Genomic DNA, 56,051 nt, shown 5'->3' with positions numbered 1-56,051 from the left:
ATCTGGGCGATGCGCTCGAGGCCGTGCCCGGCACCGGTGTGGGCACGATCACCGCCCTTGGCGCCGGGGGCATGGGCGTCGGTGCCTTCGACCTGAACGAGATCTTCAACCTCGTCGACAAGTCGAACATGTCGGGGCTGGCCTTCCGCCTCGACGAAGGCCACCGCGTGCCCGACGACACCATCACCGGTCACGGCTGGCTCACCCACGACGGCGGCAAGCGCACGTCGTCCCAGGACTGGCTGTTCACCGTGCGCCGCGAGCCCCTGCGCCCGGTCCCCGAGCCGAGCACGCTCGTGCTCCTGGGCGGCGGGCTGATGATGCTGGCGACCAGCACGCGCCACTTCTCGCGCCGCTAGATCCGCTCGCGCGAAGTCGACGGTGAAGCCGTCGCCCGGCGTCCCTCAGCGGACGCCCAGGGCGTCGGCCTCGTCGCGCGTGCCGTTCTGGGGGGCGAGCGGGTCGAGCTCCGGGGCCCGTGCCGGCGCTTCCGCGCGGCGCTGCTGGCGGAAGAATTCCACGATCCGGCGGGTCGTACCGCCGGGCCAGACGTGGCGCCCGTAGGACGTCACGCAGAAGCGCGTCTGAACCTTGCAGCCCATCGCGTCGGCGCAGCCGCGCGGGAGTCCCTTCGGCGGCGACTCACAGGCGTTGTTGTGGGCCCAGTGGGCGAAGCTGGTGACGCCCACCTGAAAGGGGATCAGCTTGTCGCGCTCGTCGTGTTGAACGAGGGCCGGGAGCGGCTGCTGGCAGGTGGTGTCGAGCAGCGGTCCACTGCCGGCGACGGGGGCAATCGCCGCGAGCACGTCGCCACGCAGGCAGCCGAGCAGGTTGGTGAACGAGCCGCCGTTCGAGTAGCCCGTGCTCATCACCCGTCGAGGATCGATGCAATAGCGCTGGGAGACGTCGGCCAGCAGTGCATCGAAGAAGGCGAGGTCGCGGTTGTCGTACTCGCCCAGCGCCACCTGCCAGCCGCGCTCCCGTCGGGGCGAGTGCGGCAGGGTGCGCCGTAGGCCCTGAGCGGCCACCACCACGGCTTCGGGCCAATCGCGGGCGATATCGATGGTGCGCGCGAAGAGCTTCGGATTCTGGCCGAAGGCGTGCCAGGCGAACACGAGGGGAGCCGCTTCCAGGGAATCGGCCTTCGGCCCGACGACGACCTCGTAGTTGCGCTTGTAGCCGAGCACGACCTCGACCTCGTGACGCGAACGCCCGGCCTCGAGACTGCAGCTGCGCCCCGTCTCGGCGGTCGCGCCGAAGGCAAAGGTGGCGACCAGCACCGCTGCGATTGCGCTCCAACCCCGCATGGCGCGCAACGATGGTCCAAGCGCGGCCCGGGCGCCAACCGCGCGCGACCCTCTGCTCCGACGGTATGCTGCCACTCCGGAGGACCCTGTGATGAGCGGATCAGCCCCTACCCTCGACCCGGATCGCCTGAAGATCTTCTCGAAGCAGATCTTCGGTTCGCTCCAGGGCGCGATGACCTCGGCGATGATCTGCCTGGGCGATCGCCTGGGCCTGTATCGGGAGCTGGCGAACGAGGGCCCCGCGACCTCCGAGGAACTCGCGCGCCGCACCGGGCTGCACGAGCGCTGGGTGCGCGAGTGGTTGCACCAGCAGGGCGCTGCGGGCGTCCTCGAACACGAGGGCGAGGGTCGCTTCGCCCTCTCGGCGGAAGGCGCCGCGGTGCTCGCCGACGAGAACCACCCGGCGTTCGGCTGCGGGATGTTCTCGTCGCTGCCCGAGACCATCGCGGTGATCGACAAGCTCCCCGACGCGTTCCGCACGGGGCTCGGTCTCGACTACGATGCACTCGGTCCCGGGGGTGCCGCAGGCGTCGAGCGCGGCTTCGCCCCCTGGTTCCGCACGCTGCTGGTGCCGCTCGCCCTGCCCCGGATCGATGGGCTGGTCCCGGCCCTCGACAAGGGAGTCGCCGTGGCCGACGTCGGCTGCGGCGCCGGCGTGGCGTTGATCGAGATGGCGAAGGCCTACCCCGCGTCCGACTTCCACGGCTACGAGATCTCCCAGTATGCGTTGGAGCGCGCCGCCGAGAACCTGCGCATCGCAGGCGTCTCGAACGTGACCTTCCATGACGCGGCGAAGGACCCGCTGCCGCAAGACGCGCGCTTCGGCTTCGTCACCACCTTCGACTGCCTCCACGACATGACCGACCCCGGCGGCGTCATCGATCAGATCGCGGCGAGCCTGTCTCCCGACGGTGTCTGGCTGATCGCGGACATCAAGGCGAAGGACGGCTACGAGGCGAACGTCGAGCAGAACCCGATGGCCGCGCTCATGTACGGCACCTCGGTGCTCACCTGCTTGTCGTCCTCGCTGTCGGCGCCCGACGGCCTGGGCCTCGGCACGCTCGGTTTCCACGAGGAGCTGGCGCGGCAGATGACGGCGGAGGCCGGCTTCACCGCGTTCGAACCCCTCGACCTGGGCCACCCGGTCAACGCGTTCTACGTCGTGCGGCCCTGACGCGCGTGTCTCGGGTGAGGGTCCGCCGCCGCTAGCCGTCGGCGCCGAAGAGCAGCGGGGCGAGTGCGCGACCGGTGTGGCTCATGGGGTGCTGGGCGACGGTCTCGGGCGTGCCCTCCACCACGATCTCACCGCCCTTCTCCCCGCCTTCGGGGCCGAGATCGATGACATGGTCGGCGGTCTTCACGACGTCGGGGTGGTGCTCGATCACGAGCACCGTGTTGCCCTTGTCGACGAGGGAGGACAGCACGCGGAGCAGCTGCTCGACGTCGGCGGTGTGCAGGCCGGTCGTCGGCTCATCGAGCAGGTAGAGGGTGTTGCCCGTCGCCTTGCGCGAGAGTTCCCGCGCCAGCTTCACGCGCTGGGCCTCGCCCCCGGAGAGCGTCGTTGCCGACTGGCCGAGCGCCAGGTAGCCGAGCCCGACGTCGCGCAGCGCCTCGAGGGGACGTCGCACCGCCGGCACGTTCTCGAAGAGGACGAGCGCCTGTTCGACGCTCGACGCGAGCACGTCGGCGATGCTGTGGTCGTGGTAGCGGATCTCGAGGGTTTCCGGGTTGTAGCGACGGCCGCGACACACCTCGCAGGGCACGAAGTGGTCGGGCAGGAAGTGCATCTCGATGCGCAGGGTGCCGTCGCCCTGACACGCTTCGCAGCGACCGCCCTTCACGTTGAACGAGAAGCGCCCGGGGCCGTAGCCGCGCAGCCGCGCTTCCGGGATCTGATGGAAGACGCGACGGATCGCATCGAAGGCGCCGCTGTAGGTCGCGGGGTTGCTGCGCGGGGTGCGCCCGATCGGCGCCTGGTCGACGGCGATCACCTTGTCGAGCTCCTCGTGGCCCGACATCCGCGCGTGTCGCCCGGGCCGTTGGAGCGCGGCGTGGAGGTTCGCGGCGAGCGCCCGATGCAGCGTGTCGTTGATCAGGGTGGACTTCCCGGAGCCCGAGACACCGGTTACGACGCTGAAGCAGCCCAGAGGGACGCGCAGGGTGACGTCCTTCAGGTTGTTCTCGGCGCAGCCGGTGAGGACCAGCGCACGCTTGCCCGGCGGCCTTCGCCGCGACGGGACGGGCACGCTGCGTCGGCCCGAGAGATACGCGCCGGTCGGGGAATCGTCCGCGGCGGCGATCGCCTCCGGGGTCCCTTCGGCGACGACGTGACCGCCATGCACCCCCGCGCCGGGACCGAGGTCGACGACCCAGTCGGCGCGCCGGATCGTTTCGTCGTCGTGCTCCACGACGAGCACCGAGTTGCCCTGGTCGCGGAGTCGCTCGAGGCTGGCGAGCAGGCGCTGGTTGTCGCGCGGGTGGAGCCCGATCGAGGGTTCGTCGAGGATGTAGAGGACGCCCAGCAGATGAGCCCCGACCTGGGTGGCCAGCCGGATGCGTTGTCCCTCGCCCCCCGAGAGGGAGTTGCTCGGACGGTCGAGGGTCAGGTAGCCGAGCCCCACGTCTTCGAGGAAACCCAGGCGGTCACGGATCTCGCGCAGGACGCGATCGGCGATCGCGCTCTGGCGGGCTTCGAGCTCGAGACCACCGAGCCAGCGCGCGAGCTCGCCGATCGGCAACCCACACAGGGCGTCGATCGGGCGACCGCCGAGGAAAACGCTGCGGGCCTCGGGGCGCAGTCGGCTGCCCTCGCAGGTGGGGCAGGGAAGATCGCTGCGGAAACGTGCCAGGCCCTCGCGATGGCTCTCGTCGCCCTCGCGGAAACGGCGCTCGAGTTCGTCGAGGATGCCATGCCAGGGGAGCGCGACGCGTTGCACGCGACGCCGCCGCGGGACGTCGACGACGAGCTCGGGCGCACCCGTGCCCTCGAGGATGCCGCGCTGCACGCGCTTCGGGAGCGACCCCCAGGGCGTTTCGAGCGACACCTGGTAGTGTTCCGCGAGAGCCTCGAGCAGGGCGCGGTAGTAGCGCGGCGACGCCTTCCCCGACCAGGGTGCGATCGCGCCGGCGCCGAGCGGGAGCGACGGATCCGGTACCACGCGTTCCTGGACGAACTCGGCCCGCGTCCCCAGACCGTCACAGGCGGAGCAGGCGCCATGGGGGCTGTTGAACGAGAAGCTGCGCGGCGCGAGCTCGGGCATCGAGAAGCCGCAGCTCGGACAGGCGTTCTTCTCGGAGAGCAGCCACTCCTCGTCGGGGCCGACCACCAGGGCGAGTCCGTCGGCGAGCTTCAACGCCGTACCCAGCGACTCGTGGAGACGCCCGCGCACGGCTTCCTTCACCGTGATCCGGTCGACGACGATCTCGATGTCGTGGCGCGCCGAGCGCGAGAGCGAGAGGTCGTCTTCGAGGGAGTGGATCTCGCCGTCGATGCGCGCGCGCACGAAGCCCTTGCGGCGGAACTGGGCGAGCTCGCGCTTGTACTGGCCCTTGCGGTCGCGCACTACCGGCGCCATTACGTCGACCCGCACCCCTGTACCGAGGGTGAGAACGCGGTCGGTCATCTGGTCGACGGTCTGGCGGGCGATCGGCAGCGCGCAGTCGGGGCAGGTGGGCGTGCCCGCGCGGGCGTAGAGCAGGCGCAGGTGGTCGTAGATCTCGGTGGCGGTGCCGACGGTCGAGCGCGGATTGCGGCTGGTCGTGCGCTGCTCGATCGCGATCGCCGGCGAGAGGCCGTCGATCGCGTCGACGTCGGGCTTCTGCATCTGGTCGAGGAACTGTCGGGCGTAGGCCGACAGGCTCTCGACGTAGCGCCGCTGTCCTTCCGCGTAGATCGTGTCGAAGGCCAGGCTCGACTTTCCCGATCCCGAGAGACCGGTGATGACCACGAGCCGGTTGCGCGGGATCCGCAGGTCGAAGCCGGCGAGGTTGTGCTCGCGGGCGCCGCGAATCTCGATCGCGTCCGGGCCGCCCCGCTCGGGCGTCACCGGTCGTCGTCGTCTTCGTCGGGACCGATCGGGAAGGTGCGCTCTCCGAAGCGCGCCGCGTCGGCGAAGTACCCGCGCCGTTCGATGTAACTCAGCTCGCGCAGCTCCTCGAGCCAGCTCCGGTACTCGGTCTCGAGCTTCGATTCGTAGAGCTCTCGCGTGAGCGCGGGCTCGGCCTGGGCGAAGGTGACGGGTTCGAGCTCGCGCTGCTCGACGAGCTGCAGCACCGCGCACCCGAAGGGCAGCACGATCACGCCGCTGACTTCGCCGGTTTCGAGGGGTGCCAACGCTTCGCGCATCCAGCTCGCGACCGCGTCGAGGGGCAACCACCCGATGTCGCCTCCGTCGCGCGGCGCGACTTCCGAGACCTCGGCCGCCACCGTCTCGAAGGCTTCGCCTCCTTTGACGACGCGAGCGCGTGCATCGCGGGTTTCCTGACAGGCGACGGCTTCGGTGCGCTGGGTGGGGCCGCCGTAGGCGCGCAGGATCTGTCGGACCCGGACCGAGAGCCCGCCCTGGGGCTGGTCGGCGTAGCGCTGGCTGTAGAGCGCGCGCACTTCGCTCTCTTCCACGTTCACCCGCGGACCGAGCACCGCGTTCACCAGGTTGCGTCGCTCGAAGTCGTGCTTGATCTGGCGGCGGTACTCTTCGACCGACAGGCCGTGGAACACGACGCTCGCGTAGAGCTGTTCGAGGCTCAGACCGTTCTCGGCGGCGATGCCCTGGATGGTCTGGTCGATCTCCTCGTCGCTCGCGGACAGGTCGATGCGGGCGATACGGGCTTCGAGCAGCCGCGACTCGATCAGCCGCTCGAGGCCGTCGGCCCGGAGCTTCGCGATTGCGTCGGGCGGGGCGCCGGCCCGCCGCATCGCCTCTTCCTGGGGCGCCACGGCGCGCAGCACCTCGGAGACGAGCACGATGCGGTCGTCGACCTGGGCCGCGATGCCGTCGATCAGCTCCTCGGCGCCCTGGGCCGGGAGGGCGACCAGGCCGAGCCAGGCGCACAGCGCGGAGAGCGCGCCGAGGCGGAACCAGGGGGTGAGCGAGCGGGATCCGAGCACGGCCAGAGCATAACGGCACCGCCCCGCCCGGTCGTTCCGGCGGGTGTGCTCGCGCCGGGCCTGCCAGGGCCTACCCTCCTGGCGTGCCGGCCCCCGAGTACGTCGATCCCGCGATCCGCCACGAAACCGTTCGCGCGAACGAGCTCGATTTCCACGTCGCCAGCTGCGGCGAGGGCGACCGGCTGGCCCTGTGCCTCCACGGCTTTCCCGAGAGCTGGTACTCCTGGCGGCATCAGCTGCCCCTGCTGGCTGCCCAGGGGTTTCGCGCCTGGGCGCCGGACCTGCGCGGCTACGGCGATACCGAACGTCCGCCCCGCATGCAGGACTACGCCCTCGAGGCGCTGATGGAGGACGTCGCCGGGCTCATCGAAGCGTCCGGAGCGCGCGAGGTCACCCTGCTGGCCCACGATTGGGGGGCGATCATCGCCTGGGCCTTCGCCATGCACGGGCGCCTGCCCCTCGACCGCCTCGCGATCTTCAACGTGCCCCACCCGGCCGCCTTCCGGGAGCGCGTGTCGTTCGCCCAACTCCGGCGTTCCTGGTACATGCTCTTCTTCCAGCTACCGCGGATTCCCGAGTGGGTGCTCGGTCGCGACGACTGCGCGTTCGTCGCCGAGGCCTTCCGCCGCACCTGCGCCCACCCCGAACAGTTCCCGGATGCCGTCTGCGAGACCTACCGCGCGTCGGCCGCGCAGCCGGGCGCACGGACGGCGATGGTGAACTACTACCGGGCGCTGATTCGCGGTGGGGGCAGCCGCCGACTCGCGGCGCGTGGGATCCCGCGGATCGAGATCCCCACCCTCTTCGTCTGGGGGGTCCAGGACATCGCGCTCACCCTCGCCACCACCTTCGGCACCGAGCGTCACGTCCCCGATCTGACCCTTCGCTACCTGCCCGACGCCTCCCATTGGGTGCAGCAGGACGAGCCCGAACGGGTCAACGAGATGCTCGCAGCCTGGCTGGAAGGGAAACCGGTGCCTTTCGCCCCCGGTTGCGCGGCGCTCGACCTCCCGCCGGGGTCGCCGGGTCGGCCGTCGCTGGGCGCTGGCGCCTGAGCGCGGCCGGGCCAAAACCTCAACGCGCCCGTCCGCTTGGCCGATGTACATTCGGCAAGAGGAGGGGTTTCCGTGATCATCAGCAACACCGAACAGGTTCCCGGCCGCACGATCTCGAAGTTCTTCGGCGTGGTCTCCGGCAGCACCGTGCGCACCAAGCACATCGGCCGCGATCTGATGGCCAGCTTCAAGAACATCTTCGGCGGTGAGCTCAAGGGCTACACCGAACTGCTCAAGGAGAGTCGCGAGGACGCGCTCGAGCGGATGATGGAAGAGGCGCGCAGCCTTGGCGCGAACGCCGTGGTGAACGTGCGCTTCTCGACGTCGTCGGTGGCGCAAGGTGCAGCCGAGCTCTTCGCCTACGGCACCGCCGTTCAGGTGGACTAGAGATGATCGAGCTGATCATCCAGCTCGTCCTGCCGCTCGCTCTGCTGGCGGTGGCGTACATCTCGGGCCGACTCATCGAACGCAGCCACTACCGCAGCATTCGGTCGCGCGAAGCCGAGCTGCGCAACATGCCGGCGGTGACCTTCAAGCAGGTACCCAAGGGATGGGACGTCGAGCGTTCCGACCTGGTGACGGGCAGCGTCGTGGTCTCCGTCGACCATTTCAAGCGCTTCCTGGCGGGTTTGCGGATGGTCTTCGGCGGTCGCGTCAAGAGCTACGAGTCGCTGTTGGACCGCGCCCGCCGCGAAGCGCTCCTGCGTTGCAAGGAACACGCGCAGTCGCGGGGCTTCCAGGCGATCGTCAACGTGCGCCTCGAAACGACGCGCATGGCCAGTTCTCGCCGTCAGGGCAAGGCCACCGCGGGTGTGGAAGTGCTGGCCTTCGGGACGGGTCTGCGGCTGCGCCGCGAGCCCGCCTAGCGCGTGGAGTTCGAGGGGCGCCTTCCGGAAGAAGGCATCAACACCAGCAAGGAGCACCCGCTCCGCGAGTTCTTCGTGCTGGTGGGGGGCCTCGTCGGTGGCGCCGTGCTGTTCGTGACCGTGGTCGCGGTCTCGATCGATCTGTTGGTTCCGCTGCTTCCTCCGAGCTGGGAAGTCCGAATCTTCTCCGCGGACTGGCTCGCGCCCGACGCCGAGGGCGAAAGCGAGCCGCGTGACGTGGCGCTCCAGGAGCTCCTCGACCGGCTCCTCGCGCACGCGCCCGAGTCGCCGTACACGTTCCGCGTCGGGGTGCTCGAAGATCCCCAGCCGAACGCGATGGCGTTCCCGGGCGGCTCGATCCTGGTGACCAGCGGGTTGCTCGACGCCGTCGAGAGTGAAAACGAACTCGCGCTGGTGCTGGGTCACGAGCTCGGCCACTACGCCGGGCGCGATCACCTGCGCGGACTCGGGCGCAGCCTGGCCTGGGCCTTCGTCGCGGCGGCCCTCGGCTCGAGTGGCGCAGACGTGGCCACGGGCCTGGCCGACCTCGCCGCTCAGGTCACCCAGCGCGGCTTCGACCGCGACCAGGAGAGCGACGCCGATCGCTTCGGGCTCGCGCTCGTGCAGGCCGAGTACGGTCACGTGGCGGGCGCGTCGGATTTCTTCACGCGCGGCCCGGACGACCTCTTCACCGCCGGGTTCGGGGGCGAACTCGAGAGCTACCTCTCGACCCATCCGATGGACGACGACCGGATCGAGGCGCTCCACCGCGAAGCCCAGCGCCGCGGCTGGACCCTCGACGGCACGACCCGACCGCTGGCCGCCGTACTGCGCTCGCCCGCCGACGACGGGGACGACGCCGAGGTCCCGAGCGAGAGCGAGTCCCTCTTCGAGTAGGGCGCCTCAGCGTTCGTCGAGGACCGCCGTGCGCACCGCCGCCTGGACGTCCTCGCCTCCGCTGCGCTTCCAGCTCCCGTCGGGTCCGAGTTCCCAGACGTCTGCGTTCGGGTCGAGGTAGGTATCGATCAGGCGATCGATGCGCTGGGCGAGGTCGGGGGCTTCGACCGGTACCAGCGCTTCCACGCGCAGGTCGAGGTTGCGCTGCATCCAGTCGGCCGAGCCGATCCAGGTTTCGGCGTCGTCGTCGGGGGCCCCGAAGCGGTACAGGCGGGAGTGCTCGAGGTAGCGGCCGAGGACCGAACGCACCCGGATGTTCTCGGAGAGCCCGGGGACGCCCGGACGCAGGCAGCAGATGCCGCGCACGATCAGGTCGATCTCCGCGCCGCCCGCCGCGGCGCCGTAGAGCGCACCGATGAGGTCGGGATCCGAGAGACCGTTCATCTTCGCGAAGATACGCCCACCCGGTTTGCCCTGCGCCGCGATGCGTTCCACGAGACCCGGTCGCAGGTCTTCGGGGGCGACCAGCAGGCGCTCGTAGTGACGCGACCCGCTCCCGCTGGTGAGTCGCTGGAAGAGCTCGGCGACGTCGCGGGTGATGTCTTCACGGCTCGTGAAGAGTCCGAGATCTTCATAGACGCGCGCCGTGGCGGGGTTGTAGTTGCCCGTCCCGACGTGGCAGTAGCGCCGCAGGCGTCCGGCTTCCTCGCGCACCACGAAGGCGAGCTTCGCGTGCGTCTTCAACCCGAGCACGCCGTAGACCACGTGGGCGCCCGCGCGCTCGAGGGAGCGCGCCCGTTCCAGGTTCGCGGCCTCGTCGAAGCGCGCCTGCAGCTCGACCAACACGACGATCTGTTTGCCGCGCGAGGCCGCGCCCTGCAGGGCCTGGACGATCGAGCTCTCGGAGCCGCCGGTCCGATAGAGGGTCGACATGATCACCCGCACCGCCGGGTCGTTCGCCGCCGCCGACAGGAAGGCTTCGACCGAGCCTTCGAAGCTCTCGTAGGGGTGATGCACCAGGACGTCACGGGCGCGCAGCGCGCCGAACAGGGTGTCGGGGTCCGAGCGCCCGGGCTTCGACCGCAGCACTTCCTTCGGTGTCCAGGCCACGTCCTTGTGTTCGGCGGGGCCGCGCGCGAAGAGTTCCCAGAGTCCGCCGAGATCGAGCAGGCCCTCGGTGACGTAGACCTCGTCGGTGTCGAGCTTGAGCTCGTCGATCAGCAGGTCGCCGATGCGCTCGTCCAGATCGGCACTCACCTCGAGGCGCACGGCGTCACTCGCCCGGATGCGCCGGCGCAGCCCGGCCTCGACGGCCCGCACCAGATCGCCGGCGCCGCGATCGCCGCGGTCGCCGAGTTCGAGGTCGGCGTCGCGGGTCACACGGAAGAAGGCGGCGCTGTCGATCTCGTCTTCGGGAAACAGCCGCGGCAGGTGGGCGCGGATCACGTCTTCCACCGGCGCATAGCGCCCCTCGCCGATTTCCCACCAGCGCGGGAGGAAGGGCGGCACTTTCACGCGCGCGAGGCGGCGTCCGGAACCGTCGCCGGCGCGGACGAAGGCACCCACCGACAACGACAGGCCCGACACGAAGGGGAAGGGGTGGGCCAGGTCGACACCGAGTGGGATCAGCACCGGCTGGATCTGCTCTTCGAAGGGAGCGATCGAGCGGCTCTGCTCGTCCGCCGACAGCTCCTCCCAGCGCACGATCTCGAGGCCGATCTCGCGCAGCGCCGGGCGCAGCTCGTGATCGAAGCAGTCCTGGGCGAGGGCGGTCAGCTCGAGGACCACTTCTCGAATGCGTCGCAGCTGCTCGCCCGGGGTGAGCCCATCGGGGGAAGGCGACTCCGCAGCGCCTTCCGCCAGATCCTGGAGGTCCGAGACCCGGACCTGGAAGAACTCGTCCAGGTTCTGGGAAAAGATCGCGAGGAACTTCGCGCGCTCGAGGACCGGGCGATCCGGGTCCCGGGCGAGCTCGAGCACGCGGCGGTTGAAGTCGAGCCAGGAGAGCTCGCGGTTGATCAGCTGCTCGGCGCTCGGGCGCATGCTCCGAAGGTACTCCAGCCTCGCCAGGTCTTTCCCCGGGTTCGGGGGCTCCGTGATTTCCTGGATCGGCGCGCGGGGTCGCGGGCTGAACGCGCCGGCGTCAGCCCGCCGCCGAACCCAGCGAAGCGGCCGGGCCGCCGGATTCGAGGCGCAAGGCCTCGGCGTCCGGGTAGGCCGCACGGGCTTCGTCGAGCAGCCGGTCGGCTTCGGCGTGGCGTTCCGCCCCGCGCAGGGCGCGCACCATGCCGAGCGCCGAGCGCCAGGTGGCCACACCCGGCGAAGGCGCCTGTACCCGCGCCGGCCCTTCGACGCTGCGGCAGGCGGCGAACCAGCCCAGGGCGGCGTCCCAGGCGCATCGCTCGAGACACACGAGCCCCTGCACGAAGCCGAAGTTGGCGGTGGGCGCGTCGGTCGTGCCCTCCGCCAGGCGCCGCGCCGCGCGCTCGAGGTCACGGTCCTGCAGGTGCTCGTAGGCGCACAGGGCGAAGGCCTCGGTCATCCAGGCGAAGCGCGCGCGTTCCGCGGCGGGACGGGTGAGGAGCGTGTCGCACAGCGCGTCGAGTGCTGCGACGGCTCGCGTGCGGTCCTCCAGCCCGCGCAGGAAGTCGGCGTGCTTGTAGCGCGTGAAGAGATCGTCGGGGTCGTCGCGCAGGGCGAGTTCGTAGAGGCGCAGGGTGCGCTCGGTCTTGCGCTTGCGCGCCCAGGTATCCGGGGTGTAGCCCGTGTGTTCGATCACGAAGCCGTCGCAGAGCCGCAGCCGCTCGCCCATCTGCTCGGAGCGCGCGTCGAAGGCCGGCCCGAGCCGATTGTGGATGCGCCCGACGTAGCGGTGTTCGGGCGCGGCGCGGAAGAGGCGCAGCGCCCAGCTCTCGCCCCCCGCGCTCCCGACGTCCACGATGCGCGCCAACGCTCCGAGCGTCCGCGTGCCCGGCGTGTCGTGGGCGCCGGCGGCGATTTCGCGCAGCACCGCCGCCGAGCCGGGTGCCAGGGTCTCGTCGGCGTCGAGGATCAGGATCCAGCGCCCGCGCGCCAGCGCGAGGGAGTGGTTCCGAGCCTCGGCAAACGAATCGTTCCAAGGGTGTTCGGCGAGACGCGCGCCATGGGCGGCCGCGATCGCGACGGTGCGGTCGCGGGAGCCCGTGTCGACCACGCAGATCTCGTCGACGGCGTCCGCCGCCGACGCGAGGCAGCGTGCGAGCTGCGCCTCCTCGTCGCGCACGATCATGCAAAGTGAAAGGGTCGGCCGATCGGCCACGGCGCGCAGGACTCCTCGCGGCGGGAGGGGCCTGCGCTCTATCGACGCACCCGGGCGGCGAATGAAGGCTCGCTCGGGCGCCTTCGACGTGCGACGAATCAGCCCGCCAGGTTCGTCATGACCCGGCGCGCGGTGGCGAAGAGATCGGCAGGCGCGCGTCCCTTCGGCGCGGGCGCCAGGATCTTGTGGCCCGGCGTGACCCGGATCCCTCCGCCGGCCTGGGCCATCAGGCGCAACAGACGCTGGGGGTCGACGCGACTCTCGGGCGCCGCCGTGAGCACGATCTCGCCGTTCGCGAGATCGACGGTCGCCACGCCGAGCGCACGCGCCTGGATCTTCAGGCGGATCACTTCGACCAGGTGCATCGCGTCGTCGGGGAGAGTCCCGTAGCGGTCGAGAATCTCGTCGCGCAGGCGATCGAGCTCTTCGTCGCTCCGACAGCTCGCGAGCCGCTTGTAGAGCACGAGGCGTTCGTTGACCGTGGGGACGTAGGCTTCGGGCAGACGCGCCGGTACGGGCAAGCGGATCTCCGGGTCGACCTCGGTGTGGTGGGCCACCCCGCGCATCTCGTCGATGGTCTCCTCGAGCATCTCCATGAACGTGTCGTAGCCGACGCTGGCGAGGTTCCCCGATTGCTCGGCGCCGAGCAGATTGCCCGCGCCGCGGATCTCGAGGTCGAGGTTCGCCAGGCGGAAACCCCCGCCGAGCTCCGAGAGGTCCTGGATCGCTTCGAGCCGCTTGCGCGCATCGTTGGAGAGCGCGTCGGGCGCGTGCACCATCAGGTACGCGTAGGCCCGCTGGGTGCTGCGCCCGACCCGTCCTCGCAGCTGGTAGAGCTGGGCCAGGCCGAGGCGGTCGGCGCGGTTCACGATGATCGTGTTCGCCTGGGGGTTGTCGACGCCGCTCTCGATGATCGTCGTGCACAGGAGGACGTCGGCCTCGCCATGCATGAACGCGAGCGTGCGCTTCTCGAGCTCGCGTTCGGGCAGCTGGCCGTGGGCGACAATCACGCGCGCCTCGGGGACGATCTTCGCGAGGGTGTCCGCCATGGCGCCGATCGTCTGCACGCGGTTGTGCACCATGTAGACCTGCCCACCGCGTCGCATCTCGCGCAGGATGGCTTCGCGCATCAGCTCTTCCGAGTAGCGTCCTACCTGGGTGCGGATCGCCAGGCGATCGGCAGGCGGCGTGTCGATCACCGATAGATCGCGCAGGCCGGTGAACGCGAGCTGGAGCGTGCGCGGGATCGGCGTGGCGGTCAGCGTGAGCACGTCGACGGTCTTCTTGAGCTGCTTGATGCGCTCCTTGTGCGAGACACCGAAGCGGTGTTCCTCGTCGATCACGAGCAGTCCGAGATCGCGGAACTGGATGTTCTTCTGCAGCACCCGGTGGGTTCCCACGACGACGTCGATCGAGCCGTCCGCCAACCCCTCGCGCACCTGCTTGCTCTTCTGAGCGGTCTGGAATCGCGACAGGGCGGCAATCTTGATCGGATAGCCCTCGAAGCGCTGGCGGAAGGTCTCTTCGTGCTGTTGGCAGAGGATCGTGGTCGGGACGAGCACGGCCACCTGCTTGCCGTCGAGGGCAGCCCGGAAGGCGGCGCGCACCGCGACCTCGGTCTTGCCGTAGCCGACGTCGCCGCAGACGATCCGGTCCATCGGTTTGCCGCGCTGCATGTCCGAGAGCGTGTCTTCGATGGCGGCGAGCTGGTCCGGAGTCTCGTCGTAGGGGAAGGTCGCCTCGAACTCCTCCTGGAGTCGATCGCGCGGAGAGAAGCGAAAGCCCGGCGCCAACTCACGCGCGGCATGCACGCTGAGCAGCTCACGGGCCAGGTGGCGCAGCGACTTCTGCACCGACTTCTTCGCCTTGTTCCAGCTGGCACCGCCGAGCTTGTCGATGCGCGGCGCATGCCCGTCGGAGCCGGCGTAGCGCTGCACCTGGCTCATGCGGTGGACCGGCAGGAACAGCCGCGCGCCTTCCGCGTACTCGATCCGCAGGAACTCGCCCGCGATGCCGCGCATCTCGAGATCGACGAGGCCGCGGTAGATGCCGATGCCGTGCTCGGCGTGCACGAGATAATCGCCGGTGGCGAGCTGGCCGAGACTCTCGAGCGCCGCGCTACCGGGCCAGGCGGGGTTCGTGCGGCGCTTCTTCGCGCGCGGCCCGAACACCTCTTCTTCGGTGACGACCGCGAGTCGCTCGTTCGGAAGCGCGAAACCGCCCGTGAGCGCCACCGTTCGGATCTCGACGCGGCCGGGTCCCGACCAGCGCCAGACGGGGCGCGGCTCGGTCTCGACCCGCGCATCGACGCCATAGTCGGTCAACAGACCCCGCAGGCGCTCGGCGTGGGAGAGGGAGCCCACCGCGAGCACCACGCGGTAGCGCTCCCCGCGCCAGGCAACGATGCGTTCGGCGAGGGGTGCGAGGGCCTGTTCGCTGGTGCGCACGCGCGCCAGGGACTGACGCAGGGGGTCCTGACTCTTGGCGGCGATCTCGATGCGTTCCGAACCGCCGGGCGGATCGGCGAGATCGAGGTCGTCGAGCACGACGGGCTTGCGCGCAAACACCATCGCCTCGAGCTCTTCGGGGCCGAGCGCGAGTTCGCCGGGTTCGCAGACCAGGCGTCCGCTCTCGCGCGCGAGTGCGTGGTTCTCGAGGGACTCCTCCGCGTACCGCAGCAGCCGCTTGCGGCTGGCTTCGAGGTCGTCGACGACGATCTGGGTGTCCACGGGGAGGAAGTCGAAGACGGTCTCGGTGCCGGGCAAGAGCAGCGGGGTGAGCGCCTCGGCCCCCGGCGGGACGTGTCCTCGCAGCAGGCCGTCGATCAGCTCGTCGGCGGTGCGCGCGGGCACGCCCTGCTTCGCGGCGAGTTCGCGCAGGGCGTCTCCGTGCTCGATCACGAAGGAGCGGTCGGGGAGCAGGTCGCGGGGCGGGGGTGCCACCATTTGACCGAGGGGGGTCTGGCTGCGCTGGCTGGCGGCGTCGAACTCGCGGATCGATTCCACCTCGTCGCCGAAGAGCTCGATCCGCACCGGGGCGTTCCGGTGGGGCGGGAAGAGATCGAGGATCCCGCCGCGCACGGCGAGCTCGCCGCGCTCTTCGACGAGCGGCATGCGCGCATAGCCGGCGTGGAGCAGCGTTTCGACGAGGGCGTCCCGGTCGATCGTCTGGCCGAGCTCGAGGTGCACGGCGCGGCCCCGCACCAGCGAGCGCGTGGGAATTCGCGGGGCCAGCGCCGTCCAGGGTGCGACCACGATGGGGGCCGGGTCGCCGGTGGGCGTGTCGGGACCGGGCGGGGGGCTCGCCAGCCAGCGATAGAGGACGTCCATGCGCTGGGCGACCACGAAGGGCTGGGGCGAGAAACGCTCGTAGGGCTGGGTGTCGTAGCGTGGGAAGACGCGCAGCCGCTCGTCCTCGGGCGTCGCACCGAGCGCCGCACCGAGGTCCTGGAGGAAGGCGTCGCAGGCCTTGGCGGTCGGGACCAGCACGAGGGTCGGCCGGTCGCCGTGGCGCCGCGCGAGGTGCGCCGCGACGACGGCCCGGGACGCGCCGCGCAGCCCCACCAGGCGCGTGGTGCGCTCGCGCGTGAGCAGGCCCTCGGCGAACGCATCGAGGCGCTCGGGGGAGCCGTTTCCCTCCGAGTTCGCGTCACGCGCTGCTTCGGTCTTCTCGGCCTCATTCGTCGGAGGGACCACGGATTCTCCACGCAAGAGAGCCCCGTCACCCCCACCGCGGGGTGGGGGTGCGAGACGCGAGGGAGGGTAGGCCCCGCACCGCGCCCGGCCAATCGTCAGCGGCCGGAGGGTCCCGCGCCCGAATGGCTTCCCGCGCGGGTCGGGAACCCGGCTCGATGGACCCGAGAGGAGTTCGCGATGGACCCGAGCGGGGTTCGCGATTGACCCCAGATATGTTTGCCGTCATATTTCGTGTGGTCTACTCCGGTCGTCGAAACCGTGAACCCCAAGGCCTGAACCCCGCACGGGCCCAGGCCCCGAGGAGCCACCGATGACCGCCGAGAATCCCGTGACTGCCCAGAACCCCATGACCGCTCAGAAGATCGCCGACGCCTACTACGCCAACTTCACCGCGAAGTCCGATTTCCAGGACGTCCCGATGTCCGAGAAGCTGCACTTCCAGAGCCCGATGATGGCGCTCGATGGTCCCGAAGCGTTCCGCGGCGCCCTGACGGGTCTCCTCGCACGCTTCCAGGGCCTGGACATTCGGCATCAGCACGCGTCGTCGGACACGGTCGTCACCGTCTACGACTTCGACCTCGGCCTACCGGACGGTCCGGTGCCGATGGCGGAGGTCCTTACCGTGGAGCACGACGCCCTGTCGCGTGTCGAGTTGATCTTCGACGCCAAGCGGCTGGCGCCGCCCGCCTGATCCGCGCGCGTTTCGCAGACGCGCGCTCTCGATTGGAGATCCGTGCCGGATTCCCCCGAGCTTGCCGAACTGCTGACCCCGGGCCGCGTGGCGGTGCTCACGATGGAGCTGCAGCGCGGCGTCGCGGGCGACCTCTCGGTGATGGCGCCACTGGTCGCCGCCGTGGCCGAGGCGCGCGTGGTGGAACACACCGCCGCGTTGCTCGACGCCGCGCGCGCGCGGGACATCTCGGTCGTGCACTGTCGCGCTGCCTTCCGGCCGGACCGCTCGGGTTCCTACGCGAACGTTCCCATGGTGAATCGACTCCTCGAGAACCCGGATCACCTGACCGTCGACACGCCGCCCGCCGAGCTCATCCCCGCGCTGGGTCCCGCTCCCGGCGATCTCGACTCGCTGCGGCTGCACGGCATGTCGCCCTTTCACGGCACGTCGCTCGACCCGCTGCTCCGCAGCGCGGGCGTGGATACGGTGATCGCGACGGGCGTATCGCTGAATGTCGGGATTCCCGGTCTGGTGATCGAGGCGCTGAACCACGGCTATCACGTCGTGCTGCCCACCGATTGCGTGGTCGGCCACCCGGTGGACTACGGCGAAGCCGTACTGCAGAACACGCTCGCGCGGATCACGCACCAGACGCGGTCCGACGTGATCGTGGAGCACTGGAAGACCTGACGTGGGCTACAGCGCCGAACACGTCGAACGTACGCGCGAACGCATCCTCGCGTCGGCCGCGCGTCTGTTCCGTCGCAAGGGGTTCGATGCCGCTGGGATCGACGAGATCATGGCGGGCGCCGGGCTGACGCGCGGCGGGTTCTACGCCCACTTCCAATCGAAGGCGGATCTGTTCGCGGCAGTGCTCGGCGAAGAACTGGAGTTCGCCGCGCGCCTGCGTTCCGCACGCGAAGGGGTACCGGACGCCTCGGACGCCGCCGCCCTGCATGCGATCCGCCACTACCTCGCGCCGGACCAGCTGCCGCGCATCGCTGCGGGGTGCACGATGGTCGCGAGCGCCGCCGACATCGCCCGCGCTCCGAAGCGCGCGCGAAAGGCCTTCACCGACGGATTCGAGAGCCTCGTCGACGAGTTCGAACACCTGGCGGGCGGCCCGGAACGCCGCGCCCAGGCGCTCGCCGCCGTGGCGACTTGTGTCGGTGGGGTCGCGTTGGCGCGGACCTTCACCGACCCGTCCCTCGCCGAGGCCCTGCTGGCCGCCTGCCACGAAGTGATCGAGGCCCAGCTCGGAAGGTCCTGACAGTTCCGCGGGGCCCGCAGCCTCTCGGTCGGCGCGCGGGGGTGTGGCGGCATGACCCGACGGTCTACTCTGCCGACCCAGTTCGGTAACCCCCAAGTTCCCCAGTTGGAAGAGGAGCACCCCCCATGCCCAGCGTCGTCGCGACCATCAAGGTCCAGGAAGACAAGATCGAGGAAGCGAAGGCCTTCATGAAGCAGTTGGCGTCCGACACGCTCGCCAGCGAGTCCGGCACCCAGGTCTACACGCCGCACCAGCGCCAGGACGATCCCACGACCTTCGTGTTCTATGAGAAGTACGAGAACGCAGAGGCGTTCGCGATCCACGGCAAGAACCTGGCCGCGAAGGGCAAGGAGTTCGGCGCCCTGCTGGCCGGTCCTCCCGAGATCGTGATGCTGGAGGAGCTCTAACGAGCGCTCTTCGGCTACGGCACCAACACAGGCGCGCCCGGCGATCCGAGGTCGGGGCTGGGCGCGCCGGCCGGCTCCTCGGAGGCCGGGTCCGGTACTTCGACCCGGTCCTCCCCGTCGAAGGGCGGGACGTAGACCGCGTAGGCAATCGCCGGCAGCTGGGCCTGGTTCGAGAAGGCGTGCACCGTACCGCGCGGCACGTAGAGGATGCTGTTCTCGCCGACGGGTTGGGTCTCGTCGCCGACGCGCCAGGTTCCGTGGCCGCGCACCATCACGACGAACAGGTCGTGGCGGTCGTGACGGTGCGGGATCTCCTGGGTGCGGATCGCGACCAGGTGCTGGCTGGTTCCCGCATCCCGTCCGATCTCGACGACCTTGAAGTCCTCGGTGATCTTGAGCCCGACGCGTGCCGCGAGGGTGGCGACGGGTTGGCGCTGTCGTTCGCCGATCAGCACGTCGAGGGTGGGCGACGCGGCGAGGTCGGGCGCGCACAGGAGCGGGGCGATCAGCGTGAGAAGAGCGAGCCGGGAACGGCGCATGCGCAGGGTCTCCTTGGCGCGCGCAGTGTAGCTCGCTCCACACGCAGGCCCGGCTGCGGGCTCTCGAAGCGCAGCGCAGGCCGGCGCCGATGAGCGAGGTCCGCCCCGCCGCACCGACGGAGTTGCGGGCGCTCTCCCTCGTCTTGTCCCGCGCCTTCCGGGAAGACCCGGTGCACCGCTGGATCCTTCCCGAGGAGTTCGACTGGTCGCTGCTCAGCGCCGCGTTCTTCGCGAGCGTGACGCGAGACGCGTTGCGCAACGAATCGGTCTACACCACGGCAGGACAAGAAGCGGTCGCGCTCTGGATGCCCCCCTATCCAAAGCCCGTTTCACGCCGCGAACGCGTGACCACGGCGGCCGGTTGGTTCCTCGCGCTCGGCCGCCGCGGGCTCCCGCTGGGCGAACAGCTCGAGCGGCTGGAAGAGGCGCGTCCCCTCGAGCCCCACTGGTATCTCGCCGTCCTCGGCACCGACCCGCGTCACCAGGGACGCGGCCACGCCGCCGCGCTGCTCCGAGAGCGTCTGGCCCACTGCGACGAGGAGCGTCTGCCCGCGTACCTGGAGTCGTCGCGCGCGGAGAACCTGCCCTTCTACGAACGCTTCGGGTTTCGCGTCGAAGCGTCCCTGGATCTCGAGGGCGGTCCCACCGTCTGGCGGATGCTGCGCCGCCCGGCGCAGGCGGCGCAGCAAGCCAGCGGTGGCTAGCGGCGTCGTTCCGAGCGACGACTCAGTCCGAGCACCAGCAGGGCGCCCGCGCCAAGGGTCGCGGCCAGGCCCGGTTCGGGCAGCGCGAGGTAGACCTCGGGGTTGAACGTGACGCCTGCACCGGCGCCGCCCGTCACGCGCGTCAGCGTGCCGGCCGGGCTCGGCGCGACCCACAGGTCGAGGGCGTCTCCGGTGGTGTCGGTGCGCATGAGCGCGAAGGCGGCGTGGCTCGGATCCGCACAATCCCCTTCGATCTCGAGGGCCATGACGGGTCCGAGCACGGTGTGATCGTTGACCGAGTTGATGAAGCGCGCGGCGAGGGCCGCTTCGTCGTCGCACCCTGCCGTGGGGCAACCGATCGGGTTGCCCTGCACGACCACCGGCGTCGTCGACGTGATCAGGGTGGTTCCACCCGCGCCCGGTGTCCGAATGTCCCACGCCCAGTCCTCGTTGGGCGATCCATCGCCGTCACCGTTGACGCAATAGGTCTTGGTCGGGGCAAGGCCGGCTTGGGCTGCGGTGCCTAACAGGCAAAGCGCGACGGCCGTGGTGAGCACGAGAAGCGCGCGAGGTGCGATCGACATGGTCTCTCTCCCATTGGGTTGGATGCGTCGGCCCGAAGCCGACCTGGTGTTCGACCCGACTCGATCCCATGCGACGCAGCGAAGTGTCAAATGGGGGTTTCCTGGGGCCCGAGACGGCGCTGCGCGCAGTCCGACCGTGCGTGATGCGGGTCACCGGAAAACCCGCGCAACCGTCGCGCGCGCGGGGGGTTGAAGCCTCCACGTCTGGAATCCCCCGGACGCGGGCCCTCGGGCCCGAGGAGGAACCATGTCCGTCTCTCGCATCCGAACCCTTCTGTGTCTCGGGCTCTTCGCCATCGGGCTCGCCGCGAGCGCTGCCCACGCCGTCGTCCTGCAGGGGCGCGGCGAACTCCACGCCGGCGGCAACGGGATTGCTGCCTTCCAGATGGTCGGGATGCTCGCCGTCTCGGGCGGTGGTGCGCTGATCATCGACGACGACATCCGCGTCGAGACCCAGGGCGTCGGCCGCGTCACCGACCTCGGGGACGGCCGTCTGCTCTACGAGGGGTACGGGCGGGCGATCGCCCGGAGCACGGCGCCCTTCACGGCGAAGATCACGGGGGCGAAGATCCGCCTCCACGCGAAGGGGAAGGGCCGCGCCTTCCTCAAGGGCTGCGGCCGCCTGGAGGTCGGCGCTCCGGACGAAGGCGGCCTGGATGAAGAGTGGGGCCCGGATCTCGAGCTCGACTTCGACTCGGACGGATCCTAGGAAGACGCGCCCGGCGCCGCGTCCGGGGAACCGGCCCCGCCCACCCCTGGGCGGATCCGCGGCGCCGGGCCATGGGGCCCGCATCCGATCGGTGCCCGGTGCCTGCTTCGGGCGCCGCGTAGGCTGGTGAGGCGCCCCTGCAGCCGGCCTCGACCCCGCCGGGCCGCCCTCGGGGGCCCGGCATCGGGGCCGCCGGCCCTCTCTCCGCCCCGCCTCGAGGCGAGGCCCTGGGCGCTCGACAGCCCAGGGGGCGACTCCTATATTCCCGCCCCTTCTGGAATTCCGGGCCCCGACCCCTCCGGGCCCTAGCGGCCTCCTGGCCACCCGAGGCATCCCGTGTCGATCGAGTTCATGTGCCGCAAGATCGGCATGACCCAGTACTTCAACGAAGCCGGTGAGTGCATCCCGGTGACGGTCCTGGACGCGCAGCCCAACCGGGTCGTGCAGAAGAAGACCGAAGAGTCCGACGGCTACACCGCTGTCCAGCTGGGCTTCGGTGAGAAGCGCCTGGTGCGCACGCCGAAGGCCGAGCAGAAGCACTTCGAGAAGGCCGGTGTCGCGCCCCAGCGCGTGCTCAAGGAGAGCCGGATCAGCGCGGAAGAGCTCGAGGAGTACGAAGTCGGCCAGGAGATCGGCGTCGACATCTTCAGCGAGGGCCAGCGCGTCGACGTGATCGGCACTTCGAAGGGCCGCGGGACCACCGGCGTGGTGAAGCGCCACGGTTTCGCGGTGAAGCGCCGCACCCACGGTACCCATGAGTTCTTCCGACACGGCGGCGCGATCGGAGCCGGCGCCTACCCGGGCAAGGTCATCAAGGGCCTGAAGATGCCGGGTCGCCACGGCAACGCGCGCACCACCGCCACGAACCTCGAAGTGATCCGCGTCGACCCGGAGAAGAAGCTGCTCTTCGTGCGCGGCGGTGTGCCCGGCCACAACGACGGCGTGGTGCGCGTGCGACCTTCGGTGCGCGCGAAGGCCTAGCGCCGGTCCGGGTCGCGATGGCCCGCCGCTACGACCGCAAGGACGCCTTCCACCAGAAGGCGAAGCGCGAGGGCTACGCGTCGCGCGCGGCCTACAAGCTGCAGGAGATCCAGCGCCGGACCCAGGTGCTGCGTCGCGGCCAGACCGTGATCGACCTGGGCTGCTGGCCCGGGGGCTGGCTGCAGGTCGCCGCGGAGTGCGTTGGGCCGAAAGGGCGGGTCGTCGGCGTGGATCTGGCCGAGATCGACCCTCCCCTGGGTCTCGCGAACGTGTTCGCATTTACCGGGGACCTCTCGGAAACCTCGGTTCTCGAAGCGGTTCTGGAATCGGCGGGCGGCCCGGCGCAAGTGGTGCTGTCCGACGCGGCCCCGAAGCTCACCGGGGTCCGCGCCACCGACCGAGCGCGGGAAGAGGTGCTGCTCGCCGCGATCGAGGCGGTCCTGCCACGGCTCCTCCGGCCCGGCGGCAGTCTGGTGCTGAAGCTGATGGAGGGACCCGAAGCCCAGGAAGCCGAGCGCCGCCTACGCGGGGTGTTCGGGAAGTCGCGCTCGCTGCGGCCCGAGGCCAGCCGCAAGGGCACCACCGAGCGCTACTGGTTCGGGTCGACCTACCGGGGCGCCTGATCCCGCCGCGAAGCGGGAGCGCCTCGCGCGACTCAGCGCGTGAAGTCGAGGCGCAGGCGGGTCAGCCGGTTCAAGGAGATCCGCCAGGCCCCGTCCTCGAAGCGGTACTCCTCGTGGTAGTGGCCGTACCCGTGCATGGCCTGGGTCGGTCCCCCTTCCGGCCACCAGAGCATGTCCTCCATGGCCCACACGCCCCGCGCCTCGGTGGGCGAGAGGATCTCGATCTCGGCCATGTGTCCGTGGTGCACCGTGGTCACCTCCGCGACTGCCTTGCGGATCGAGTCGGCGATCTCCTGCCGGCCCGTCACGGTGTGGTTCATCTCGGCTTCGGTGTGATCGAGCACCGCATCGCTGGCGAAGACCTGGGCCAGGCCTTCCCAATCCTTCGTATCCATGCAGCGGAAGTAGCGGGCCTTGAGCTGGCGGATCGCCTCGATCGCCAGCAGCTCCTCGACGGGCTCCATGCCTTCTCCTCGGTGGGGCGCGCCGGGGAACGGCGCGGGCGGCGGCGGGTCCGCCGTCGGACGCTCGATTCTCGCGCGTTCGCGACGCGCGTCGGAGGCTTTTTTCGGGCCGTTCTGCCCAGGGGTGCGTGGCCGCCCGGACCGGATAACCTGATCCGCCCAGCAAGGAGCTCCCCATGTCCGAACGTCCCTTCCGTGTCCTGGGCCTGCAGCAGATCGCCGTCGGCGGTCTCGACAAGCACGCGCTGCGCCGCACCTGGATCGATCTCCTGGGCCTCACCCTCGAGGGCGACTTCCAGAGCGAGAAGGAGAACGTCGACGAGGACATCGCCGTGGCCGGCTCGGGCCCGCTGAGGGTGGAGGTCGACCTGATGCAGCCCCTCGATCCGGAGAAGAAGCCGAAGGTGCACGAGCCCGCCCTGAACCACGTCGGTCTCTGGGTCGACGACCTCGCGGCCGCGGTGAAGTGGCTCGAGGAGCAGGGCATGCGTTTCACGCCGGGCGGCATCCGCAAGGGCGCCGCTGGCCACGACGTCTGCTTCATCCATCCGAAGGGGAACGCGGACAGTCCGGCGAGCGGCGAAGGCGTGCTCATCGAGCTCGTGCAGGCGCCGCCGGACGTGATCGCGGCGTTCGGGCAGGCCGCTTCGCTGTGAGGCTCTGGATCGTCGCACCGGACGACGGGCGGGCGCAACGAGGCGCACGGCCATGGCCTACACCTTCGGCGACTCCGACCCGGCCGAGCGCCGGCTCGCCCTCGTAGCGCGCGTCTTCGCACCCGCGTCCGAACCCTTCCTCACCGAAGTCGGTCGTCGCGGCGGGCGCTGCGCGATCGACCTCGGCTGCGGCCCCGGCCACACCACGCCGCTGGTGCAGCGCACCCTCGGTTGCGCCGAGACGATCGGCCTCGACGCGTCGCCGCGCTATGTCGCGGCGGCCCGGGAGCGCGCACCCGAAGCACGCTTCGTGGCTCACCACGTACTGGAGACGCCGTACCCGGGCGCGCCCGCCGACACGATCTACGCGCGCTTCCTGGTGTCCCATCTCGAGGACGCCGAGCAGGCGATCGGTTGCTTTGCGTCCCAACTCGCACCCGGTGGTCGACTGCTCCTCGACGAGGTCGAGACGATCGAAACCGAGGAGCCGGCGTTTCGCGACTACCTCGGTCACGTGGCGGCGCTGCTCGACGCCGAGGGCCAGCAACTCTACGTGGGCCCGCGTCTCGCCGAACGGTTCGCCGACGAACCGCGCGCCTGTCACAACGCACTCCGCCGGCTCCCGGTCGATCCGGTCGACGCCGGCGGCATGTTCGCCCTGAACTGGGAGACGCTGCGTGCGAACCCGGTGATCGTGTCCCGCACGACCGCCCCCGAGCGCGAGGCACTGGCCCACGCTCTCAGCGCGCACAGCGAGGGACGCGGCGCGCCCGCCGAGATCACCTGGGGCCTGCGCCAGGTGGCTCTCGAGGCGCGCTGAGCCCCGCCGGCCGTGTCACTGAGCGGCGTCTGGCGCGTCGGTTAGTCTTTGGCCGCGCCCGATCCCCGAGGCTCCTCCGATGCAACGCGACATCACTCCGCCCTCCGCCACTGGCCTGCTGCGCGAAGCCGAAGCCGCCTTCGAGTTTCCGCGGCTGGCGTTCCGTCTGCCCGGCCTCTTGCAGGGTCCCCGCGGCGATGGCGGCACGGTGCTCGTGCTCCCCGGCTATGGCGCCGGCGACGCGTCCACCCTGACCCTGCGCGGCTACCTCCGCTGGCTCGGCCATCGCCCGGTGGGTTGGGAGCTCGGCACCAACCGCGGCGACGTGCCGGCCCTGCTCCCGGAGGTGGTCGAACGCCTGCGTGCCTGCCACCGCGACGCCGGTGAGCCGATCTCGCTGGTGGGTTGGAGCCTCGGTGGCTACCTCGCGCGGGAAGCCGCCCGCGACGAACCCGAGCTGGTGCGCCAGGTGATCACCCTCGGCAGCCCCGTCGTCGGGGGACCGAAGTACACGACGGTCGGCGCCCTCTACGCGCGACAGGGGGTAGACCTCGACGAGGTCGAGGCCGAGGTCGATGCGCGCTACGACACACCCCTGCAGCGACCGGTCACCGCGATCTACTCGAAACGCGACGGCGTCGTTGCGTGGCAGGCGTGCATCGATGAGCGCAGCCCTCGGGTCGAACACGTCGAGGTGAATGCGACCCACGTCGGCCTGGGGTTTTCTGCGGACGTCTTCTCCGTCGTGGCCGAGCGACTCGCGAGTCCGCCGACCGCCGACTGACGCCTTTCGCCGGGCCGTGACCGAAGCGGGCTTGGTACCATCCCAGTTCCCACACCCCCGGAGCTGCCCCCATGCCCACCCCCGAATCGCACGGGTGCGTCCATGCGTGATTGGCTCGCCGACGTCTTCGACGGGCGCCCCACCTGGATGAACGTGCTGATGGTCTTCTGCGCGTACATGACCTTCGTGTACGTGCCCTGGGACTTCTTCGTGAAGCCCGCAGCCGTCGACGAGGAAGTCTGGTTCGGCGTGATGTTCACCGGCTGGGCCGCCAAGCTCACGACGCTGGCGCACTGGGCCATCTACGCCGCCGGCTTCTACGGCTTCCTCCGCATGCGCGCGTGGATGTTCCCCTGGGCCGCGGTGTACGCGGGGAGCGTGGCGATCGGCATGCTCGTCTGGCCCTGGGCCTACCGCGGCAGTTTCCTGCTCGGGGCGGTTTCGTTCCTGCCCTTTGCCTGGCTCACGCGCGAGCTGTGGCGGGCCGAGCCCCTGTTCGGGGCGCAGCGCGACAGCCTGCGCGAGCGCTACGGCGAGTGGGCGTTGGTGACGGGCGCCTCCGCCGGGATCGGGGCCGCGTTCGCACGTGCGCTCGCACGCGAAGGCCTGTCGGTGGTGCTGACGGCGCGACGCAAGGATCGGCTCGAAGCGCTGGCGAGCGAACTCGAGAAGAGCTTCCAGGTGCAGACCCGCGTGGTCGAGGAGAACCTCGCCAACGCCGAAGGTGCCGAACGGCTCGCCCGCGCTGTGTCGGACCTGCCGATCGGGGTGCTCGTCAACAACGCCGGCTTCGGTGGGCGCGGCCGCTTCGATTCGCTGCAGGCCGAGCGCCTGCGCGACATGGTGATGGTGAACTGTCTGGCGCCGCTCCTGCTCACGCGGCGGATCCTGCCGCGCATGCAGCAGGAAGGGCGCGGCGCCGTGATCTTCACCGGCTCGGTGTCCGGGCGGCAGCCCCTGCCCCTGCACGCGGCCTACGCCGCCACGAAGGCTTTCGATCAGCTGCTCGGCGAGGCGCTCTACGTCGAGGGCCGCGCCCACGGCGTCGACGTGCTGGTGGTCGAGCCGGGTTCGACGGAGACCGAGTTCCAGGAGGTGGCGCGCGAGATCGCCCACGAGGGGGAGGCCCCCGAGACGGTCGTCGCGACGGCTCTCGATGCGCTGGGCCAGCAGCCTTCGGTGGTGTCGGGCTGGTACAACTGGCTGCGCGCCAACGCCGCCCAGCGCTTGGCGCCGCGGGGCTTGGCGGCGCACTGGGCCCACGCGATCATGCGGCGCGAAACCCAAGAGGAGCTCCGCTAGTGCCGCGCCGCGCCGCCCAACATTGGCTCGTGAAATCCGAGCCCTTCAAGTACAGCTGGGACGACTTCACGAAGGACGGGTCCACCTACTGGGACGGCGTCCGGAACGCCCAGGCCCGCAACAACCTGCGCGCGATGGCCGTCGGCGATCGCGTGCTCTACTACCACAGCAACGAGGGCAAGGAGGTGGTGGGCGTCGCGAAGGTGACGAAGACCGCCTACCAGGATCCCACCACCGATGACGATCGCTGGGTGGTCGTCGACCTCGTTCCCGTCGTCGCGCTGAAGGAGCCGGTCACCCTGGCCGACGTGAAGGCCGACGCGTCGCTGGCGAAGATCCCGCTCGTCACCCAGAGCCGGCTCTCTGTGATGCCGATCGAGAAGCCCGCCTTCGAGCGCATCCTGAAGCTCGGCAAGACCAAGCTGCCGCGTGGCTGAACGCGAGACCGGAGGCCTCGACATCGAGGCCATCGGTGAGGACGTGCCGCTCCTCGAGGGCATGCGCACCGCGCGCGCGATCAGACGCCTGGACACGAAGCCGGTCCCGCACGCGCTGATCCGCAAGGTCTGCGAGGCGGGCACCTTCGCGCCGAGCGGCGGCAATCGGCAGCCCTGGAACTTCATCGCCGTCACCGAGCCCGAGCGGCGCGCCTGGGTCGCCGAACGCTACCGCCCGGTCTTTCACGAGTACATCGGGCCGGCGCTGGAGCGCGCCAAGGATCCGGACTTCCCGGACGCGAAGCGACGCAACGCGAAGGCGGCCCTGCACCTCGCCGACCATCTTCACGAGTCGCCGGTGCTGCTCTTCGTCGCGGGCTGGAAGCGGAGGGGCGAACCTCAGCTCCAGGCGCTCTTCCCCTGCATCCAGAACGTGTTGCTCGCGTGCCGCGCGGTGGGTCTGGGCGCGTCACTCACGACGCTCCACCTGTCCTTCCGCGCCGAGCTCGACGCCTACCTCGGGCTGCCCGAAGACCGCCCGACCTGCGCAATGCTGCCGATCGGTTGGCCACTGGGGAAGTTCGGACGCCCGCCGCGCCGCTCGGTGGACGAGTGTCTCTCCTGGGAGCGCTTCGAGGCCTAGGACTTCGTGCGCGTCAGTCCTCGCCGCGCATATAGCCGTTTGCGAGGGCGTCGGCGTACTCGTTCCACTTCGATCCGTCGTGGGCGCGGATCCAGGTGAGCGTGACCCGCGGACGTGTCTTCGAAAGCGCGTAGAGGCGCTGCACCAGCTCGAGATTCGCGATCGGGCCGCTCTTGCGGCGCCAGCCCCGCTTCTCCCAGCCGGCGGCCCACTCGTTGACCGTCTTCACGCAGAGCTGGCTGTCCGAATAGATGGTCACCGCTTCGTCTTCCGGGACCATCTCGTAGGCCGCGATCAGGGCGGCGAGCTCCATGCGATTGTTGGTCGTGTCCACGTCGCGACCGCTGTGCTCCTCGCGCACCTCGTCGTTCTCGACCCACACCACGCCCCAGCCACCTGGGCCGGGGTTGCCTTCACAGGATCCGTCGGTGAACACACCGTCCTTGGGGCCGGCGCTGTAGCGACGGAGGACTTCTTGCGGCGTCAGGAGATCGTTGGGCACGGCGCCGCACTGTAGCCGTCCACGGGCCGCGCGGCCCGCGCGCACTAGAAGCGGAGGTCGAGCCCGACGAAGGGCGCGCCGATGCGCGCCTCGACTTCGGAGATCGCAGCGTCGAGCCGATCACCGCGGGCGAAGCCGGCGATGCGGTAGCCGGCGGTGATGCCGAGCCGCTCGCCGACCGGAACCGCCGCACCGCACTCGACGCCGTAGCCCGCCGAGCGACGTCCGACGGCGAAGCCGTTGCCAGCCGCCCAGAACCCGACGCCGCCGATGTTCTGGGAACGCGCCCGCGTCCCACTCACCGGTCGCGCATGGGCCGTCGGCACGAAGACGGGACCGGCCCTCTGGGTCCGGAAGACGAGGCCGCGAGGATCCTCGGCCCGACCGGCCTGCAGTTCCGCGCGCTGTCGCGCGAGGTCGGCCCGCTCCTGACCGTGGAACTTCTGGGAAAGGGTCACGGGCAGCTTCGCGATCGCCGCGAGGGGCGGCACGGTGAACCGCTCGGACGGGTCCGCATCCGAGGCGAGTGCCGCCGGCTCGGCCGAAGCGCCGAGCGCGAACACGAGGGCGCACAGGGCGCCTAGCAGGGAGGGGCGGGGGGAGGACATGGGAGGGGGGTACGTGGGGCCCCTCCACCAGAGATCCATCGACCCGCGCGACGCAGACCTTAGTGATGGAAGTCACAAACCGCGCCCGCGTCGTCAGCGCGCGGGTCTGCGGCGCTTCCCTGCCGCTGGCTTGCGCGCTTCCTGCGCATTCGCTGCCGCGTACTCCCCGAGAAAATCGGCGCGAAAATCGTCGTAGGCGCCCTCGAGGATGGCCCGCCGCGCGTCGCCGACCAGCCGCTGGTAGAAACGCACGTTGTGGACCGAGGCCAGCATCGCCGACAGGATCTCGTTCGCGGCGTAGAGGTGATGGAGATAGGCGCGCGTGAAGCCCCCCGCGCAAGTGGCGCAGTCGCAGGTGGGATCGATCGGGTAGGCGTCGTGGCGATAGCGCCGGTGGGTGAGGCGGATACGCCCGCGTCGCGTGAAGACCGTCGCACTGCGCGCGAAGCGGGTGGGGATCACGCAGTCGAACATGTCGATGCCCAAACCGATCGCGGCGAGCAGGTCTTCGGGCAGCCCGACCCCCATCAGGTAGCGCGGCTTGTCCTCGGGAAGGAAGGGCACCGTCCAGCGCGTGACCTCGACGAGCAGGTCGTGGCCTTCACCGACGGAGACGCCGCCGATCGCGACACCGGGCAGGTCCATCGCGACGACCGACTGGGCACAGCTCTCGCGCAGATGCTTGTAGGTGCTGCCCTGCACGATCGGGAAGAGCGCCTGATTGCGCGTGCCGGCGTGGGCCTTCGCGCAGCGTTCGAGCCAGGCCAGGGTGCGGCGCACGCCGGTGCGCGCGAGCTTCTCGTCGGCCGGGTACGGCGTGCACTCGTCGAAGGCCATCAGGATGTCGGCCCCCAGCGCATGCTGGATCTCGACGGCGCGCTCGGGAGTCAACTCGACGTGGGAGCCGTCGACCTCGTGGCGAAAACGCACGCCCCGGTCGCTGATCTCCGACTTCGGCAGGGAGAACACCTGGAAGCCCCCGCTGTCGGTGAGCATCGGCCCGTCCCAGCGCATGAACGCGTGGAGCCCGCCGAACTTCTCGACGAGCGCTTCGCCCGGGCGCAGCGACAGGTGATAGGTGTTGGCGAGGATGATCTCGGCGCCCGTTTCGGCCACCTGATCGGGCGCCATCGCCTTCACCGCTCCGTGGGTGCCGACGGGCATGAAGGCCGGTGTGCGGAAGGCACCGTGGGGCGTCGAGAACGCACCCGCACGGGCGTCGCCCGAGCGACCCTCGAGGGCGAAGGTGAAGGGCTGGGCAGGGGCCGGGGGCATGGCGCGGATGCTACGGCATCTGCGCGAAGCCAGCGCGCGGCCACGGCGCGGTCGGATCCGGTGATACGATGCGTGGCAGCCCTCGGAGGAAGCATGGACCGACACCGCAACATGCGTTCGCTCGTCGCAGCCGGGCTCGCGTTGTCCCTGGGCGTGGCGGCACCCGCCTGGTCCCAGGGCTACGACCTGTCGGCTGTCGTAATCACGGACCAGCCTGCTCCCGGGACGAGTGGCGATTCCCTGGAGGTCTTCCGCCTGCATCTCGGGGGACAGAGCATCAACGATGCAGGCGACGTGGTCTTCAAGGCGAGACTGAAGAGTACACAGGCCGAAGGCATCTACCTGAACCGCGATGGTGTGATCACCCAGGTGCTGGTCGAGGGGGATCCGGCGCCGGGGGGAGGCAGCTATGCGCTCGTCGATAGCGCGGCGATCGACGATGCGGGTGCCATCTACGTCCGGGCGACGCGCACCGTGGGGACGCCGGGCATCTTCAAGGTCGTGGATGGCGTCCACACCGTGGCGGTGGAGAGCGGAATCCCCGTCCCGGGAACCGGTGGCGGAACGCTGACCTTCACGGCTAGCGAGTTCACGGTCAGCGATTCGGGCGTCATCGCGACGTGTACGGGGATCTCCGGCGGAACCGTGACCCGCGGCATCGTTCGTGTGGCGGACAACGTCGCGAGCCCCGTGGCGCTCGTTGGGGACCCGGCGCCCGGGACCGGGGGCGCAACCTACACCCAGCTGTTTTGTCGCACGAGGATCGGATCCACCGGAGACGTCGTTTTCGAGGCGGACACGGACAGCAACGGGATCACCGACGGAATCTTCCTCGACGAGGACGGGGTCCAACGCGCGCTGGCGCTCGACGGAGATCCCGCCCCCGGTACGGGCGGTGGGATCTACCTGAGCCCGATCCCGGGCGGCATTCCCTTCAACATGATGTCCCCGGTCGTGAACGGCAGCGGTGTCGCGGCCTTCTACACCGGGGTCACCGTCGACCCGCCGCCGCCGGGGGTGCTGCTCGAGGGCATCTTCGTGGACGCGGGTGGCACCGACTCGCTCGTGGCGATCGTGGATCAGGTCGCTCCCGATACCGGGGGTGAGATGTACGGGCGCGTGCCGCCCCCCTCCGGGATCAACGATGCCGGCGAGGTCTTCTTCGCCGCGCGCTACTCGACGCCTCTCGACGATGGCATCTTCTTCGCGTCGGACGGGGTCGTGCGCCCCGTGGTCCTCGAGGATCGTCCGGTCCCGGTGCCCGGTGGCGGCACGTTCGGCGAGTTCTCCACGATCTCCGCGAACGACCGGGGAGACGTGGTGTTCTACGGGCTGACCTCGAGCTCCACGACGAACGGCGGCATCTTCAAAGCCACACGGCGTCTGCCCGCGGCCCCGGGACTCGGTCCCTGGGGTGCGGTCTTCGCCGCAGCGCTCTTGCTGGGCGCGGCGGGGCTCGGTGCCTGGCGACAGGGCGCAGCGGTGGCGCGCCCGGGGTCGCTCTACCGGTAGGTCTTGCGGCCGCCGGAGCTGCGGCGCAGGCGCACGCGCTTGTGCTTCGCCTTGAGCTTCGACCGGTGTCGCGCGCTCTTGTTGCGATTTCTGTGGGGAAGCGCCTTCGCCTTCTTCACGTGCCGTCTCCAGTGGGACGCGGGAGCGTAGGCGAGGCCGCCAGGCACCGCAAAACCCCCGGAAACGGCCGCTAGAGGCCGTCCCGGGCCCTTTACGTGAGGGCGCTATGCTGGACGGCCCCCCGGAGGAAACATGTCCAACCCCCAGGACCGCCTGGCCGATTTCGACCTCAACGACGAGCAGCGGCTGGTCCGGCAGACCGTCCGCGAGTTCGCGGAGAACGAGATCCTGCCCCACGTCGAGCGCTACGAGCGCGAGGAGAAGTACCCCCTCGAGCTGATCGAGAAGCTCCCCCCGCTCGGCCTGATGGGCCCGATGATCCCCGAGGAGTACGGCGGATCGTTCTCCGACGTCATGACCTACGGGATCATCTGCGAGGAGCTGGCGCGCGTCGACTGGGTGGTCGCCTCGGTGGTCTCGGTCAGCAACTCGCTGGTCGGCGGCACGATCCTGCGCTGGGGCAACGACGCCCTCAAGGAGAAGTGGCTGCCCCAGATCGCGTCGGGCGACTGCATCACCTCGGCCTGCCTGACCGAGCCGGGCGGCGGTACCGACCTCGGCAACCTGAAGTCGACCGCCAAGAAGGTCGACGGTGGCTACCTGTTGAACGGCACGAAGGTCTTCATCAGCCACGCCGCCCACGCGGGGCTCTTCTTCGTGGTCGCGTCCGTCGATCTCGACAAGAAGCACAAGGGCGTGACCGCCTTCCTGGTCGATCCGCGTGAGACGAAGGGGATCTCGATCGGCGAGTTCCCGATGCGCACGCTCAAGCGCGACAACCTCGCCGAGGTCCACTTCGAAGACGCCTTCGTGCCCGACGAGCACCTGATCGGTACGCCGGGCGGCGGCTTCCCGGTGCTCGGGTCGGCCCTCGACATGGGGCGCTACTCGGTGGCGGCGCGCTGTCTCGGCCAGTCCCAGCGCTGCATCGATCTCGCTGTGTCCTACGCCGACGAGCGCGAGGCCTTCGGCCAGAAGATCGGCGAGTTCCAGATGACCCAGAAGAAGATCGCCGACATGATCATCCGCACCGAGGGGGCGCGCGGCGTCGTCTACCGGCTCGGACGCATGAAGGACGCCGGCGTCGAGCGCGCCACGATGGAGTCGTCGCTCGCGAAGCTGATGGCCAGCGAGGCCGCGACGCACAATGCGCTCGACGCGATGGGCATCCACGGCGGCTACGGCGTTACGGCCGAGTACGAGATCGGGCGCCTGCTGCTCGAGGCCAAGGCCCTCGAGTTCGGCGAAGGCACCAGCGACCTGCACCGCAAGATGGTCGCCGAGTTCGCGCTGGGGATCCGCAAGCAATGAGCGACGCCCGCCAGCAGCTCCTCGATCTGATCCTCGAGGTCTCCTTCCGCCGGGAGAAGGTCGTACTCGCGAGCGGCAAGGAGAGCGACTTCTACCTCGACCTGCGTCAGACCCTGATGCGGCCGCGCGGCGTCCAGCTCGCCGGCGAGCTGGTGCTCGACACCCTGAGTCGCGGTCCCGCCGTCGACGCCGTGGGTGGGATGGCGGTCGGGGCGGTGCCCCTGGTGTCCGCGGTGCTCGCCGCGGCGGCGGCGCGCGACACCGAGACCCCCCTGCTCGGCTTTTTCGTGCGCAAGGAGAAGAAAGGCCACGGCCTGGGACGCCAGATCGAGGGCGGCTTCGAGCCCGGGCGCCCGGTGGCGCTCGTCGAGGATACGGTCACGACGGGCGGCTCCACGCTCCAGGCCCTCGATCTCGTCGAGGCGGCCGGCGGCAAGGTCGCCCGCGTGATCTGCCTGGTGGATCGGGGCGAAGGCGGCAGCGAGGCGTTCGCGTCTCGGGGTGTTTCGCTCGAAGCCCTCTTCACACGGGGCGACCTGCCCGTCTAAGCTGGTCGGGTCCCATGGATCCGAAGCTCGTGTATTGGACGGCCGCCCTGGTCAACCTGGCGGTGATCGTCTTCGTGGGCTGGCGGGCGATCGTGGCTGTGCGCGCGGGCGACATCGTCCGGCACCGCCGCGGTATGCGCATCGCCGGCGGCCTGGTCGTGTTGTTCCTGGCTTCCTACATCGGGAAGGTCGCGTTCCTCGGCAAGGAGGACCGCAGCGCCTGGACCGCACTCGACTACGCGATTCTCTATCTCCACGAGTGCTGCATTGCCGTGATGCTGGTGGCGAGCAGCGTGGCGCTCTACCGGGCCTGGCGCTTCCAAGGCGAGCTCGGCGAGCCTCCGAAGCTGCCCGGATCGCCGCTTCCCGGAGGTCTCCAGCACACGCGCGCCGGCAAGATCGCTGCCTGGGCGGGGCTCTTCGCCTTCGTGACCGCGATCGGTGTCTGGGGCGGCATGGGTTGGCGCGCACTCTGACGGCGCCGCTTCGGTCCGGCTGCTCGCGCTCCACAACGAGCGCGTCTAGCTTCCCGGGGTGACCCTGGCGAGCACCCTGCATGAGCTCGTGGTGCTGGTGGGTTCGTACCATCCGCTGATCGTGATCGAGACCTCCGAGGAGGATCGGGCGCGGCGGCTGGCGATGGCGGCGTCGCACCGGTTGGCGATCTCGCTCTTCGAGTGGTCGATCTCGCGTGGCCTTCACTTTGCGAGCGACCACACGCGGGGCGGCAACCCGATCGCGACGACACAGACACCCGAGGGTGTACTTCAACACCTCCTCGCGATGGACCGCGACGGGATGTTCTGGCTGAAGGACTTCTCGACCCATCTCGAGACGCCGCTGGTCGCGCGCCTCTTGCGCGAGGTGTGCCAGGCCTTCGAACAGCGCGGCTCGGCAGTGCTGCTCACCGGTACGAACGTCACGCTGACTCCCGAGCTCGAGCACCACGCGGTGCATCTACCCTTGGCCTTGCCCACCGAGCGTGAACTCGAAAGCGCGATCGACGGCGCGCTCGACTCGCTGGCCGAGCGCCCGAAGGTGGAAGTGGCGCTCGACCCGAAGGATCGGGCGGCGCTGCTGGAAGCGGTGCGCGGCTTGACCCTGAATCAAGCGCGGCAGGCCGTCACTTATGTGGCCCTGCAAGACAACAAGCTCGCGGCCGACGACGTCGCGACGGTCGTCGATCGCAAGGCGCGTTGGATCCAGGACGACGGCATCCTCGAGTACTACCCGGCTGGCGACAACGCATTCGAGATCGGCGGCTTCGAGCGGCTGAAGGAATGGCTCGAGCGGGCGCGCGAGGGCTACAGCGAACGCGCCCGCGCCCTGAATCTCGCTCCGCCGAAGGGCCTGCTGCTGGCCGGTGTCCAGGGTTGCGGGAAGTCGCTCGCCGCGAAGGCGATCGCGCGCGCCTGGCAACAGCCGCTCCTGAAGCTCGATGCGGGTCGGCTCTACGACAAGTACATCGGCGAGACCGAGAAGAATCTGCGGCGCGCGCTGCAGCTGGCCGAAGGGTTGGCGCCCGCTGTGCTCTGGATCGACGAGATCGAGAAGGCCTTCGGGTCGTCGTCCTCGGGAGACGACGCGAACGACGGGGGCCTCAGTCGGCGCGTGCAGGGGCATCTGCTGACCTGGCTCCAGGAGAAGAGCGCCCCGGTCTTCGTGGTGGCGACGGCGAACGACGTGTTCGCGTTGCCACCGGAGCTGATGCGCCGCGGGCGTTTCGACGAGGTGTTCTTCGTCGATCTGCCGAAATCCCCCGAGCGGAGGTCGATCTTCGAGATCCACCTGCGTCTGCGCGAACAGGATCCGCAGGGACACCAGCTGGACGACCTGGTGCTCGCGAGCGACGGCATGAGTGGGGCCGAGATCGAACAGGCTGTCATCGCAGCCCTGTATCGCAGTCTTCACGAGCGCCAGCCGCTCACGGACGCCCACCTGCTGCGGGAGCTCGATGGCACGGTCCCCCTCGCGGTGAGTCGCCGCGAAGACATCGACCGGCTGCGGTCGCTGGCGGCCGAACGCTTCGTCCCGGTCGGTCGCTAGGCGGCGCCGAGAGCGACCTCCGCTGAGCTAGAGTCGCGGGCCATGCTGACGGTGCGCAATCTGGTGAAGCGGTTCGAAGAGCGCACCGCCGTCGACGACCTGAGCTTCACCTTGCGCGCGGGCGAGATCCTCGGGCTGGTGGGCCCGAACGGTGCCGGCAAGACCACCACCCTGCGCTGCATCGCCGGGATCATCCGAAGTGAGTCGGGACAGATCGAGATCAGCGGTATCGACACCGCGGCCGATCCCGCTGAAGCGAAGCGCCGCATGGCCCTGGTCCCGGACGAGCCCAACCTCTTCGGTCGACTCAGCGTTTGGGAGCATCTCGAACTCTCGGCTCGGCTCTACCAGGTCGACGGCTGGGAGAAGCGGGCCGGCGAGTTGCTCGAGAACCTCGAGCTCGACGACCGGCGCGACACCCTGGCCGAGTCGCTGTCCCGTGGGATGCGCCAGAAAGTGGCGGTGGCGTCCGCGTTGCTCCACACGCCGCGCCTCTTGATCCTCGACGAGCCGCTCGTCGGGCTCGACCCGCGCGGGATTCGGACGCTCTTCGAGACGATTCGCTCCCATGCCCATGCCGGACATGCGGTGGTGATGAGCAGCCATTTGCTGGGCCAGATCGAACACCATTGCAGCCAGTTCCTGATTCTGCACCAGGGGAAGAAGCTGTTTCATGGGGCGAAGGCCGAGATCGCGGCCGAGCTCCCCACGCTGCAAGACGATGCATCGCTCGAAGAGATCTTCTTCGGTGCGACCGAAGCCGGCGTGCGCGTCTAGTGCATCCGCTCGTCTGGCTCGTCTGGCGCGACTCGCGCAGCGCGGCGCGGGGCTGGTGGCAGCGTTGGCGCACGCCGCGGGGGGTGCTGGCGACGATCGGCCTCTTCTTCTTCGCGGGGATGATCGTGCTGACCTCGCGAGGCGGCCCGGGGGTAGGCGGCAATCTCTACGTCTACGGTCCATCGGCACTCATGGTGCTCGTGGTGCTCGGCGCGTTCTCGCCGGTGGGTCTCTACTTCCGCCCGCCCGACGTCGACTGGCTCTTCACCGCGCCGCTCACCCGACGCGACCTCGTGCTCTACAACATCGCCGAGCGAGCGCGTGTCGCCGTGTTCTCGGGTTTGCTGCTCTCGCTCCTTCCCGCCTGGCGCGGCCCGAGCTGGGTCGCATCCTTTACGGGCTACACGCTCGTGTTTCTCTTGCTGCAGATCTCGGCCCAGTGGATCGCGGTCGGACGCTCATGGCTCGGCGAGCGCGTGCCGGTCTGGCTCGTGCGCGCGGGGCTCACGTTGATCTTCCTGGGCCCCGTCGTCGCGGCGGCGCTCGAGTTGCGCGCTTCGCCCGATCTGCAGTTTCGCGCGTTCTTCCTCGAATCGAAGGTGCTCGGCTTCGTCACGGCACCGACCCAACCCTTCCTGGGGGTGATCGGCGCGAGCGGAGGCCTCGATTGGCTCGGCCACATGGTGGTGGCCGTCGGCATCCTTGCGGCCCTCGTCACCCATATCGTCGTGCTCGACGTCCCCTACCGCGAAGCGGCGGTGACGCAGAGCGAGCGTCGCCAGCGTCGGCTCTCGCGCATGCGCAGTGGCGGGGTCTTCGACACGGGCCCGAGCACCCAACGCCGCGTGCCGATGTTCCCGCAGCTGGCGGGCGTGGGGCCCGTGGCCTGGCGGCAGACGCAAGAGTTGGCGCGCAACCCGCGCGGCATCTTGCTCGTCCTCTCGGTGGTGGCACTGGCGACGAGCGCGTCGCTGGGGATCCCGTGGTTGCGCGGCGGCGACCCGTCGCTGATCGTGCCGCTGGCGTTTTCCGGGATGTTCCTGGCCACGGCCCTGCCGCTCCTGATGGGCGACAACCTGGCCTGCGATTTCCGTCGGGACTTCGACCGGATGGATCTGTTGAAGAGCTGGCCCGTGCCGCCACTCGCCCTCGCGGTCGGGCAGCTGATACCGGCCGTGGCACTCGCAACGACGATTCAGGCCGCGGGGGTGCTGGCGCTGGTTTCCTTGACCGGCGTGTTGTCGTTCTCCTGGGCGCTGGTCTGGCTCGCCGTGCTTCCGGTCGTCAGCTGGATCGCCCTCTGCATCGACAACTGGGTGTTCCTCTGGCTCCCGTATCGAACCGTCCCCGACGACCCGGGCGACGTCGGCTTCGTGGGCCGCACCCTGGGCACGGCGATGGTGAAGTTCCTCGGGCTGGCACTCGTGCTCGGTGCGGTGCTGGCATCGGGCCAGCTGGCCCTCGTGGCGACGCAATCTCCTTGGGCCGCGATCGGTGTCCCGATCGTGTCCGCGGGCTTCGCCTGCGCCGCCGGCGCGGTTGCGGTCGCCCACGCCTTTACGCGCTTCGACGTGACGCGACTTCGCTAGCGCCCTAGAACGCCAGCACGTGCCGCACGCCGCGGCTGTGGCGCAGGTCGTCGAAGGCTTCGTTCACGGCGTCGATCGGACGGCACGAGCTGATCATGCCCGGCAGGTCGAGCTTGCCGGCGCGCCAGAGCTCGAGGAAACGCGGCACGTCGCGCTGGGAGTTGCAGCTGCCGAGCAGGCAGCCGACGAGCTTCTTTTCCTGCACCGCGAAGAGCGCGGCGGGAGACACCTGCACGGGTTGGTCGGGGGGGACCGCGCCGACGAGCACGATCGTGCCGCCCTTGCGGCTGGCCCACATCCCGGTCGTAACGAGGGCTGCCGCACCGGCTGCGTCGAAGGCGTAGTCGACCCCGATCCCGTTCGTGAGCTTGTGACACTCGGTGATCACGTCGACTTCCGAGGGGTCGAGGGTGTGGGTGGCGCCGAGCCGCTGGGCGAACTCGCGGCGCTCGGCCACCGGGTCTGACACGATGATCCGCGATGCGCCGGCGATCCGGGCGCCCTGGAGGATGGAGAGGCCGATGCCGCCGCCACCCATTACCAAGACCGTGGCACCGGGTTCGACCTGGGCCGTATTGAGGACGGCCCCGACGCCCGTCTGCACCGCGCAGCCGATCACGCAGGCCACCTCGGTGGGGACGTCCGCGGGGATCTTCACGGCGCCGGTGCTCTGGGTGAGTACCTGGGACCCGAGCCCCGCGACGCCGAGACCGCGGTACACGACGGTGTCGCCGCGGCGCAGGCCGGTGCTGCCGTCGCTGAAGGTGCTCGTGAGGATGTTGTCCGAGTTGCGACACAGGGCCTGCTCGTTGCGCACGCACCAGTAGCAAGTGCCGCAGGGCGGGCACGGGGTGAGCACCACCTTGTCGCCGGGCTGGAGTTCGCTCGGGTCGACGCCGACGCCGACACTCTCGACCACGCCGGCTGCTTCGTGGCCCAGCACGATGGGGAAGTTGCCCCCGTCGTGTTCGGCGTCGACGAAGCCGAGATCCGAGTGGCAGAGACTGCAATGCGAGACGTCGACGCGAACCTGGCCCGGACCCGGGGCATCGATCTCGAGGTCGTCGACGATGGCCAGCGGTTTGCGAGGGGCTTCGAGCAGAGCAGCGCGCACGGTGGTCTCCTGGTTTCGGGATTCGGAACGACCGGAAGGTAGGGCGTTCGAGGCGCCCCGCGAGGGGCAGCGGAGTGTCCTGCCGGCTGGCGACCGAGAACGGCTCAGGCGACCGAGAAGAGGCGAGCGCCTTCCTTGCGTACGCGGCAACCGGCCAGCCGCGCGTCGAGTTCGAGCAGCTCGTGGCCGCGGGGAAAGCCGGCGAGCCAGGCGTCGAGGGACGCCGCCCCCTCGGGCTTCGCCCGGGCCCGAGCGACCACGCGCTCGAGCCGCTGGAGCATCCAGATCTGGTAGGGAATCACCATGCGGCGCCCCGCCACGCCCCCGAGCTCGAAGGCATGCGTGAGTGCCCCTTCCCCCGTCTGCAGGGCTTCGAAGCCCGGCGTCGCGGTGAAGGTCTTCCCGGGGAGCTCGCTCCCCGCCGCGTGATCCGGTCCCGCGATGAACCGGGTGAGCGCGTCCGCGGCATCGCACAGCACCGGCCACATCTCTTCGAAGAAGACGGCGATCACCGGCGCCAGCCGCTCGGGGAGCGCGTCGTCCGCGAGCCACTCGCCCCCGTCGGTGGTGGCGACGCGGGCGACGAGCGCACCGGTTTCGTCGAGCGAGTAGAGCTTCTGCCCCGGGCGCCGCGCGTTGAGGGCGCCTTCGCCGTTGGTGCGTTCCACCCACTCACAAACGAGCGGGAAGTGGGTGCGCAAGGCAAAGCCCGAGACAGCGTCGCGGTAGAGGTGGGGATAGAGCGGTCCGAGCAGGCCGAAGTCGCCCAGACTCGGTCGTCCGCCGAGCAGGAAGTCGTGTTCGCCGAACAGGCGTTCGAGACGCTCGAGCAGTCGGTGCTGGCTGGCTTGCCACGCGGGCTCCGTGTTCTCGTCGACGCCGAGTTGCACGAGCCCGGCGTAGACCCCGCGCGGCGCGGTGCGCGCTTCCGAGATCCCGAAGACGGTTTCGAAGAAGGCCGCACCTGCGGCGCGGCGTTCCGCGCCCGTCGCATCGGGGGCCAACACCGCACCCCACTGCTGTTCGTTGAAGCCGCGGTGGCTGGGTGCGCGGTCGTCCTCACTGAAGTACCAGCGTTCCCAGAACGCCGGGACCACCACCCACTCGTCGGCGAGGAGCTCGAGGAGTGCACTGGCCACGGCCTGCCGCGGTGCGGCGCCGGTGTCGGGCAGGACGGGCGTGTCGGGATGCCGCTCCTCGCAGACATCGATGATCTCGCTCGAATCCTGCACCCAGCTTCCGTCGGGCGTCTGGAGCTGGGGCACGGCACCGCTGCCCGAACGGGGCAACAAGAGCCCTTGGATCAGCTCGGGCGTGGCCAGGATGTCTTCGAAGCCGGCACCGAGCGCGCCGGCGCGCTCCTTGTAGCGGAGATAAGCGCGGGTCTTTCCCGAGAAGTAGCTGTGCTCCCAGGAGAAGAGGCGGTAGCGATCGCTCATCGGGCGAGGCCCTCGTGGTCGGCCCGCGCGCTTCGGTGGGGCGTGTGATGTCGCGCGTGGTGCTCGGCGAGGAGATCGCGTCCGAAGTCGCCGTCGAAGCGGCGCACCACCAGGTGCACGTGATCGGCGGCTTCCATCGTGTTGTCGAACTCGATCAGGAGGTCCGGGCCCTGCAGCCGGTAGTAGCCCGGCGCGCCCGGCGCGAGGCTCCCCGACCACGCGAAGTGCAGCCGTCCGCGTCCGCCGGCGTCGACGGCCGCACGATGCTGCGTCGCAAGCGGTGCGGCGAAGTTTGCGAGGTAGGCCTCGAGCAGCGCATCGACGGCCGCCTGGGCCGCGGGGCCGAGCCCCGCGTAGGCCACGCCGGCGGGTTCGGAAGCGTCGACGCGGGCGCCCTCTCCGAGGAAGTGGGCGCGGTCGTTGCCGGCAATGCCACTGGCGAGGGTGAAGGGAAGCTCGGAAGCCGCCCGCTGTTCCGCCGTGAGCGCTGCCAGCACGGCGCCGCCGCGATCCTCCTCGTCGGCCAGCACGCGCAAGCCCGCGCGTTCCCAGTCGGCGGGCACTTCCCGGGGCTCTCCGCCGAGGAAGAAGGGTGTCGTCGAGACGCGCCCCGATGCATCGACGGTCCAATTGAGCGAGACGTGGTGGCCGTCGAAACGCAGGCCCCAGGGCGTCCCGGCGTCGGGTTCCCCATAGACCGACGTGTAGTAGAGGTCCTCGCCGTGAATGAAGCCCCCGAACCAGCCGCCGAGGAGGGATTCGCGATCGCGGCGACGCACCTCGCGCTCGAGGCTCATGATCGTCTCGACCTTTGCGAGGCCCTGCTCGCTCAGCGCGCCGGCGAGCACGTGGCGCAGCCCGCGCCACTGGGAATCGTCCAGATCTCGGCGTCGGACACCCTCGAGGCCGATCGGCGCGAGCCGCAGGTCGAAGCGTTCGTCGTCTTCCCACTCGTAGCGGGCGGCGCGGCGTTGGTCGCTGTCGAGGCTCGCGAGCCAAGCCGCGGCGCGGTGGCCCAGCGTGTCGGCTTCGGTGTCGGCGAGTGCGACCGCGCCGAATGCTCCCGCCAGGACGATGCCGAGCCAGAGAGCGCGGCGCCTCACTCGGAGTCGTCCCGGGCCGCCTCGCGCTCGGCCCGCACTGCTTCGAGCACGGCGAAGCGTTCGCGTTCCATCGAGACGAAGATGCCCTCGGCTTCGGCGCACAGCACCCCGTCGGCGAGCACGCGCGCTTCGGTGAAGAGCTTCCGACCTTCGGCGCGCAGGTACTCGGCCTCGAAGCGCAGCTCGGTGTGGAGCGGTGTGGGTTTGCGATAGCGGACCGTCAGGGTCCCCGTCATCCCGGGGCGCCCCGAGAGCGATTGCACGAAGCCCAGTACCTCGTCGAAGGCTGCCGCGACGTAGCCGCCGTGGACGTGTCCGGGCGGGCCTTCGTAGGCCGATCCGAAGGTCACGCGTCCCTCGGCGGTGGTGTCGCCGGTGCGTCCGAGGCGCACGGGTGGAGCCAGCGGGTTCGCCAGGCCGATCATCGGGCTGCGGTCGAAGAAGGCCGAGGTGTCCCCGGCGTTCGCGCTCTCGGCGTAGCCGTGGACATACTTCAGGCGTGGGTGGGTGGCGAGGTTGTCGGCGTACTGCTCCAGCGCGTCGGCCGCGCGCGACAGCTCGGCCTCGGGCGCGTCGCTCGAGACCAACCGCTCGATCACCAGACGCATGGCGTCGGCGAGCCGACGCTTCTGGTCCCACTTGCCGGGTTCTTCCTTGCGGACGTCGTACGGCTCCTCGAACCGGTCCTGCTCCTCGCTCACGTGGCGCTCGCGAACAGGTCGAGGGTCGCGGCGTGGTTCTGCTCGAGGCGTTCCCGCGGTACACCGACGCTCGGCGCGTAGAGCAGGGGATCCTCGGTGAGGTCCTTCCACTGGGTGAGTCGGTCGACGGCTTCGTCCGGTGTGCAGGCGATCGCGACCTCGTCGACGAGCGCATCGGGGATGGCTTCCGCCATGGCCTTCGTGTCCATCTTCTTGAGCGCGGCGCGGCAGGCTTCGCCGACTTCGCGCATGCCGTGCAAGTCGAGGATGGTGTGGTAGAGGCCGGTCGTGAAGTAGAAGCCGATCTGGTTCTTCGCGTCCTGGATTGCGAGGGCGCGGTCTTCCTGAATCGACGTGAGTACGTAGGGCGCGAGGCGACAGGCGCCTTCGTCGCGGCCCGCCGCGGCCTCGGCCTTGCGCAAGCCGGGGAGCGTGACTTCCCGATGCCAGCGACGCGTGGCGATGGGGTGGCCGACGAGTCCGTCGGCGACGGCGCCAGCGGCCGCGATCATTCCGCGGTTCACGGCGGCGATCCAGATCGGGATGTCACTGCGCACCGCGCCGGGTCGCGAGTAGATCGGCACCTTGAGCTGCCAGTGCGCGCCCTCCCATTCGAAGCCTACGCCGTCGCTGGCCGCGAAGGCGGCCCGCAATAGCTCGACGAGCTCGCGCATCCGGGGCGCGGGTGCCGAGAAGCGCACGTCGTACCAGTCTTCGTTCATGCGCCGCGTCGCGCTGCCCAGGCCGAGCACCATGCGACCCTCGGAGAGCTCGTCGAGATCCATCGCGGCGCTGGCGTGGAGCAACGGGCTGCGGGTGAAGGCGTTCGCGATACCCGTTCCGATCCGCACCCGCGAGGTGGCCTGGGCGATGGCTCCGAGGGGGACGTAGCCGTGGCGGTTGAAGAACTCGATCGTGTAGACGCCGTCGAAGCCCGCCGCTTCGGCGCGCACGGCGAGGTCGAGATCGCCGCGGGCAGTGCCCGCTGTGAGAATGATGCCGACGCGCATGGGGGGTCTCCTCGGCGTGGGGTTCCGAGCCGGATCGTATCGAGACGCAGCGTTCCGTGCCCGGACAGAATCGTCTGATGTCCCCGAGGGCGTGACCGGATGTGTCACGTGGCTTCGGTTTCCTGAGACTCACCAAGGGGTGCGGAGGAGGACCATCGGATGCCGCGAGTCCATCGAAACGATCGCGAACGACGAGAACAGCTCGACCGCCGGGACGGGTTCGACCGCCTGGAGCAGGAAGGCCTCGACCCGCGCACGTCGGATCGCTCGATCGAGCGCCGCGCCGACGTCGGTGGAGACGTCTGGCGCAGCACCTCGGGCGCATCGACGGCGCCCCACTGCGCTGTGTGCGGATCGCACCGCGTCACCCTCGACGAGGTCGACGTCTCGCCGGCGGCCAACGAGGCCCACGTGCTCTTGCTGGGCGCCTGCGATCACTGCGACCACCGCTGGACCGAGGCGTATGCGCGCCCCCTCGTGCGCAGCGTCCGAACCGTGCGGGCCGGCACGACCCCGCTGTCGGAGGTCGCCAGCGCGGCGTGATACCGTCGAGCCGTGAGGCTCGTGCTGTATACCGGCAAGGGTGGTGTCGGTAAGACGACCACCGCGGCAGCGGCTGCTGCGCTCTCCGCGCAGCGCGGGTGCCGTACGTTGGTTGCGTCTGCCGACGCTGCGCACAGCCTCGGGGACGTCCTCGAAGAGCGGCTCGGACCCGAGCCCCGCGAAGTTGCGCCCCAGCTGTTCGCGCTCGAGATCGACGCGCGCGTCGAGAGCGCACGTCACTGGGGTCGCGTTCGCGACTTCCTGCTCCGCACGTTTCACCACCACGGCATCGAAGGCGCCGTGGCAGAAGAGCTCGCGATGCTGCCGGGCGTCGAAGAGCTCACGACGCTCTTCGCCGTCGAAGCCTTCGCCGCGAGCGGCGACTACGACCAGCTGATCCTCGACTGTGCCCCCACCGACGTGGCGTTGCGCCTGGCGACGCTGCCCGACGTCGCGCGTGGAATGGGCCGGCACGTGCTGCGGATCGCGGCAGCGTTGATGGGCGTCGCAGGCCCCATGGCGCAGCGCTGGCTCGGGGCGCCGGTCCCCGACGACGGGGTCTTCACCGAGACCGAGGCCCTCGTGTACCGCAAGCTGGCGGCGCTGCAGGCCAGGATCACCGGCCCGGACACCTCCGTGCGTCTGGTGGTCACGCCCGAGCGACTGGTGATCGATGAAGCCCGTCGGGCCTATACCGAGCTCGCGCTCTTCGAGGTGCCTTGCGATGCGGTCGTGTTGAATCGGCTGCTTCCCGAGGAGGCGGCACACGAGCCGCTGTTCCGCGAGCGTTGGGCAGCCCAGTCCGAGCGCGCGCGCGAGATCGCCGCCCATTTCGCACCGCTTCCGGTCCTCCACGGCTTCCTCCAGCCCGAGGAGGTCACCGGACGCGTGGCCCTGGAAGCCTACGCGGCCGCGCTCTTCGAGCAGCATGACCCGGCGGCCAGGCTGTGCTCGGCGCCGCGCGTGCGTTTCGAGCGCGAGGGTGGGGACTACTGGGTGCGCGTTCCGGCTCCCGCCACCGACGCGAGCCGTCTCGATGTCGCTCGCGTGGCCGACGATCTCGTGATCACGACGCCCGCGCGGCGCCGCGCGCTGAAGCTCCCGCGTCGTTACGCGGGCCTGGCGTTGGCGGCGGCACGCATCGAAGACGACATGCTCCACGTGCGCTTCGCGCGCAGCGAGGCCGGCGGCTAGTGCGGGTCCTGCTGTTCGCGGGAAAGGGCGGGGTCGGGAAGACGAGCCTCGCGTTGGCGACGGCGTTGGCCGCAGCCGAGCACGGCCACCGCTGCTGCGTGATCTCCACCGACGCGGCCCACAGCCTCTCCGACGCGCTGGCCCGACCCGTCGGCCCCCAGCCCGTCGAAGTGGCGCCGAAGGTCGTGGCCCAGGAGGTCTCGACGCTCGCCGAACTCGACCGCTCCTGGGAAGCCATCGAGACCTGGCTGCGCGCCCTGCTCTTCCAGGAAGATCACCTCGTCGCCGAGGAGCTGCTCGTCTGGCCGGGACTCGAGGAGTGGGTCTCGCTACGCGCGATTCACGAAGCCGCGTCCACCGGCGCCCACGATCTCTGCATCGTCGACTGCGCTCCCACTGCGGCGAACCTCCGGCTGCTCCGACTACCCGACGTGCTGCGCGTGTTGATGGGAGGGCTGTGGGATTGGAAGCGCCGCGCCGCGCGCGCGATGCGCCCAGTCGCCGAGCGACTCGGGGCCGGCAACTTCGTCGCCCCCGAGCACGTCTTCGACGCCTTCGAAGCGCTGACCGAACAGGTCGAGGCGGTGCGGCAGCTGCTCACCGACCCCGAGCGGAGCCAGGCCCGGCTGGTCGTCAACCCGGCGCGGGTCGTCGTCGAGGAGACCCGCCGCACCTTTGCCTACCTGTCGCTGTACGGAGTGGCGTGCGACGCGGTGCTCGTGAACCGCGGACTGCCCGCCGAGCTGAGCACCCCCGCGTTCGCGCGCCAACGGGAGCGGGAGCGCGAGCAGTGCGCGCAGATCGAAGCGGGCTTCCCACTGCCGATCTTCGAAGCGCCACTCCGGGCGGAAGAGCCGATCGGAGCCTCTGCCCTCCGTGAGCTGGGCCTCGCCCTCTACGGCACGCGCGACCCCGCGTCCCGGTTCGTGGACCGGCCGCCGGTGCGCTTCCGCAGCGAGGCGGACGTGCACCACCTCGAGATCGCGCTGGGCGCCGTTCCCGACGAAGAGTGGGACGTGTGGCTGCGGGGGGAGGACCTGGTCGTAAGCGTGCGCGACTTCGAGCGCCGGATCGCCCTGCCCGCTTCGATGGCGGATCTCGCGATCCATGCGACCGAGTGGCGCGACGGCGTGCTCGACGTCTCCCTTGGAGCGGCGGAGGCATGAGGCCCGCGTCCGAGGCGCAGCGCATCGTCTCTCTCGTTCCCAGTCTCAGCGAAGCCCTGTTCGCGCTCGGGCTCGGGGCGCGGGTCGTCGGGGTGACCGATTGGTGTGTGCACCCGGCGGAAGCGGTGGCTGCACTCCCCAAGGTGGGCGGCACGAAGAATCCGGATCTCGCACGGATCCGGGAGCTCTCACCGGATCTGGTGATTGCCAACCGCGAGGAGAACCGCGAGCGCGATGTCGAACGACTGCGGGAAGCGGGGCTTCCCGTCTGGGTGACCTACCCGCGCACAGTGGAGCAGGCGATCGGGCTCCTCGAGGAGATCGCGGGGTTGGGCGCGCCCGAGGCTTCGGGGAACACGGTACTCGCCCGGGTGCGAGACGCCTTCCAGGCGCGGCGCGCCCTGCAGGTGCCAAATCCCACGCGCGTGTTCTGTCCGATCTGGAAGCGTCCGTGGATGGCGGTCGGCAGCGACACGTACGCCGACGATCTGCTCGGGGTCTGCGGCGGTGTGAACGTCTTCGCGGCAAGGACCGAGCGCCGCTACCCGATCGTCGAAGAGTCGGAGATCGTCGCGAGCCAACCCGAGGTGATCCTTCTGCCCGATGAGCCGTACGCCTTCGGGTTGGCCGATGCCAGCGAGCTCGCCCGGCTCGACATCCCGGCGGCGCAGGAGGGTCGCATCCACTGCCTGGATGGGACGCTCGTGTCCTGGTACGGGCCGCGCATCGCCGAGGCACTCGATCAGATCGGGGCGCTGCTGCATCCGCCGGCCTGAGGACGCTCGGCGTTCCTATCCTTAAGGGGCAAAGCGCCGTGCCCGTCCCCTGCGCTCACCCAGTACGTCTCCTCCGCTCGTCTCGGGGCAAAACCCCCTCGGCGAAAGGCCGCGAAAATGCGGAGGCGGCCCAGAAACCCGGTCAAGCGCTGCTGGCTGGTTGCCGATACGCTGCACGCAGAGGGATGAGTTCCCTCGTCTCAGGAGTCCCACCCGGACCATGATTCGTCTCACCACCCAGATCCTGCGCAGCCGCTTCGCGGCGCTGCTCGTCGTCGGGATCGTCGTGGCCACCGCGCTCCCGGCCTTCGCGGCCCAGGTGATGCGCGTGCGGGTGGGTGAGCACGCGAAGTTCACGCGCATCGTCTTCGAGCTCGACCGAGCCGCCGGCTACCGCGTCGAGAAGGTCTCCGGCACGACGCCGGCGCTGCGCGTCACCGTCGAAGCGGCCTCCGCTGCCCGCGAGGTGCCCGTCAGCGGCGACGTCAAGCGGATGAAGCTCCAGGCGGGCTCGCGCGCCGTCGCCGAGATCGATCTCCACAAGTCGAACCTGCGCCTGCAGGAGATGATCCTGGCGAACCCGCCGCGGATCGTCCTCGACCTGATGCGGCCGGAGCCGGTGGCGACGCCCGCGGCGAAGCCGAAGCCGAAGCCCGTCGCGAAGAAGCCGGCCCCGAAGCCGAAGGCCGCACCGAAGCAGACCGCGAAGGCGACGCCGAAGCCGGCGCCCAAGCCGACCGCGAAGCCCGCGCCGAAGCCGACCGCCAAGGCCGAGACGCCGAAGCCGAAGCCCGCTGCGAAGCCGGCCGCAAAGCCTGCGCCGAAGCCGCCGCTCGCGAAGCAGCCCGAGCCCAAGCCCGTCGCCCCCGTGGCGAAGACCACGCCGCAGGCGAAGCCCGAGCCGAAGCCCGAACCCGTGAAGACCCCGGTCGCACCCGTCGCGAAGACGCCTGCGCCGGAAGCCAAGCCCAAGGCGGTGGCCAAGGCCGAAACGCCGACCGCCGCCAAGCCGACCGATCCGCGCACCACGAAGCAGCCGGCTCCCGAGATGAACACGATCCCCGGTCACCCGGAGATCACGCCGACCGCTCCCGTTGCGAAGCCGGTGGCGAAGACGCCCGCTCCGAAGCCGGCGTCGACGACGCCGCGACACGCCGAGATGCCCGCCGCGCCGGCCGAGCCGAGCTGGGCCGAGCGCCTGAGCAGCCCGACCGCGATGGCCGTCATCGCCGGTGTGCTGGTGACCCTGGGCGTGGGTGGATTCCTGATGGCACGCCGACGCCGCGCGTTGCCCAACGACTCGGACGTCACCGCGATCTCCGATGCCTTCGGCGACACCGACGCGGCCAGCGAAGACATGGGTCGGATCCCGACCGACGGCTTCTCGATGGGCGAGCCGATGCCGGAGCCCGTCGCTCCCGCCGCGACCGAGACGCCCGAGCCGTTCACGATGCCCGAGCCCGAGCCGGTGGCCGACACCGCGCCCCTCGCGGCTGCCAGTGATGATCTCTTCGATGCCCCGGCTCCCTTCGAGCCGGCGGAAGCCACGCCGGAGCCGGTCGCCGAGCCGATCGCGCCGCCGGTGGTCGAACCCGAAGCCCCGGCGCTCCGTGAGGCGCCGCCTGCCGTGGACATGTCCGCCCCGAGCGCGGAACCCACGGTCGAAGAAACCGATTCCCTGTTCGGCGACATGGATGCCGCCGCAGATGATTCCTCCCTGGGAGATGCCCCGATGATGAACCAAGACATGGATCTGCCCGCCGACCCGACGATGGCTCCGTCCCCGACGACGCCGCCCCCGGTGATGGGTGGCTCGGCCGCGCCGGATGCCGACATGTCCCGCATGTTCCAGGAGTTCGAGCGCCGCATGCAGGCGATGGAAGCGAAGCTCGAAGAAGCGAATGAGGCGCGCGAGAAGCTCGAGCGCCAGGTAGCCGCCCAGAGTGAGGAGCTGCGCGTGCAGCGCGCTGCGATCGCCCGGACCCAGCGCGCTCTGCGCACGATGAGCCGTGCTGACGAAGACAAGGCGACCGAACCCGCATTGCGCGACGGCGACACCCAGGCGAAGACCCGCGTCAACCTCTAGGGAGGTCGACGCCTTCGCTGCCGCGGACGGACGCATCCAACGCGTTCGCCCGCAGCCGCACGCCCGCGTCCGATTCCCGGCACCCAGCCAGCGGGAGTGGTGCTGATGTACACGCGCCACTTCGGTCTCCGCGAGAAGCCCTTCTCGCTCACGCCCGACCCGCGGTACCTGTTCCTCTCGTCGTCGCATCGGGAAGCCCTGGCGCACCTGCTCTATGGCATCGAGCAGGGCGAGGGCTTCATCGCCGTGACGGGCGAGGTCGGCACGGGCAAGACGACCCTGTGTCGGACGCTGCTCGAGCGTCTCGGACCGAACGCCGAGATCGCCTACCTGTTCAACCCCCAGCTCTCGCGACTCGAGCTCTTGCAAGCGATTCACCGCGAGCTGGCGCTTCCCACCGAAGGCTCGCGCGCCGAACTGCTCGATCGGCTGAACCGGTTCCTCCTCGACGCGAGCCGCGAGCGACGTCGCGTCCTGTTGATCGTCGACGAGGCGCAGAACCTGCCCGTGTCGACCCTCGAAGAGCTGCGCATGCTCTCGAACCTGGAGACCTCGACCGAGAAGCTGTTGCAGATCGTGCTCTTCGGTCAGCCCGAACTCGACGCGATGCTCGATCGGCCCGAGCTGCGCCAGCTTCGACAACGCATCGGGGTACGCTGGCAGCTGGCGCCGCTGTCGTCCCAGGAGGCGGCCGAGTACGTGCTGCACCGTCTCAAGGTGGCGTCGGGCCGCAACGGAAAGGTGTTCAGCGCCGGGGCGTTGCGCGAGCTTCGCCGGCGTTCGCGCGGGGTCCCGCGGCTGGTCAACCTGCTCGCAGACCGCGCTTTGCTCGCAGGCTATGCTGAAGGGTCCCAACAGGTGGAGCGCGCCCACGTCGGACGGGCGGCGCGCGAGATCCTGTCGGCTCGCGACCGGCGGCGTGCCCGCCAGCGCTCTGGCTGGCGGAGGTTCACCGGGAAGAGGTCCGAGTGAGCACCATCCTCAAGGCCCTGCGTCGTCTCGAAGAAGAGAAGGCGGCCACCCATGAGGGGCGTCCGCTCCGCGAAGAGATCGCCGGCCCGACCCCGCCGCCCTCCAGGGATTCCGGCACGCCTTGGGGCGCTGCCGTCCTGGCGCTGCTGCTCGGGTTGAGCGCCGGCGCCGGCGTGTTCTGGTGGATGAGTTCCGGCGAAGCCGATGGCGGGACGACGCCACCGACGGTGGCGGCTGCAGCCCCTCCGGGCGAAGCGCCCGCTCCGCCTCCCGCCGACGTGCGTCCGCCTCCGCTTCCGCCGATTCCCTCGGAGCAGCTTTCTCCGCCGCCGGCGATCGACCCGCCGACCGGACCGCCCGAGAAGGCCTTCGCCTCCGAAGTCGAGGTGCTCGCGCGCCCCACCCCGGCGCCGCGCATCGCGGACGCGAACCCGATCGCTCCGAGCGACACGCCGAAGCCCGGCTCCGAGCGGCCCGTCACGTCGTCGTCTGCGGCGCGCCGCGCGCGGCAGGCCGCCGCCGATCGCGCCGCGGCGGCGGTGCCGGCGCCGCCCGCCGAGGGGCCGCCGGTTCGTGAAGCACCCGCGCCTCCGCCCGAGCCGATCCGCGTCGCGAAGGCACCCGCACCCGAACCCACGCCACCGGCTCCGCGCGCCGCTCCGCCCGAGCCGAAGCCCGCCGCACCCGAGCCGGTTGCGAAAGAGCCCGCACCGTCGCAGCGTGCGGACGCTGGGCCCCACCCCTACAAGCCCGCGCCGCCGCCGAAGACGAAGGAGCCGGCCGCGAAAACGGCTCCGCCGGCTCCGCGCGCGGAAGTCCCTCCGCCGCCTCCGCCCGAGGCGCCGGCTGCGTCCGCGCCCGCCTTTCGGGTCGAGCGCACCCACTGGCACCCGGCCGCCGATCGCCGCGTGGCCTGGCTCCTGCTCGAGGGCGAGAGCGAGTCGCGTCGGCTGGTCGAAGGCGACGTGCTCGGCGAGTTGATCGTCAAGCAGATCGAACCTGCGGCGATCGTGCTCGAGAGCGCGACGGGCGAGGAGCTCCGCCGGAAGATCGGCGACTGAGCTGGCGCGCGGCGTCGAAGCCGCGCACGTTCTCCCGGCACCGAACCCTCGGTCGCAACCGGCGTGCGTGGATGCGGTTGCGACCGCCCCGAGGCGTCCGGACACAGGGAGACGACATGCCCCTCGAAACACGAGCCCTCGAAAACGTCGGCGTGGAAGTTCAAGGCTTCGACGTGAGCGCCCCCGCCTCCGAGGCGGTGCAGGCCGAGCTTCGCGGGCTCTGGGACGAACACGCGATCCTGGTCTTCCGCGACCAGACGATCGATGCCCGCGCCCAGATCGAGTTCAGCCGGATCTTCGGCCCCCTCGAGCGCCACCCCCTCGAGACGAATATCTCGTCGGAGCACCCCGAGCTCTTCGAGCTCGTGAACGGCGGACCGGCCGATCGTTTCCAGACCGCCTTCTACCACGGCCAGGAGATCGTGGGTCGTCTCGATTGGCACATGGACCTCCACTACACGGGCCGTCCGAACCGGGGCGCCGTGTTGCGTGCCGTCGAAGTCGCGGACGAGGATGGCCAGACCGGTTTCGGCGATCTGGGGAAGGCCTACGCCGCCCTGCCCGAAGCGACGAAGCAACGCATCGCGGGGCTCGAGGTCGTGTATCGATTCACGGTGCAGCGACGCCAGATGCGTTTCGTGGACCTCGATGGCTACGAGCCCGGGCCGGGCAGCCCGAAGAAGCCCTCCGACATGGGCTACCCCGAGTTCCCCGACGCGGCTTATCCGATCGTGGTCACCCACCCGGTGACGAAGGTGCCCGTGCTCGAGGTGGTCGAGCAGTTCCTGCATCGCATCGCAGAGCCCGAGCGAGCCGGGCTCACGAACGACGAAGCGGATGCGCTGCTCCACGAGCTGGTCGAGCACACCCGCCGGCCCGACTTCCACTACTTCCACGACTGGCGGCCCGGGGACATGGTGCTCTGGGACAACTGGCGCGCGATGCACTGCACCCGGGGCACGCGGCCGGGCGTGCGACGCGTCATCAATCGCACCACGATCGAGGGCGACGTGACGTTGGGGCGTTCGCTCGAGGCCTAGCGTCGAGCGCAGGCGACTGGGCGCCGTCGCGGGCGCTAGCGGAGCGAGACCGAACCGTTCGAGGTGCGGAGCTTCACGAGCTTGCCGCCGGCGCCCAGGCGGCCGAGCAGGCGCCCGATCGTCTCACGACCCTTCGCGAGCACCTCGCGATCGCTGCGGATCACGCCGTTGTCGACGCGGATGTCCACGTCGACGTCCACGACCTCGGGCAGGTCGAGGACGATGCGTCCGTTGCTCGTGGCCAGCTGCACGCCGTCGGCGCCGACGTCCTCGAGCGAGGCACGAATCAGCCCGTTGCTGGTGGAGGCGTCGACCGAGCCGCGGTGCTGGTCGATCTCGATCTTGCCATTGCTCGAGCGCGCCAGCAGCCGACCGCAGGTGCAGGTGCAGGAGACCTTCGCGTTGGTGGTGGCAACCTCGACGTCGCCGATCACGTCACACACCTTTGCGGCGCCGTTCGTCGACTTCGCCCGCACGAGGCCGCGGATTCCCTCGACCTCGACGCGGCCATTCGCGGCGGCGACCCACACTTCCATCTCGCGCGGCAGCTTGATGCAGAGATTGGCAGCGCCGCGCCGGTTCCACTTGCGGGGTACCTCGACATCGAGGTCGAGGCGGCCGCCGGTCTCCTGGAAGTCGATGTGAATGTCCTGCACCAGCTGCTGGGCGGCGTCCGCCGACTCGGCCCGGCCCGTCTTGAATGCGACGACCTCGATGTCGTCTCGCTCTTCGCCGGTGATGCGGGTACGCCCATTCGAGTTGTGGACGCGCAGCACCTGGCCCGACGGCGTGGCGAACTGGTGCTTCTCCTCGGCCTCGGCCTTCTCACTCCACGGCATCTCCGATAGGAGGCTGCGCAGGAAGCCGGTAATGCCGCGACCTTCCGAGGTCTTTTCCGAGGTGTCTCGTCGCCAGCTCATAGGGGGGTTCCACCGGCTAGTGGTAGCGGCGGTCCTGATCGCGCCGCTTCGACTCCCATTCTTCGTACTGCACGGCGCGCAGCTTCTGACGCATGCGGTAGCGCCGCCAGCGGTACTTCAATTGCTCGAGTGAGAACACCGAGCCCGCGTCGCCGGTCTGCCGCAGGTACAGCCACCCGACCAGCACCCCCCCGAGGTGGCCGACGTGACTGACGTTGCCCCCGCCGAACACGAGCGTCATGAAGAACATGGCGGGGATGAGCCAGATGGCCTTGAAGGCCACGGGCGGGAAGATCAGCATGATCGTGCGATCGGGCCAGGTGAGCGAGTAGGCGAGGATCACGCCGTAGATCGCGCCAGAGGCACCCACGGTCGGGATGTTGAGCGAGAAACCCGCCCCCAAGCCGAAGCCGTAGAGCAGGAACGGCAGCGTCGCGATGATGACGCCCGCGCCGACACCGCAGATCAAGTAGAAGCGCAAGAAACGCTTCGGCCCCCACGCCATCGCCAGCGGGGAGCCGAACATCCACAGCACGAAACAGTTCATCACGATGTGGCCGAGACCACCGTGGAGCCACATGTACGAGAAGGGCTGCCACAGGTACCCGCGTTGCCACACGTCGACGGGAACGACCGGCAGGTAGTCGCGGACCTGTTGCACGAGGCCCTGTGCAACGAACGCCGCAGCCAGCGTGATGAGCAGCTGCTTGACGATGGGCGGCGTGAACGCCGGGCCAAAGCCCAGGCCCGCGCCTCCGGGTTGATTCCGACCGCCGCCGTACACTCGATTCCCTTCTTCCGTGCCCCGGAGCCTATGCGAACACGCGCCCGTTGCCGGGAGCTCGGATGCGGTGATGGTCCTGGGCGGGCGGGAAGGGCGCGAATCCCGCGGTCCACTTGAGGTTACGGCACGGCCGCGCCGAGCGTCAACGAATCGTTCCCCCTGGGAACGCCTCCAGGGTCTCCCGGGCCGCTCCGGCGTCCAGACCCGAAAGATCGACCACGGCCATCTCCAGCCTTAGCTGGGAGCCCCAGTGCCGCAATTGATCCGCGCATTCGGCCGGCGTGCCGGTGACCAGGGAGGGCGTCACCTCGGCGTCCGGCAGATGGGCGAACCAGGGGTTCCAACGCCGGAACTCGGCAAGGGCCTCGGCGCTGCCGAGCCGCTGGGCGCGCGCGAAGACCCACATCCGACGCCGAATCGCGTCGGGGTCGCGTCCCGCGCGGCCGCAGGCGGCCGCCAGGGTGTCGGCCGAAGCCGCGACCCGATCCGGGATCGGCGGCCAGTTGACGTTCCAGATGTCCGCATGACGGGCCACCAGCTCGAGGAGCTTCGGACCCTTGGCACCGAGTTCGATGGCCGGCGCCCCAGCACCCAGCACCGGGCGTACCCGCGCGCGGTCGAGCCGGACGTATGCGCCGTCGCATTCGACCGCCTCGCCGCGCCAGAGGGCGCGCACGGCGCCCAGGGTCTCGTCGAGGAACGCGATGCGCTCTGCGGGCGAGAGCCGCGGGATGCCCCAGGCGGGGTCTTCGGGCCGATCCCCGATCGAGGCGAAGAATTGGAGTCGTCCGGGCGCGATCCGCTCGAGGGTCGCGGCCGCCTGGGCGAGCCGCGCCGCGTTCCAGTGTTGGACCAGCCGGATCGAGCCCACACCGATGCGCTCGGTGCGCGCGACGAGCGACGTGGTGACCGTCCAACCGTCGAGCACCTCGGTGTCCTGGCGCTGGCCGAGCTGGGTGATGTCTCCGTCGTGGTAGGCGGCCGCGTAGCCGAGCGCTTCGGCCCGCATGACCAGGGCGAGCAGGTCTTCCCAGGCGAGGCAGTGCCAGCCGAAGACGACGCCCAGCTTCACCCGAGTCGTCCCACGCGGTGCGCGGCGTGGAGCAGGGCCATCGCGCTCTTGGCGTCGGTGAGGGTCCCGTCCCAGATCCAGGCGATCGCCTGGCTGAGGGGCACGACCTCGGTCTCGATGATTTCGTCGTCCTCGGGGCGCGGCGGTACGCGCGTGAGATCGAAGGCGGCGAAGAGGTGGATCACCTCGTCGGTGAATCCCGGCGTGGTCCAGATCTGGCCGAGGCGCTCGAGGCGTCCGGCGCGGCAGCCCGCTTCCTCTTCGAGCTCACGTCCCGCGCACAGGTCGGGGGCTTCGCCCGCGTCGAGCTTGCCCGCCGGGACCTCGTAGATCGTGCCGCCCGCGGCGTGGCGGTACTGGCGGATCAAGAGCACTTCGTCGTCGGAGACGAAGGGCACGACCGCCGACGCGCCCGGGTGTCGGACGACGTCGAGGAGCATCGTGCGCCCGTTCGGCAGGACGAACTCCTCCTCGGAGACCTGCACTCGGAAGCCCCGTAGCGGCTGGCCATCGTCGTCGGGCGGTCGAGACACGCGCGGCAGGGTAACGTCTGCGGCGTGACGCGACAGGAAGACAAGATGATCACGATCGCGCTCCCCGCGGTCGACTGGGTGCTCGAGGGCATCTTCATCCGAGGCCAGGGGCCCGACTGTGGGGGCGCGGTGCTGGCACCCCCCCACCCGCTCTACGGCGGCAGCATGGATTCGCCGGTGGTGACCGAGCTGACCTGGGCCTGCAAGCGCGCCGGCTACGCCACCGCGCGCTTCAACTGGCGCGGGGTCGGGGCCAGCGGCGGTGCGCCCAGCGGCGACGCGGGGGACGCGGACGCCGACTACCAGGCGAGCGTCGACTACCTCGCCGAGACCGTCGAGGGACCGCTCATCGCGGCGGGCTACTCGTTCGGCGCCGCGACGGCGGTGCGGGTCGCCGCGCGCAACCCGCGCGTGCGCAAGCTGCTCCT

At 70.1% G+C, this 56,051-nt stretch carries 58 protein-coding genes (2 of these 58 only partly in view); 36 read left to right on the top strand and 22 right to left on the bottom strand.

Annotated features, from left to right (window positions below; genetic code table 11):
- A protein-coding gene (locus AAF430_05140) for a PEP-CTERM sorting domain-containing protein (GenBank protein ID MEM7409609.1) crosses the window boundary here: on the top strand, positions 1-359 show its 3' portion. 349 nt of this gene lie to the left of the window's left edge; only the last 359 of its 708 coding nucleotides appear in the window; its start codon lies beyond the left edge, outside the window; the stop codon is at positions 357-359.
- A gap of 45 nt (positions 360-404) precedes the next feature.
- Here AAF430_05140 and AAF430_05135 read toward each other — a convergent pair whose 3' ends face one another.
- Positions 405-1,307 carry a hypothetical protein gene (locus tag AAF430_05135; GenBank protein MEM7409608.1) on the bottom strand — a complete coding sequence of 301 codons (903 nt, stop codon included), beginning with the start codon at positions 1,305-1,307 and terminating at the stop codon, positions 405-407.
- A 91-nt stretch (positions 1,308-1,398) separates the two neighbouring features.
- Between AAF430_05135 and AAF430_05130 the strand changes: the two genes are divergently transcribed.
- Positions 1,399-2,481, top strand: a complete 1,083-nt coding sequence (locus AAF430_05130; GenBank protein MEM7409607.1) for a methyltransferase domain-containing protein — start codon at positions 1,399-1,401, stop codon at positions 2,479-2,481.
- 31 nt (positions 2,482-2,512) lie between these two features.
- On the opposite strand, the gene uvrA is transcribed toward AAF430_05130, so the two are convergent.
- Both uvrA and AAF430_05120 read right to left on the bottom strand, forming a co-directional pair.
- Complete coding sequence (uvrA, locus tag AAF430_05125; GenBank protein MEM7409606.1) at positions 2,513-5,353, bottom strand: excinuclease ABC subunit UvrA; 2,841 nt, start codon at positions 5,351-5,353, stop codon at positions 2,513-2,515.
- On the bottom strand, positions 5,350-6,414 hold the full coding sequence (locus AAF430_05120) for a SurA N-terminal domain-containing protein (protein MEM7409605.1): 1,065 nt from the start codon (positions 6,412-6,414) through the stop codon (positions 5,350-5,352). The genes uvrA and AAF430_05120 overlap by 4 nt, the downstream gene beginning before the upstream one ends.
- Positions 6,415-6,497: 83 nt before the next feature.
- Between AAF430_05120 and AAF430_05115 the strand changes: the two genes are divergently transcribed.
- The 4 genes from AAF430_05115 to AAF430_05100 all read left to right on the top strand — a co-directional run bounded on the left by AAF430_05115 (position 6,498) and on the right by AAF430_05100 (position 9,232).
- Positions 6,498-7,469: an alpha/beta fold hydrolase gene (locus AAF430_05115; protein ID MEM7409604.1), complete on the top strand. Its 972-nt coding sequence runs from the start codon at positions 6,498-6,500 to the stop codon at positions 7,467-7,469.
- A 72-nt stretch (positions 7,470-7,541) separates the two neighbouring features.
- On the top strand, positions 7,542-7,856 hold the full coding sequence (locus AAF430_05110; GenBank protein ID MEM7409603.1) for a YbjQ family protein: 315 nt from the start codon (positions 7,542-7,544) through the stop codon (positions 7,854-7,856).
- A 2-nt stretch (positions 7,857-7,858) separates the two neighbouring features.
- Positions 7,859-8,335 (top strand): heavy metal-binding domain-containing protein, encoded by a 477-nt coding sequence (locus AAF430_05105; protein ID MEM7409602.1) that lies wholly within the window; start codon positions 7,859-7,861, stop codon positions 8,333-8,335.
- A gap of 3 nt (positions 8,336-8,338) precedes the next feature.
- Positions 8,339-9,232 carry a M48 family metallopeptidase gene (locus AAF430_05100; GenBank protein MEM7409601.1) on the top strand — a complete coding sequence of 298 codons (894 nt, stop codon included), beginning with the start codon at positions 8,339-8,341 and terminating at the stop codon, positions 9,230-9,232.
- Positions 9,233-9,238: 6 nt separating this feature from the next.
- On the opposite strand, the gene ppk1 is transcribed toward AAF430_05100, so the two are convergent.
- The 3 genes from ppk1 to mfd all read right to left on the bottom strand — a co-directional run bounded on the left by ppk1 (position 9,239) and on the right by mfd (position 16,225).
- Positions 9,239-11,275 (bottom strand): polyphosphate kinase 1, encoded by a 2,037-nt coding sequence (ppk1, locus tag AAF430_05095; GenBank protein ID MEM7409600.1) that lies wholly within the window; start codon positions 11,273-11,275, stop codon positions 9,239-9,241.
- Positions 11,276-11,375: 100 nt separating this feature from the next.
- On the bottom strand, positions 11,376-12,530 hold the full coding sequence (locus AAF430_05090; protein MEM7409599.1) for a glycosyltransferase family 2 protein: 1,155 nt from the start codon (positions 12,528-12,530) through the stop codon (positions 11,376-11,378).
- A gap of 98 nt (positions 12,531-12,628) precedes the next feature.
- Positions 12,629-16,225 carry a transcription-repair coupling factor gene (mfd, locus tag AAF430_05085; GenBank protein MEM7409598.1) on the bottom strand — a complete coding sequence of 1,199 codons (3,597 nt, stop codon included), beginning with the start codon at positions 16,223-16,225 and terminating at the stop codon, positions 12,629-12,631.
- Between the two features lie 310 nt (positions 16,226-16,535).
- Here mfd and AAF430_05080 point away from each other — a divergent pair, with 310 nt between their 5' ends.
- The 4 genes from AAF430_05080 (at position 16,536) to AAF430_05065 (ending at position 18,575) form a co-directional block, all read left to right on the top strand.
- Positions 16,536-16,916, top strand: a complete 381-nt coding sequence (locus AAF430_05080) for a nuclear transport factor 2 family protein (protein ID MEM7409597.1) — start codon at positions 16,536-16,538, stop codon at positions 16,914-16,916.
- Between the two features lie 42 nt (positions 16,917-16,958).
- Entirely contained in the window at positions 16,959-17,588 is a 630-nt protein-coding gene (locus tag AAF430_05075; GenBank protein MEM7409596.1) for an isochorismatase family protein, read from the top strand.
- Position 17,589: 1 nt separating this feature from the next.
- The gene (locus AAF430_05070) at positions 17,590-18,168 is read left to right on the top strand and encodes a TetR/AcrR family transcriptional regulator (GenBank protein MEM7409595.1); all 579 of its coding nucleotides are present in this window, start codon (positions 17,590-17,592) and stop codon (positions 18,166-18,168) included.
- 125 nt (positions 18,169-18,293) lie between these two features.
- Complete coding sequence (locus AAF430_05065) at positions 18,294-18,575, top strand: antibiotic biosynthesis monooxygenase (GenBank protein ID MEM7409594.1); 282 nt, start codon at positions 18,294-18,296, stop codon at positions 18,573-18,575.
- A 14-nt stretch (positions 18,576-18,589) separates the two neighbouring features.
- Here the strand turns inward: AAF430_05065 and AAF430_05060 are convergent, their stop codons facing one another.
- A complete protein-coding gene (locus AAF430_05060) occupies positions 18,590-19,114 on the bottom strand; it encodes a cupin domain-containing protein (protein MEM7409593.1) in 525 nt (174 codons plus the stop codon).
- Positions 19,115-19,203: 89 nt separating this feature from the next.
- Here AAF430_05060 and AAF430_05055 point away from each other — a divergent pair, with 89 nt between their 5' ends.
- A complete protein-coding gene (locus AAF430_05055) occupies positions 19,204-19,818 on the top strand; it encodes a GNAT family N-acetyltransferase (protein ID MEM7409592.1) in 615 nt (204 codons plus the stop codon).
- On the opposite strand, the gene AAF430_05050 is transcribed toward AAF430_05055, so the two are convergent.
- The gene (locus tag AAF430_05050) at positions 19,815-20,402 is read right to left on the bottom strand and encodes a hypothetical protein (protein MEM7409591.1); all 588 of its coding nucleotides are present in this window, start codon (positions 20,400-20,402) and stop codon (positions 19,815-19,817) included. The genes AAF430_05055 and AAF430_05050 overlap by 4 nt on opposite strands.
- Before the next feature lie 247 nt (positions 20,403-20,649).
- Between AAF430_05050 and AAF430_05045 the strand changes: the two genes are divergently transcribed.
- The 3 genes from AAF430_05045 to AAF430_05035 all read left to right on the top strand — a co-directional run bounded on the left by AAF430_05045 (position 20,650) and on the right by AAF430_05035 (position 22,715).
- Positions 20,650-21,111 (top strand): hypothetical protein, encoded by a 462-nt coding sequence (locus AAF430_05045; GenBank protein MEM7409590.1) that lies wholly within the window; start codon positions 20,650-20,652, stop codon positions 21,109-21,111.
- Positions 21,112-21,462: 351 nt separating this feature from the next.
- Positions 21,463-22,092, top strand: coding sequence for a 50S ribosomal protein L3 (rplC, locus tag AAF430_05040; GenBank protein ID MEM7409589.1), 630 nt, complete (start codon positions 21,463-21,465; stop codon positions 22,090-22,092).
- 17 nt (positions 22,093-22,109) lie between these two features.
- Complete coding sequence (locus AAF430_05035) at positions 22,110-22,715, top strand: RlmE family RNA methyltransferase (GenBank protein ID MEM7409588.1); 606 nt, start codon at positions 22,110-22,112, stop codon at positions 22,713-22,715.
- Positions 22,716-22,747: 32 nt separating this feature from the next.
- Here AAF430_05035 and AAF430_05030 read toward each other — a convergent pair whose 3' ends face one another.
- Complete coding sequence (locus AAF430_05030; protein ID MEM7409587.1) at positions 22,748-23,179, bottom strand: nuclear transport factor 2 family protein; 432 nt, start codon at positions 23,177-23,179, stop codon at positions 22,748-22,750.
- Positions 23,180-23,355: 176 nt separating this feature from the next.
- On the opposite strand from AAF430_05030, the gene AAF430_05025 reads away from it, so the two are divergent.
- From AAF430_05025 to AAF430_05000, 6 genes are all read left to right on the top strand, one after another.
- Positions 23,356-23,835, top strand: a complete 480-nt coding sequence (locus AAF430_05025) for a VOC family protein (GenBank protein ID MEM7409586.1) — start codon at positions 23,356-23,358, stop codon at positions 23,833-23,835.
- Positions 23,836-23,887: 52 nt separating this feature from the next.
- Positions 23,888-24,655 (top strand): class I SAM-dependent methyltransferase, encoded by a 768-nt coding sequence (locus AAF430_05020; GenBank protein MEM7409585.1) that lies wholly within the window; start codon positions 23,888-23,890, stop codon positions 24,653-24,655.
- A gap of 79 nt (positions 24,656-24,734) precedes the next feature.
- On the top strand, positions 24,735-25,439 hold the full coding sequence (locus tag AAF430_05015; GenBank protein MEM7409584.1) for a hypothetical protein: 705 nt from the start codon (positions 24,735-24,737) through the stop codon (positions 25,437-25,439).
- Positions 25,440-25,541: 102 nt separating this feature from the next.
- Positions 25,542-26,741 carry an SDR family NAD(P)-dependent oxidoreductase gene (locus AAF430_05010; protein MEM7409583.1) on the top strand — a complete coding sequence of 400 codons (1,200 nt, stop codon included), beginning with the start codon at positions 25,542-25,544 and terminating at the stop codon, positions 26,739-26,741.
- The gene (locus AAF430_05005; protein ID MEM7409582.1) at positions 26,741-27,178 is read left to right on the top strand and encodes an EVE domain-containing protein; all 438 of its coding nucleotides are present in this window, start codon (positions 26,741-26,743) and stop codon (positions 27,176-27,178) included. The genes AAF430_05010 and AAF430_05005 overlap by 1 nt, the downstream gene beginning before the upstream one ends.
- Complete coding sequence (locus AAF430_05000) at positions 27,171-27,821, top strand: nitroreductase family protein (protein ID MEM7409581.1); 651 nt, start codon at positions 27,171-27,173, stop codon at positions 27,819-27,821. Before AAF430_05005 ends, AAF430_05000 begins: the two co-directional genes overlap by 8 nt.
- Before the next feature lie 13 nt (positions 27,822-27,834).
- Here the strand turns inward: AAF430_05000 and AAF430_04995 are convergent, their stop codons facing one another.
- The 3 genes from AAF430_04995 to tgt all read right to left on the bottom strand — a co-directional run bounded on the left by AAF430_04995 (position 27,835) and on the right by tgt (position 30,206).
- Positions 27,835-28,323 carry a ribonuclease H gene (locus tag AAF430_04995; GenBank protein ID MEM7409580.1) on the bottom strand — a complete coding sequence of 163 codons (489 nt, stop codon included), beginning with the start codon at positions 28,321-28,323 and terminating at the stop codon, positions 27,835-27,837.
- 44 nt (positions 28,324-28,367) lie between these two features.
- Positions 28,368-28,931 (bottom strand): hypothetical protein, encoded by a 564-nt coding sequence (locus AAF430_04990; protein MEM7409579.1) that lies wholly within the window; start codon positions 28,929-28,931, stop codon positions 28,368-28,370.
- Between the two features lie 93 nt (positions 28,932-29,024).
- Entirely contained in the window at positions 29,025-30,206 is a 1,182-nt protein-coding gene (tgt, locus tag AAF430_04985; protein ID MEM7409578.1) for a tRNA guanosine(34) transglycosylase Tgt, read from the bottom strand.
- 93 nt (positions 30,207-30,299) lie between these two features.
- Between tgt and AAF430_04980 the strand changes: the two genes are divergently transcribed.
- The gene (locus AAF430_04980) at positions 30,300-31,718 is read left to right on the top strand and encodes a choice-of-anchor tandem repeat NxxGxxAF-containing protein (GenBank protein ID MEM7409577.1); all 1,419 of its coding nucleotides are present in this window, start codon (positions 30,300-30,302) and stop codon (positions 31,716-31,718) included.
- On the opposite strand, the gene AAF430_04975 is transcribed toward AAF430_04980, so the two are convergent.
- The gene (locus AAF430_04975) at positions 31,709-31,837 is read right to left on the bottom strand and encodes a hypothetical protein (GenBank protein ID MEM7409576.1); all 129 of its coding nucleotides are present in this window, start codon (positions 31,835-31,837) and stop codon (positions 31,709-31,711) included. The genes AAF430_04980 and AAF430_04975 overlap by 10 nt on opposite strands.
- Before the next feature lie 133 nt (positions 31,838-31,970).
- On the opposite strand from AAF430_04975, the gene AAF430_04970 reads away from it, so the two are divergent.
- The 6 genes from AAF430_04970 to AAF430_04945 are packed head-to-tail and all read left to right on the top strand — an operon-like array spanning position 31,971 to position 38,109.
- Entirely contained in the window at positions 31,971-33,149 is a 1,179-nt protein-coding gene (locus AAF430_04970; protein MEM7409575.1) for an acyl-CoA dehydrogenase family protein, read from the top strand.
- A complete protein-coding gene (gene pyrE, locus AAF430_04965; GenBank protein ID MEM7409574.1) occupies positions 33,146-33,697 on the top strand; it encodes an orotate phosphoribosyltransferase in 552 nt (183 codons plus the stop codon). The genes AAF430_04970 and pyrE overlap by 4 nt, the downstream gene beginning before the upstream one ends.
- Before the next feature lie 14 nt (positions 33,698-33,711).
- Positions 33,712-34,173, top strand: a complete 462-nt coding sequence (locus AAF430_04960) for a DUF420 domain-containing protein (protein ID MEM7409573.1) — start codon at positions 33,712-33,714, stop codon at positions 34,171-34,173.
- 58 nt (positions 34,174-34,231) lie between these two features.
- Positions 34,232-35,743, top strand: coding sequence for an AAA family ATPase (locus AAF430_04955; protein ID MEM7409572.1), 1,512 nt, complete (start codon positions 34,232-34,234; stop codon positions 35,741-35,743).
- A gap of 42 nt (positions 35,744-35,785) precedes the next feature.
- Entirely contained in the window at positions 35,786-36,520 is a 735-nt protein-coding gene (ccmA, locus tag AAF430_04950; GenBank protein ID MEM7409571.1) for a heme ABC exporter ATP-binding protein CcmA, read from the top strand.
- Positions 36,520-38,109: a putative ABC exporter domain-containing protein gene (locus AAF430_04945; protein ID MEM7409570.1), complete on the top strand. Its 1,590-nt coding sequence runs from the start codon at positions 36,520-36,522 to the stop codon at positions 38,107-38,109. Before ccmA ends, AAF430_04945 begins: the two co-directional genes overlap by 1 nt.
- Before the next feature lie 4 nt (positions 38,110-38,113).
- On the opposite strand, the gene AAF430_04940 is transcribed toward AAF430_04945, so the two are convergent.
- The 5 genes from AAF430_04940 to AAF430_04920 form a co-directional block, all read right to left on the bottom strand.
- The gene (locus tag AAF430_04940; GenBank protein MEM7409569.1) at positions 38,114-39,223 is read right to left on the bottom strand and encodes a zinc-binding dehydrogenase; all 1,110 of its coding nucleotides are present in this window, start codon (positions 39,221-39,223) and stop codon (positions 38,114-38,116) included.
- Between the two features lie 104 nt (positions 39,224-39,327).
- Positions 39,328-40,662, bottom strand: coding sequence for a glutathione S-transferase family protein (locus tag AAF430_04935; GenBank protein MEM7409568.1), 1,335 nt, complete (start codon positions 40,660-40,662; stop codon positions 39,328-39,330).
- Entirely contained in the window at positions 40,659-41,765 is a 1,107-nt protein-coding gene (locus tag AAF430_04930) for a DUF3500 domain-containing protein (protein ID MEM7409567.1), read from the bottom strand. The genes AAF430_04935 and AAF430_04930 overlap by 4 nt, the downstream gene beginning before the upstream one ends.
- Positions 41,762-42,466, bottom strand: a complete 705-nt coding sequence (locus tag AAF430_04925) for a PaaI family thioesterase (GenBank protein ID MEM7409566.1) — start codon at positions 42,464-42,466, stop codon at positions 41,762-41,764. The genes AAF430_04930 and AAF430_04925 overlap by 4 nt, the downstream gene beginning before the upstream one ends.
- Complete coding sequence (locus AAF430_04920; GenBank protein MEM7409565.1) at positions 42,463-43,476, bottom strand: LLM class flavin-dependent oxidoreductase; 1,014 nt, start codon at positions 43,474-43,476, stop codon at positions 42,463-42,465. The genes AAF430_04925 and AAF430_04920 overlap by 4 nt, the downstream gene beginning before the upstream one ends.
- Positions 43,477-43,635: 159 nt before the next feature.
- Here AAF430_04920 and AAF430_04915 point away from each other — a divergent pair, with 159 nt between their 5' ends.
- From AAF430_04915 to AAF430_04880, 8 genes are all read left to right on the top strand, one after another.
- The gene (locus AAF430_04915) at positions 43,636-44,019 is read left to right on the top strand and encodes a hypothetical protein (GenBank protein MEM7409564.1); all 384 of its coding nucleotides are present in this window, start codon (positions 43,636-43,638) and stop codon (positions 44,017-44,019) included.
- A gap of 12 nt (positions 44,020-44,031) precedes the next feature.
- Positions 44,032-45,213, top strand: a complete 1,182-nt coding sequence (locus AAF430_04910) for a TRC40/GET3/ArsA family transport-energizing ATPase (protein ID MEM7409563.1) — start codon at positions 44,032-44,034, stop codon at positions 45,211-45,213.
- Positions 45,213-46,379, top strand: a complete 1,167-nt coding sequence (locus AAF430_04905) for a TRC40/GET3/ArsA family transport-energizing ATPase (protein MEM7409562.1) — start codon at positions 45,213-45,215, stop codon at positions 46,377-46,379. The genes AAF430_04910 and AAF430_04905 overlap by 1 nt, the downstream gene beginning before the upstream one ends.
- Positions 46,376-47,155: a helical backbone metal receptor gene (locus AAF430_04900; protein ID MEM7409561.1), complete on the top strand. Its 780-nt coding sequence runs from the start codon at positions 46,376-46,378 to the stop codon at positions 47,153-47,155. The genes AAF430_04905 and AAF430_04900 overlap by 4 nt, the downstream gene beginning before the upstream one ends.
- 220 nt (positions 47,156-47,375) lie before the next feature.
- Positions 47,376-49,241 carry a hypothetical protein gene (locus tag AAF430_04895; protein MEM7409560.1) on the top strand — a complete coding sequence of 622 codons (1,866 nt, stop codon included), beginning with the start codon at positions 47,376-47,378 and terminating at the stop codon, positions 49,239-49,241.
- A 105-nt stretch (positions 49,242-49,346) separates the two neighbouring features.
- Positions 49,347-50,213, top strand: a complete 867-nt coding sequence (locus tag AAF430_04890) for an AAA family ATPase (protein MEM7409559.1) — start codon at positions 49,347-49,349, stop codon at positions 50,211-50,213.
- Positions 50,210-51,274 carry a hypothetical protein gene (locus AAF430_04885; protein ID MEM7409558.1) on the top strand — a complete coding sequence of 355 codons (1,065 nt, stop codon included), beginning with the start codon at positions 50,210-50,212 and terminating at the stop codon, positions 51,272-51,274. The genes AAF430_04890 and AAF430_04885 overlap by 4 nt, the downstream gene beginning before the upstream one ends.
- A gap of 116 nt (positions 51,275-51,390) precedes the next feature.
- Positions 51,391-52,314, top strand: a complete 924-nt coding sequence (locus tag AAF430_04880) for a TauD/TfdA family dioxygenase (GenBank protein ID MEM7409557.1) — start codon at positions 51,391-51,393, stop codon at positions 52,312-52,314.
- A 35-nt stretch (positions 52,315-52,349) separates the two neighbouring features.
- On the opposite strand, the gene AAF430_04875 is transcribed toward AAF430_04880, so the two are convergent.
- From AAF430_04875 to AAF430_04860, 4 genes are all read right to left on the bottom strand, one after another.
- Entirely contained in the window at positions 52,350-53,234 is an 885-nt protein-coding gene (locus tag AAF430_04875) for a DUF4097 family beta strand repeat-containing protein (GenBank protein MEM7409556.1), read from the bottom strand.
- A gap of 16 nt (positions 53,235-53,250) precedes the next feature.
- Positions 53,251-54,018, bottom strand: coding sequence for a rhomboid family intramembrane serine protease (locus AAF430_04870; protein ID MEM7409555.1), 768 nt, complete (start codon positions 54,016-54,018; stop codon positions 53,251-53,253).
- Positions 54,019-54,160: 142 nt separating this feature from the next.
- Complete coding sequence (locus AAF430_04865) at positions 54,161-55,090, bottom strand: LLM class flavin-dependent oxidoreductase (GenBank protein ID MEM7409554.1); 930 nt, start codon at positions 55,088-55,090, stop codon at positions 54,161-54,163.
- On the bottom strand, positions 55,087-55,623 hold the full coding sequence (locus AAF430_04860; protein MEM7409553.1) for an NUDIX hydrolase: 537 nt from the start codon (positions 55,621-55,623) through the stop codon (positions 55,087-55,089). Before AAF430_04860 ends, AAF430_04865 begins: the two co-directional genes overlap by 4 nt.
- Positions 55,624-55,647: 24 nt before the next feature.
- Here AAF430_04860 and AAF430_04855 point away from each other — a divergent pair, with 24 nt between their 5' ends.
- Positions 55,648-56,051, top strand: partial view of an alpha/beta fold hydrolase gene (locus AAF430_04855; protein ID MEM7409552.1) — the 5' portion only. Its footprint extends 244 nt past the window's final position; 404 of the gene's 648 nt are visible here — the first part of the coding sequence; its start codon is at positions 55,648-55,650; the stop codon falls past the right edge of the window.

The sequence above is a fragment of the Myxococcota bacterium genome (assembly GCA_039030075.1).
GTDB lineage: Bacteria > Myxococcota_A > UBA9160 > UBA9160 > SMWR01 > JAHEJV01.
Note: the sequence above shows the minus strand (reverse complement) of the source record. Positions and strands in the feature narration are given on the sequence as shown.

Bases quoted from the DNA above. Each gene is read 5' to 3' on its own strand.
- AAF430_05050 (MEM7409591.1), bottom strand. From the start codon at position 20,402: ATGTCGATCGCACCTCGCGCGCTTCTCGTGCTCACCACGGCCGTCGCG.
- AAF430_05105 (MEM7409602.1), top strand. From the start codon at position 7,859: ATGATCGAGCTGATCATCCAGCTCGTCCTGCCGCTCGCTCTGCTGGCG.
- AAF430_05135 (MEM7409608.1), bottom strand. From the start codon at position 1,307: ATGCGGGGTTGGAGCGCAATCGCAGCGGTGCTGGTCGCCACCTTTGCC.
- AAF430_04935 (MEM7409568.1), bottom strand. From the start codon at position 40,662: ATGAGCGATCGCTACCGCCTCTTCTCCTGGGAGCACAGCTACTTCTCG.
- AAF430_05065 (MEM7409594.1), top strand. From the start codon at position 18,294: ATGCCCAGCGTCGTCGCGACCATCAAGGTCCAGGAAGACAAGATCGAG.
- AAF430_05055 (MEM7409592.1), top strand. From the start codon at position 19,204: ATGAGCGAGGTCCGCCCCGCCGCACCGACGGAGTTGCGGGCGCTCTCC.
- AAF430_04920 (MEM7409565.1), bottom strand. From the start codon at position 43,476: ATGCGCGTCGGCATCATTCTCACAGCGGGCACTGCCCGCGGCGATCTC.
- pyrE (MEM7409574.1), top strand. From the start codon at position 33,146: ATGAGCGACGCCCGCCAGCAGCTCCTCGATCTGATCCTCGAGGTCTCC.
- AAF430_05080 (MEM7409597.1), top strand. From the start codon at position 16,536: ATGACCGCCGAGAATCCCGTGACTGCCCAGAACCCCATGACCGCTCAG.
- AAF430_05035 (MEM7409588.1), top strand. From the start codon at position 22,110: ATGGCCCGCCGCTACGACCGCAAGGACGCCTTCCACCAGAAGGCGAAG.
- AAF430_05045 (MEM7409590.1), top strand. From the start codon at position 20,650: ATGTCCGTCTCTCGCATCCGAACCCTTCTGTGTCTCGGGCTCTTCGCC.
- AAF430_05015 (MEM7409584.1), top strand. From the start codon at position 24,735: ATGCAACGCGACATCACTCCGCCCTCCGCCACTGGCCTGCTGCGCGAA.
- AAF430_05010 (MEM7409583.1), top strand. From the start codon at position 25,542: ATGCGTGATTGGCTCGCCGACGTCTTCGACGGGCGCCCCACCTGGATG.
- AAF430_04895 (MEM7409560.1), top strand. From the start codon at position 47,376: ATGATTCGTCTCACCACCCAGATCCTGCGCAGCCGCTTCGCGGCGCTG.
- AAF430_04960 (MEM7409573.1), top strand. From the start codon at position 33,712: ATGGATCCGAAGCTCGTGTATTGGACGGCCGCCCTGGTCAACCTGGCG.
- ppk1 (MEM7409600.1), bottom strand. From the start codon at position 11,275: ATGCGCCCGAGCGCCGAGCAGCTGATCAACCGCGAGCTCTCCTGGCTC.
- AAF430_05020 (MEM7409585.1), top strand. From the start codon at position 23,888: ATGGCCTACACCTTCGGCGACTCCGACCCGGCCGAGCGCCGGCTCGCC.
- AAF430_05130 (MEM7409607.1), top strand. From the start codon at position 1,399: ATGAGCGGATCAGCCCCTACCCTCGACCCGGATCGCCTGAAGATCTTC.
- AAF430_04900 (MEM7409561.1), top strand. From the start codon at position 46,376: ATGAGGCCCGCGTCCGAGGCGCAGCGCATCGTCTCTCTCGTTCCCAGT.
- AAF430_04990 (MEM7409579.1), bottom strand. From the start codon at position 28,931: ATGTCCTCCCCCCGCCCCTCCCTGCTAGGCGCCCTGTGCGCCCTCGTG.
- AAF430_04980 (MEM7409577.1), top strand. From the start codon at position 30,300: ATGGACCGACACCGCAACATGCGTTCGCTCGTCGCAGCCGGGCTCGCG.
- AAF430_05060 (MEM7409593.1), bottom strand. From the start codon at position 19,114: ATGCGCCGTTCCCGGCTCGCTCTTCTCACGCTGATCGCCCCGCTCCTG.
- tgt (MEM7409578.1), bottom strand. From the start codon at position 30,206: ATGCCCCCGGCCCCTGCCCAGCCCTTCACCTTCGCCCTCGAGGGTCGC.
- AAF430_05030 (MEM7409587.1), bottom strand. From the start codon at position 23,179: ATGGAGCCCGTCGAGGAGCTGCTGGCGATCGAGGCGATCCGCCAGCTC.
- AAF430_04880 (MEM7409557.1), top strand. From the start codon at position 51,391: ATGCCCCTCGAAACACGAGCCCTCGAAAACGTCGGCGTGGAAGTTCAA.
- AAF430_04875 (MEM7409556.1), bottom strand. From the start codon at position 53,234: ATGAGCTGGCGACGAGACACCTCGGAAAAGACCTCGGAAGGTCGCGGC.
- ccmA (MEM7409571.1), top strand. From the start codon at position 35,786: ATGCTGACGGTGCGCAATCTGGTGAAGCGGTTCGAAGAGCGCACCGCC.
- rplC (MEM7409589.1), top strand. From the start codon at position 21,463: ATGTGCCGCAAGATCGGCATGACCCAGTACTTCAACGAAGCCGGTGAG.
- AAF430_04970 (MEM7409575.1), top strand. From the start codon at position 31,971: ATGTCCAACCCCCAGGACCGCCTGGCCGATTTCGACCTCAACGACGAG.
- AAF430_04890 (MEM7409559.1), top strand. From the start codon at position 49,347: ATGTACACGCGCCACTTCGGTCTCCGCGAGAAGCCCTTCTCGCTCACG.
- AAF430_04915 (MEM7409564.1), top strand. From the start codon at position 43,636: ATGCCGCGAGTCCATCGAAACGATCGCGAACGACGAGAACAGCTCGAC.
- AAF430_05025 (MEM7409586.1), top strand. From the start codon at position 23,356: ATGTCCGAACGTCCCTTCCGTGTCCTGGGCCTGCAGCAGATCGCCGTC.